Here is a 44,011-nt window from a genome sequence, read left to right on the forward strand (position 1 = left end):
TTAACTGCACCAACCCCTTGTCACTTATGGTTACTATCCCTATACCCCATTCAAAGCTTATCCAAGTTATCTGAAATCCTGCGAATAAGCGAGCATACGTGAGATAAACTCATCATACTGAGGGAGAACCCCTACTCCTTGCTGCTTTTTGACGGTATCCTCTTCGCTAAAGAACCTCAAATGAGATCCCCTGAGTCAATGGGATATGGTCATAAAGGCTAGGATTATGTACGGGTATGTGAAGAAATTAAGAGATTAGCTCCTCCCGTTCCTTCTTCGTCAACTTGCGATAGACAAGCTGATAGGATAGCACCAGCATGCCCATCACCTCGTGATCCGGAACGATTCCATCAAGGACGACCGTGTTCCAATGCTTCTTGTTCATGTGATACCCCGGGAGCACCGTTCCGGGATACTGCCCCCGGAGCAGCCAAGCCTCCTCTGGTACAACCTTTACGTTAACGCTCTGCTTTCCGTCAGTCATTCCGAATAATGCGAACATTTTGCTCCCGACGAAGAGAACCGGCAGGTCCGGATCGAAGGGGTACTGCAGGGATGTTCCGGATAATTGTAGACCGTGGGCGATTAAGGTTTCGTGATTCATTGTTTTATGATCTCCTCCTTTATTTTCAATAAAAAAGCTGCCCCTAAATTACTTATGGGACAGCCTCTGCGAGTTTTTAATTAAATACTATTCCAATGCGCCTTGCTTCAACACTTCGACCTTGTCGAGACGTTCCCACGGAAGATCGACATCCGTACGGCCGAAGTGGCCATAAGCGGCTGTCTGCCTATAGATCGGACGACGGAGGTCGAGCATCTTGATGATGCCGGCCGGGCGGAGATCGAAGTTGCTGTTGATCAGATCAACGAGCTTATCATCTTCCACTTTGCCTGTTCCATAAGTATCAACGTTGATCGACACCGGACGCGCTACGCCGATCGCGTAAGCAAGCTGAATCTCGCACTTGTCAGCAAGTCCGGCAGCGACGATATTCTTCGCTACGTAACGAGCCGCATAAGCAGCAGAGCGGTCAACCTTCGTTGGATCCTTACCGGAGAATGCGCCGCCGCCATGACGAGCATAACCGCCGTAAGTATCAACGATGATTTTACGGCCTGTCAGACCCGCATCGCCTTGCGGTCCGCCAATTACGAAACGGCCCGTTGGGTTGATGTAGTAGTTAGTATTACTATCAAGCAATTCATCAGGAACAACCTTTGAAATGACGTGCTCGCGAATGTCGCGGTCGATCTGCTCGGAAGTGATTTCCTCCGAGTGCTGCGTGGAAATGACAATCGCATCGACACGAACCGGCTTGCCTCCGACATATTCGATTGTTACTTGTGTTTTGCCGTCTGGACGCAGGTACGGAAGCGTTTCGTCCTTACGAACTTCAGACAAGCGGCGAGACAACCGATGCGCAAGAGCGATCGGAAGCGGCATGAATTCCGGAGTTTCATTCGATGCGAAACCGAACATAAGACCTTGGTCGCCAGCGCCGATATCCTCGTTCTCCAGGCGAATGTCTTTGCCAACGCGGCTCTCAAGCGCAGCGTTTACGCCTTGAGCGATATCGGCAGATTGCTCGTTAAGAGAGGTCAGTACTGCGCAAGTGCTGGAATCGAAGCCGTATTTCGCGCGAGTATAACCGATTTCCTTGACCGTACGGCGAACGATCGCCGAGATATCGACATAATCCGCTTTACTGCTAATTTCACCAATGACGAGCACTAGGCCCGTAGCGACCGACACTTCGCACGCAACGCGAGCGTAAGGGTCCACTTCGAGAAACGCATCTAGCACCGCATCCGATATTTGATCGCATATTTTGTCCGGGTGGCCTTCCGTGACCGACTCGGACGTGAAGAGATGCCGTTTAAGCGTCGACAATTTTCTTCAACCTCCAATAAATAAAATAAACCTTTTCCGAATGGAAAAGGTTGTTAGGACAGACCTTCGAGTAATAATGATACCTGAATGGTCAAGGGGTGTCAATGCGCATGAGCCTACAGCGAAGCGGTCAAATCGCATGTACGAAATGCTGCTTTCCTGCCCCCTTGGCCATGACGAACCGTGTCGTATGAGGTCGGCAAAAGTTATAGCACTGTTTGCTGAGCTTGACGAACCAACCTTTTCGTTATTTCGCCGCCGACCGAACCCGTTTCCCGCGATGTTAGATTACCCATATAAGCTTGCCCGTTAGAAGCTGCCGATATTCCACCAAGCTCACCTGCGAACTCCGTGTCTAATCCGGCGAAGCCAGCCCCTCCCATTGGAACCCCTAATTCTGAGGCAATCTCATACTTCATCTGCTCCAATGCTTTGTGGCACTCCGGCACCAGCTTGCGATTTCTTCCTGCCAAGTTCATGCACCTCCTTATTTGATGTGGTCTTATTATGTGCGGGACCTTCATCGCTAAGGCGTATGAATTGTTGGGTGTATGGGGAAAATATAGTCGAATCTCATAAGTGCTTCAAAAACTCGTTCAAAGCTTCCCGCCAGTGGCGTAATGGCTTTAACCCCGCTTGTATAAGCGCCTCATGTCCGAGTACCGAATACGAGGGACGCGGAGCCGGACGAGAAAATTCCTCCGTTTTGCAGGGGATTACCATCAGCTTATCAGAAAAACCAGCTTCTTCGAAGATCGCTTGGGCAAAATCGTACCACGTGCAGGATCCGGTATTGGATGCATGGTAGATGCCATAATGTTTGGTTTGAATTATGTCAGCTATAAACCTGGCCAGATCTAACGTATAGGTGGGAGAGCCGATCTGATCGTTCACGACCTTCAGCTCATCGTGCTGCTGCGCTAACCTTAACATCGTATATACAAAATTCGTACCATAACGACCATATACCCATGAGGTACGTACAATAAATGTTTTAGAGCAAGCCTCACGCGCAAATATCTCACCAGCCAGCTTCGTTCGGCCATACACCGTCTGCGGGTTTGTCTTGTCATCTTCACGGTAAGGCTGTGTCCCACCTCCGTCGAAGACGTAGTCCGTGCTCACATAACACAGCTTTGCCCCAACAACCTCAGCAGCTTCTGCGACATTCCTCGTCCCTTCGGCATTGACCTGCCAAGCTTTTACTTCTTCCGTCTCAATCAGATCCACAGCCGTGTAGGCCGCACAATGGATTATCACATCCGGAGCGATACGAGAAATGACTTCAGCGCACTGCTCGGAATCCGTAATGTCCATTGCTTGACGATCCACACCGACAAACTCTAATCCAAGCACATCAAGCTTAACCAACTCTTGCCCGAGCTGACCTCCCGCTCCCGTCACCAATACCTTCAACATTTTCGCCGCTTCACTCATGTTGCCGATACGCTCCCGTCGCTATTCGCTCCATCCAAGTACTATTGTCCAGATACCACTGAATCGTCTTCCGAATTCCCGACTCGTAGTCAAATTTCGGATTCCAGCCTAGCTCATCGCGAATTTTACCAGCATCGATCGCATAGCGACGGTCATGGCCCAGACGGTCCTCCACATAGGTGATCAATGCTTCAGGCCGTCCGAGCTCCGATAGAATCGTCCTAACCACATGCAAATTCGTCCGCTCATTGTTGCCCCCGACATTGTACACTTCCCCATCGCGACCGTGATGCAGCACAAGATCGATCGCACTGCAGTGATCCTCTACATACAACCAGTCGCGCACATTCAGACCGTCTCCGTATACAGGGAGCGGCTTATTCGCTAATGCATGGTTAATCATTAGTGGGATTAACTTCTCTGGAAACTGATAAGGACCGTAGTTATTGGAGCAACGTGTGATGTTGATGGGGAGCCTGAAAGTTTCGTGATAAGCTCGAACGAGCAAATCCGCTCCAGCTTTACTTGCGGAATAGGGACTATTCGGCGCAAGAGGTGAATTCTCGCTAAACAATCCTTCTACTCCAAGCGTTCCATATACCTCATCGGTTGAGATTTGCAAGAACTTCTGCACCTTATATTTGCGAGCCAAATCCAGCAGCGTCTGAGTTCCAGAAATATTAGTCCGAACGAATATGCCCGGATCTTTAATACTCCGATCGACATGCGACTCTGCAGCAAAATTAATGACTGCATCGACGCCTTCTCGGAATAACGGTTCCATCGCCGATTGTTCCGCGATATCTGCTGCAACAAACCGATAACGTGTCGAGTCTTGAACGCCTATTAAATTATCGAGATTGCCTGCGTAAGTCAGCAAATCTACATTGATTAATTCATAAGAAGGATGTTCCCTTCTCATGAAGTGGATAAAGTTACTGCCGATGAAACCGGCCCCGCCTGTCACAAGCAATTTCAAGTTTTTCACCCTTTAATATGTGAAGTTATATTCAGCATCCGCTAGCAAGGGGTGCCGCGAATCTTTATCTGATAATACCGGATCGTTCGTAGGCCAATCAATTCCTAACGCAGCGTCATTCCACGCAATGCCTCTATCATGTTCAGCCGAATATAGCATATCCACTTTGTACAGAACTTCTGAATTCGGAGTAAGTGTGCAAAAACCATGCGCGAATCCTTTAGGCACGAGCAGTTGATGCTTGTTCGCAGCCGATAACTCGAAACCTTCCCACTGCCCGAATGTCGGAGATCCACGGCGGATATCGACTACCACATCATAAATAGCACCTGCAAGCACTCTTATAAGCTTAGTTTGCGCCTTTGGTTCCAACTGATAATGTAAGCCTCGTATCACACCAGATTGAACGGATAACGAATGATTGTCTTGGACGAAAATGGTTGATATCCCCTGAGCAGTCATGCGCTCTGCATTATAACTCTCCATAAAGAAGCCTCGATTATCCTCATAAACGGTTGGCTCAATTACCTTGACTCCAGGTAGTTTGCTTTCTTTCACATTCATCTTATCACCTTAAAATTTAAGTTTACCGAACTCTTCTCCGTAGCGCACATCCTGTGCCATTTCATTAGCTTTCATTAATGAGCTGTAGGTTCCAGCATCTGTCCACCAACGCTCAACTCGTCGTAAGAAAGTGTTCCCGCTTCGATATATGCATTGTTCACATCGGTAATCTCAAGCTCCAAGGCTTCAATGTACGAACAATATTAAAAACTTCGGCATCGTACATGTATATTCCCGTTACCGCGTAGTTGCTCTTAGGTTGTTGCGGCTTCTCTTCGATAGAGACGATTATATCTCCCTTTAACTCCGGCACTCCATATCGACTTGGATCAGGTACCTCTTGAATCAGAATTTTGGCGCCCTTAGCTTGCTTACGGAAGTTATCTACATAAGGCGCAATGCTATCTGCAAACACATTATCCCCTAAGATGACGACCATCGAATCTCCGCCGACAAAATGTTCAGCTAACCCTAAAGCTTCGGCAATTCCGCCTGCTTCGTCCTGAACTTTATATGTAAAGGAGAGCCCGAGATCACGTCCACTGCCAAGCAAGTTCACCACGTCACCCATGTGGTCCCTTGCCTGTTGAGATGAGGATATCGGTGATTGCTGACTCTTTCAGCTTGGCTATTGCGTGAAAGATCATCGGGTATTTGCCTACAGGGAGCAGGTGTTTGTTGGTGACTTTAGTCAATGGATACAATCGAGAGCCGGTTCCTCCGGCCAAGATGATACCTTTCATTCCGTTCACTCCCAGCTAAAATAAATCTTTCTATTCTTTATCGGTCTTTAGTATGGACAATCGAATATGAGAAAAATGGAAAAGTACCGCACTTCCGAATGAGCTTGAGCACGACCGTCTGCCAATGCTTTCGCAACATCTCAAACGGAATGAAATCATCCGTTTAACATGCCTTCGTCGATGATCGCTTTGAGTAATTTAATCTCGATGAAGCAAGCATACGTTACGTAACCCTTCATGTCATCGTGAAGATGACATGCGAATGATTAACTTGGAACACATCTTCCTCTAATAGTCGTGCCCATTCTTCTGTCTATCCACAGGAACATGTCGTACAGAATCGACCTTTACAGCGATACGGACAAGCTTCAAATCATGGCAGCCTTCGTACACCAACAATTTGAAGCCATTCTTCAGATTTCCGCATACTCGGAACAACTCAACTTTTTTATAACATTTTGACGAAGCTTGTCCTTATGATTGGCGACGAACCGATCCCAATGTCCATGCTCGTCAAAGAAGATTTTCTTCAGCACGTTGGTTTCCATAGATAAACCTTACCAAAAACAAAAACGAGACGGAAGACTGCTCCACCCCGAAAAACTTATAAATTCTATAATATTAATGTAAAAAAAGACCCCGGGTGATAAGTTCATATACACCCGGAGTCTTCAAATCATAAATGATAAACGTTACTTCTTGAAAGATAAGAGCGTATAGATTACTTGCGCGCTTTCCGCTCTGGTCGCATTGGCTTGCGGGTCGAACATCCCGTCTTTTTTGCCTTTCATCAAACCGGTCGCTTGTGCTGCATTCACGGATGAACGAGCCCATTTACTGATTTTGTCGGTATCCAAAAAGTCGGATTCGCCTCCTGACAATTCGGTACCAGTCAAGTATGCGTAAGCGCGGACGATCATGGAGGCCATTTGCTCACGGGTAATCGTCTCATCCGGCGCAAACCTTGTTTCGTCCTTGCCGTTGACGATACCCGCTTCACTTGCCGCAGCGATGGACGAAGCGTACCATTTTGTTCCTTCAACATCCGTAAATACGGCGGCCTTGCTCGCCTTCAATCCGAGTGCGCGGACAATCATAGCCGTGAATTCTGCTCGAGTTACGCTCTTGGAAGGCGCGAATTCAGTATCACTGACGCCGGCAATGAGTTGTTTTGCCGCCATCGAACGGATCACTTTATTCGCCCAATGGCCAGCCTGAACATCAACGAACGATTTGTCAAAAGAGAGAACGGCGTATTTGCTGAAATGATGCACATCAGCCATAATGACCCCGCCGACGATTTCACCGCCCGCATATTCGAGCTTACCATTGGATCCTATGAAGAAAATGCCGGTCACATCCGGGTCGGTATTAGCGTCGACCTTAAGTTCAAGATGGATCGGCTCGCTGAACGTCGACAGCGTTCTGACTGTGCCGTCCATTGCCACGATCGACAGATTGAATTCGTAAATTTGTCCGGCTGATTTCACCGAAACTTTGTTTTGTTTGCCGGCGGTTGAGAGAAGCACCGAAGCTTGATCTCCTGTCACTAGAGTTATGCCGAACGAAATGTTAGCTTCCTTCAACAAATCCGAGCCAAGAAGTTCCTTCAAATCCTCAAGTACATTTCTTGGGATGTCAATGGCGACGGATTCATTTTTCAGCGTCAGTTTGTTTCCCGTTTTTTCGAGTACGGCAGCAGCTGGCAGCACAACCTCTTTAGCTTTTGAAGGCAGTTCGACCTGGACATTTCCGGCATCGTTCGGCTTCAAATCTTCGGACTTAAGCACGACCTTTTCAGGATCGGTGGATTGCAAAGGAGGAATAAATCCGCCACTACCGCCACCAACGAAAGGTGCGCTAGGTGTGGCGCTTGCAGTTGCTGATCGGGCAGACTCATGGCCGGTTTGATCTATAGCAATTATATTAAACGAATATGGTGTCCCATTCGTTAAAGAAGAGATCGTATAAGTAACGCCGGTTACCGTGAATTGCGTTTCCGTTTCTCCTTGCATATAAACATTGTAGCCAGCAATGTCGTTCTCCGTATTGGCGTTCCAACTCAGCGTGACAGACTGATTGCCGGCTGACGCACTCAATCCTGATGGAGTTGCCGGTGCAACGTCGACCACGGTTACATTCAAGACGCTGCTTGTATTCCCCGCTCGGTCAGTTGCTGTAACAACAAGAGTCGAACCATGCGGCTGTTTCGCAATGGTCACGGTAAAGGCACCATCCGATCCCGCAGTTACCGTTCCGACCGTTGCCCCGTTGCGCGTAACGGTGATGGCGGCGTTCGGTTCAGCATTCCCGGTTAGTGTCGTGTCATTGTCGTCAGCCGGATTAACAATTGGAGGGGCTGGAACAGTCAGGTCGACGTTGATTGTCGGTACGGTAGCCTGACTTGTATTGTAGACGGCATCGGTAACCGACACAATCAAGCTGTGAGCTCCTTCGGCCAAAGTGTCCAGCGTAATGGAAACCGGAGTGCTGCCGGCACCAACCCCGCTGCCGACTTCCGTGACACCTTCCAACACTTTAATCGCAGAACCCGCTTCTACCTGAACAATGAGGTCAGGAGTATTGTCGTTTGTCCAAAGTTCCTGCGTCGGGCTGAGAATAACGGGCGCTCCGGGAACGGTCACATTATAACTGCCGGACGCTTGTCCCAAAGGATCCGTTGACGTCGATACCGACAAGGTGTACGGTCCGTCGCCAGGATTAACGATGTTGGCCGATGCATTGATAATCACCGTTGCCGGTGAAGAAGGATTGACCGTATTCGGCACATTAAACGTTACGGATTGACCGATGCTAGCGATCAGGTCTGTTGAAGTACCCGTTTGCACGCCGTTTAGTGAAACCTTGTCGGCAGATATGGTAGCCGGCAATACGGTTCCATTCGGGAAAGTTACCTTAATGGTGTCGCCAGCCTGCAGCTTGCCGACGCTGCTGGTGTTGAAAGAAATACTGTATTGGGAAGCTCTATTCTCTACCGGATCACCCAATGACACAACCGGCTGGGTTACCTGCGAAGCAATCGCGTTGTAAAGATTAGCCATTTTCCCTGTGCTAGTCTTACCTGCTAGAGACGGAAGGCTGACGCCGGTAGCGTTGATTCTTGCAATCGCTTCAGCTGCCGTCAAGTTTTTCTGACCCATTAACACGGCAGCAATTCCTGCTACATGCGGCGCGGCCATAGATGTTCCGTCCAAATATTCATAGGCTGCGGAATAATCAGGATCGCCGACGTATTGCAATACCGCTGAAGCGCCGTTAATCGGATTAATGATGTCACTAAAAGGGCTAGAGCCAAATGCGGACTCAAATGTGTAGCTGGCTCCATCGTAAGGGCTGGATGCAATGCCGTTTAGAGTTACATATCCTTCCTCACGGTCGCCGTACACTTTCGCTCCCAATGTACTCGTAACAAATGGGTCCGATTCATTTCCAAGGAGAGCATCATCACCTGTGATCATTAATTTTTTACCTGTACCAAGGTAGGTAGAAAGCGAAGCAATATCATTACTTGTGAGCGGCTTTATTCCAGGGGCCCCGTCCCCATCACCTGCAAACCATATGACTAAGTCGTAATTATTTAAAAAGGTAGCACCCGGACCATCGGTATCTGTGTTTACTATTTGTGTCGTAACGGTTACAGCGCTAAAGCTCGAAGCGGTAATTGCGGAAGTGTAGTAGGAGGTATAATCAGTATAAGGAAACGATCCTGTCGTCTCTCCATCGTTAACTAGCAACACATCGGTTGAACTATTATTAGTTAACCCTAAATGTGTAAAAGCTTTGTTTATGAAATCGATCCGATTTGCAGAAGTTAAGCTTTCCATTCCGAAACCGAAAGTGATCGTTTGTCCTTTCGATATACCTGCGGTTTGATCGTATCTATTCTTGGGAATCGTGCTTAAAATATTTACGCCGGGAGCGCCGACATCCACCTTCGTGGCCCCGTAGTTTGAAAAGCTCGCAAGCTCGCCGTCATTGCCGACCGCAGCGACGCTGATAATGTTCGGAGAATTTAACCCGGAAGGTACATCTGGTGTAACATCATTATTACTTCCCAAATTCCCCGCAGCGGCTACGAACACCATGTTGGACGCCGTTATTGCATTTTCTAGGGCTAGATCATCCACGGGACCTTCAGATCCTCCGCCCCAACTGTTATTCGATACCTTAGCTCCATGAGCAGCCGCATACTCAATTGCTGCAATAGCATCGGCTGTCGTTCCTCCATCTGGACCTATAAACTTTAGCGGCATGATTTTTACGTTCGGTGCAACACCTGTAACACCTAAGCTGTTATTCGCCACCGCCGCAATCGTTCCGGATACGTGCGTTCCGTGCTCGTCCCCGTCAACAGAATCAAAAACGGTCCCGTCGTTATTGTAAAAATCCCATCCAAAGCTGTCGTCCGTTTTTCCATTGCCATCATTATCGATACCATCAGGCAAGTCCGATAGATTTTGCCAGATCTTTCCCGCTAAATCCGGGTGGTTAATATCCGTACCGGTATCGATAACAGCAACGATAATTTCATCCAAATTCGCAGCTAGATCCCATGCTTCCGGAGCGTCGATGTCGTAATCAGCCGTTCCGCTGTCCGCAGGAGAAGTAGCTAGAGTCTGGCCGATATTATGTAAGCCCCACAATTCGTTCCATTTCGTATCAGTAGTCGATGGGTAGTAAATATAATTGGGCTGAGCGTATTCTACTGAACTATCAGCGTTTAACGAAGCTACCACATCTTCAACCTTACTCGTAGAACCGATTTTTAACAGCTCGGCACCAATTTGGGGAACATTGCGCTGTTTTACAAGCTGATAGGCAAATTTGATATTGGATACCTTTGACGAGCTGACGTTGTTTTTATATTTGACGATGACTTCCCCTTCAACAAATGCAGGCCGCTGAATGGAATTCGCCGCACTTTTGTTGTACGCAGGCTGCGGGTCGGCAGCAAAGACACTCATAGGAACAATTTGAAAAGTAAGCAAAGATAACAGTACAAATATACTAATCATTCTCTTAATTCTTTTTCCGCGGTTCGACAATAGTCTTCCTCCTCGATTTGAAAAACCTCTCATTTTGCATGTCTCTATGCAGATGCGCCTTCAACTGCCTCGCATAGAATCCCTCCGTCAATTCTATAAATCTAGCAAAGTATAACTCCCTATATTTTACCTTTTTTTTAATAAAAATCTATGGTTTTATTTGGCAAGTTAATAATAAACGTCCTCAAGTATCCACCCATAAATGTGCGCATCGCTATAAAACCAAACACGCCGTTCCTCCGGATTATATCCTGAAGGAACGGCGTGTCTGAGTTGTTATAGAGATTTAAGCCTGCAAAAGCTCCGAATACTGAAGCATGCGAACGATCATTACCGCTGCTTGCGCACGAGTAGCATTCGCTTTCGGCTGGAACGTAGTCGTCGTGACCCCTGCAATGATACCTGCATCGACGCAAGCCGCAACCGCGTTAGTTGCCCAGCTGCCGATCTTCGTGCGGTCTGTGAACTTCGTCAGGCTAGCGCTGGAAGGCTGCACCCCAGCATAGTTCATGGCTCGAAGCATCATCGAAGCCATCTCTTCACGCGTGATCGCGGCGTTCGGATCGAAATTACCGTCCGTCTTACCTGAGATAATCCCCGCGTCACTGACGGCACCAATATAAGCAGCGTCCTTCCCATTCGTTCCGACATCGCGGAAGCGTGCAGCACTGCTCGCATTCCCCGTCAAACCAAGTCCGTTCGCGATATATTTCGCGAAATCCGATCTTGTTATCGCCTTGCTAGGACTATAGGCAGTGAAGGATGTGCCGCTGACAATCCACTTCGCGGCTAACAGCGAGACATAATCGTTAGCCCAATGATTTGCCATATCGCTGTACGTCGCAGGAGCTTTGCGAACGAGCGCATAAGTACTATTCCCTTTACGTTTGAAGGAGACATGAATGCCACCTGTACCACTCTCAGCAACCGTTGGTACATAAGAGAGTACTCCTGTGCTGTCATCCATTCTCACAACGGTAAGCTGCGACAACTGCGATGCCGAGCTGGCAGGTACCACGAAGGTCCGCGTTACGTATTGATCGTACTGCTTCACCTCTGATTGCCTGCCAGCTGAAACGATTTTAACGCTGAAGTCGACCGGCAGGCCAAGGATAACCGCAGAGGAGCTGCCGATTGCGCTCGTTAGTACTGAATCGGTCGTCCTCTCCATCGAAACCTCTAAAGTGGAACTCGTTAGACTTCCGCCAAGGGCTGTCACCTCTTGCGTATACTTGACGGCCGACAACGGAAGCTCGAACCGTAAATCGCCGTAATCGACACGAATCGACCCGTTGGAAACCCTGCTAGAAGCATCTACAAGCGCATAGATCGGAATTTGAACTACCGCCCCCGCTTCCGTGCTTGGAACCCGAATGGAAATCGTAGGAGACTTAAGCTGACTTCCCGAAGATTTAACCCACGTGAATGCGCTGGACAGATAATCACTATTCACCACATAGCGGTTAATCGATCGACCATTAGAAGTTGTACCTGGTTGCGTTGATATCGCCGTTGAATTAAATTGGATCCCACTTTCGCCGTCTGATACGAGATAATTCGGCAGGTTAACTATTCCTGATGAAGAAGTCGTAACGGTATAGTCGCTGAAGGCTGCGACAGTCTGATTGGCCAAGTCCTTCAACAGAGATCCAGTAGCATAGTAGCTTACCTTGACCGTTTGGCCGGCTTGAATCTGTGAAGTTAAGGTCAAGATAACTTGAGTACCCGATACCGATACCGTATTCGCCCCCATATAGGAGCCATTTACCCGGATAACGTATTGAGCATTCGAAGGTACAACGGCGCTGCTGAGTGCAGCGGAATAGTTCAGCGTTAAGAGGTTGCCACTAACAGTTGCTGAACTTAATGTTGCTGTAGAAGTTGTACCCGATATAATCTGGTGGCCTGCTAACACCTGAGCAGGATTACCTGCCAAATCAGCAAGCGCCGGAGTTCCAGGCAGGTAGGTGACGAGAACTGACTGTCCTGTTGCGATCGCTTGGCTCATCGTTAGCTCAACTGTATTATTGTTGATCGCAACACTTAAGACAGTTGCCGTTATACCATTCACCAGGACAGAGAAGCTGGTAGTTGGAGGTACCGTTGTTGTACGAAGTCCCTCATTGTATACCAGCATAATCTTATTACCTGTCGCCAAACCAGTTGATAGGATAGGCGCCACTGTATCATTCCCATTAGCGATGAAGAACTCCGAGAAAGCAGACACTGTGTAGCCTGTCGTATCCCTTAAATGATCCCCGCCCACACCCGGCGTATAGGATGCTGTTACCGAACCCGTCCCTTGATAAGCATTAGGCAGGATAAGGATAAGATTGGAGCCGCTCGTATAGGCAACGGTTGGGGTATACAAGGTTCCGTTCAACCGAGCTTTGAATTGTGAAGTCGCATTCGTACCCGTGATGGCAGCCAAGGGTTTACTGAAGGTAAGCGTCAATATCGTACTCGCAATTGTACCGCTGGATGGACGTGGCAACGTCGTATCCGTAGCGTTCGTCACCTCTCTCGACGCAAAGCTTGCCGCCAAAATAGCAGGACTGCCTAAGTTCTTCAATGTCCCGCTGGAAAATGATACTTTAACCGCTTGTCCGACCAGAACGCCGGAGGATAGCGTTAGCTTAACTTGCTTACCTGTGACCGCGACAGAGGTTACGGATCTAGGCAGCGTATTTACGCTGACATAATATTGCGCTGCGCTTGGAATAGCCGTTCCATCTAATTCCTGATCATAGGTTAATACAATAGCGCTGCCATCGATTGATACGGTAGACAACACGGGAGCAGTCGTATCTGATACGACGGTCTTGAACGACCAGCGATAAGGATTAAGTATGCCTTGGAAGGCGTTACCTGCCACATCTGTAATCGAGCCAGTCGGAATATTCACATAATATAACGTGTTTACATTAAGAGTAACTCCGCCGGGGAGCGTGAACGAAACCTTTTTCGCATCGGAAGAATGTCTGGTTAGGGTCAAAGCAATCGGCGTCACAACGGAGCCCGCAGCCGTATTCAAAGTTGCTGTCGCACCAGAGGTTACCTGTACAGCTTCACTGAAGGTCCCAGTTAATACAAGGTTATTCCTACGCACACCCGTCGCATCGTTAACTGGATCCGTTACGATCAGCTCGGGAGCTGAAGTATCTGTACTGATTGTGAAATTCCATGAGGTATAGTCACTCGTAGCAATCCCTGCATAGTAGTTGTCCGAAGCATCACGGAATGCCGTCGGGGAGATTTGAACCGAGTAGGAGCTGCCCTGCAAGAAAGAAGCACACGGGGTAATCGTAATCGTATCCGTCCCCCCTCCGACAACTCCGCTAGCTGTAACCGGAATCGAACAGAACAGAGAACCATTGCTATTGCGGATCGTGATGGAGCCGCTAACGGGATAAACCCGCTCATTAAACTTGATGGTCAAAGTACCCGTAGTCGATCCTAACTTTCCATTATCCACAGGTGTAAGCACACTCACAACAGGCTTGGCCGAATCTACAGCAGCAATAGTTGTGAAAGTCCAAGAAATCGCATCTGTTATCCCTAGATAAGGCTCGTTCGAAGCATTCAGCAACGCTCCAGAGTCAACCTGGATATAATAAGCCGTATTCACGGCCAAATCATTAAGCGGCATCGATACAACGAGCCCGCTCGTGGAAATGAGTGAAGCTGTAACAGGAACCGTCTGTATCGTTTCATTCGTAGCAACCTTCTTAATTCGTAAGGAGCCTGTGCCCGCATGCATAGCCGAAGCAAAAGTCATCGTCAGCACCGGATCGTCGTAAGCCACTCCTGATCTCCCGTTCACGGGCGAAAGTTCCGGGGCTGAGATCGTAGATGGACTGGTATGAAAAACCCACTGCGTGGCAGTCGTATACCCATCGAACACATTCCCTGCTCGGTCAACGAAAGCTCCCTGATCAATCAACACATAGTAATCCTCGTCCGCATCTAGACGCAAAGACGGTTGGATCTGAATCTGCGTCGTACCATTACCGGTAACACTAGAGGATAGGACCGATATCACTTTCTCTTCCCCATTGTCTCTTCGGATGATACGGATATTTCCGCTGGCGGCAGTAACAATTTCACTAAAAGTAAGAATAAGCGCATTCGTTGCGCCAATTGTGCCGCTATTCACAGGGCTGCTGCTCGTAACTGCAGGTTTCACCGAGTCGCTGCCAATTGCAGTAAAGTTCCATGCCGTTGCATTCGTTACTCCAGCGAACACACCGTTAGAAGATACGAATGCTCCTTGATCAACTAGCACGTAATAGGCTTTACCGCTTACAAGACTCGAGCTTGCAGGATAAATCTTTGCTTCTTTTCCACTAATACTAATTTTTGATGTACTAGATGTCGCAACGACAATCGATTCAACCAGAGTATTCGTCAACTGTTCATAGATCGAGACAGAAGCTGAGCTCCCACTGACTGAAGCCTTCTGTACGGACTCGTCAAAGCGTATTTGGAAGATCGCATTGGCGGGAACGACCGCATCATTATCGGCTGGGTACGTAGACTCGAGCACAGGTCCGCCTACAGCAGCTATGTGAACCTCTTGTCCCGTAGGGGCAGCTAAAGCGACTCCAGAGGCAGTCCAGATCTGTATAATCATTGAAATGGAAATAAGGAGAGTGAGAGGACGTTTACTAAGCAAAATGAATACCTCCGATAAAAGTACAGTCTAGTACTTTATATGTCGGCTTCCAAGCGCTGGAACTTTAGAGATATTAGGCCATTTCTACATCGAATCCACCTGCTCCGAGTCGGTTCGACAGTTTCTCCGTCCGGTTAAATTCGTTATAATGAACAGACGTACCTGATTCTGCCAACCATTGATGATTCTGAGGTGCCTTACATGTTCTTTTACTCACCGAATTTTCTGATCTTCTTGCTTGCACTTCTGATTCCATACTTATTTCTGAAGAAACAACGCCTGCTTCTTCTAGCCGTGGCCAACGCCGTCTTCTACGCCGCCCATCCGGAAGGTTTTCTCATCTTATTCCTTATCATGTGCATCCTCACCTTCGTAATCGTTCACTTAATGACTAGGGAGCGATTCCGCTGGGTATTCTGGATCGGGATCGCCCTTAACGTGCTGAATCTGATTTTTTTCAAATACACCTTGTTCATGCTCGACAATCTCAACCTGCTCGGCTTCGAGACTAGCTGGTCCGGCAGCTTCGTCGAGTCGATCCTGCTCCCGCTCGGAGTGTCCTTCTATACCTTCGAATTTATTTCTTATCTTATCGATGTTCGAAGAGGAGATACGAAGCCGACTCGTTCCTTCGTTAAATTCTGGGTATTCGTGTCCATGTTCCCGCATCTCATAGCGGGTCCAATAATGCGCGGCGACGAGCTGATTCCCCAACTGGACAAGCTCTCCGAGAAGAAAATCTCGTGGGACGCCATCAAGTTCGGTATTTATTTGTTCATTATTGGAATCATTAAGAAAATCGTTATCGCCGATCAGCTGTCTCCAATCGTTAAAGAATATTTCGACAAGGGTTCAGCCCTGACAGGCACCGAATCCTGGATCGCCGCTTACACGTTCAGCTTCTTCATCTATAATGATTTTTCCGCTTACACGGATATGGCGATTGGACTTGGGATCCTGCTCGGAGTACGGTTCGCCGACAACTTCAAATCACCGTACCTAAGCGCGAGCCCGACCGAGTTCTGGCGCAGATGGCACATCACGTTATCCCGTTGGATCAGAGATTATATCTACATAGGTCTCGGAGGAAGCCGCAAAGGGTTGATTCTAACCCAGATCAACCTGCTCGCAGCTATGCTTATTTCCGGTCTATGGCACGGAGCGAAATGGACATACGTGGTTTGGGGCGGTATCCACGGTCTTCTGCAGGTCATTCATCGCCTCTCGCTTTACCTTAATCGGTGGAGCTGGATTCATAAAGTACGCCAAAGCCGCATATACCAATGGATTGCTATTTTCATCTTCTTCCATGTCATCACCTGGACGTGGGTGTTCTTCCAAGCACCGAGCATTGAGATGGCACTAGATATGACTTGGAAAATGCTACACGCACATGCCTTTAACATTGTCGTACATCCACTCTTCCTGATGATTGTCGGTTTGTTTTTACTTCATGTCGTTGAATATTTACTGCGTACACACGAATCCGCAATCGGGCGGATCTGGCATTACGTGCCTTTCCCGCTGCGCAGTGCCGTATATCTGCTGATCACCATATCCATCTTTTACTTCGCAAAGGGGGACAAATATGAGTTCGTTTATTTCCAATTTTAGGAAAATGCGTCTATACAGCTTCGGGTTAATCGGATTCTTCCTGCTCATCAACACCTCGGAGGTTACCGTCTTCCGTAACCTAGACTTCTATGGCTTATCCAGCGGCTTCATAGGTCAGTTCTCTGAGATGGATAAATCCTTACACAGCGGCGACCCTTCTAAGATTACGACTGCAGTATTCGGTGATTCCATGAGCATCGATGCCCTGCGTTCAGACTATCTCGCCGAGGCTGCTGGCCGAAGTAAAGACAGCTTCTACAACTTCAGCATCAGCGGTGGCAAGGGATACGATATCTATAAAACTTACCAGAAGTACCAGGGTGAGCTCATACATCTGAAAGAAGCCATTGTAGTCGTCAACGAGCACCAACTTAACTCCTACAACATGGAGGATGACGTGAAGTTCAAATATTACTCCGGTCTCAAAGACAGAATTCGTATCATGAATTGGGATAACTACGGAGAGCTGCTTGCAGGTTGGGCGCTGAAATCCTATGACATGCGTACCATATGGGCGAAGATGTTCGACTCTTACCGCGAAGGGAAGCTTAAGAACTTCAAACCAAGAGCAGGCGGACTGACTCCTCAGGCTCCCGATCCGACAGACCCTGAATATATGATGGGTAAGACAAAAACAGTCGAAATCGCGGAAAATACCGCAGAACGTTGGTTTGAGGGTTATAACATAAAAGGACTGCAGTCAGAGTCTCTCGAAAATCTACTTCGGAATCTACACGACGATGGTGTTCGCATTCACATCCTGCAGATCCCTCGCACCCAACGTTTCGAAGATGCTGTTAGGAGCAAGTATACTGCTGAACAACAGCAATACCTTGACTTGATTAACGGATGGGCAGATAAGTACGATGCAGAATTCACTATTATGTCCAATGAAGGATTAACTTTGGAGAAGCATTTCCGCGACACGAACCATGTCACGCCACAAGGCGCTCGGATTGTTACCGCTAGGGTGGCGGAGGCATTGTTGAAATAGTTCACTTAACTTAAATAGGCAGCCGCGACGATAATGTCGTGACTGCCTATTTTTATAAAAGATATATAATAGCTGTTTTATTGAATAGCGTAAGAACCGCGTACTAACACGATCAGTCCATTCTTCTGGTTCGGATTAGCCTGAACGCCTCTGTCAGCCCTCGGGAACAGAATCAGGTGATTCGTTGTGATAGGCTTACCTGGAGCAATGTCCACCCCGTCCGTCATATCAGACAACCCATTCGCGTCAGGACTATAGGCAATTGCCTTCCCATTTCGGACGATCAGTTCCCCACCAGCACCAACGATAATCTTCTTACCGAATGGCACTGTGACCACGGCTAGCTCAGCCGATCCACCGCCGCCGCCTATCGGCCCTAGCTTGTCCAATTCCGCCTTAACCAGCGCTGCTACCTTCGCATCTACATAGCTTTTGGTGACAATAGGATCATCAGCTAGGCCTGGGGCTCCGCTAGAATCTGCTTGAGCAATTGAAGAATTACTAATAATAAATACACAAATGACAGTGGTGACGAGAAGACACAACGATATCCAGATTTTCCGCCTCATATTACCCGCTCTCCGATCTTGTAGCCTCGCATTTTCTGATGCTGTGAAGTATTTAATCTCAGTTTTCATAAGTGTACCAACTCAACTCTTTCGAAGCTAGTAGAAATTTATTGTCATTTAATAGATGATAGACATTTAATTTGTATTTTTTAAACTCTTTTATTTTACCCATAACATCTGCATCTTTGAATACAACCGATTTAGCTGTATTTAGACCGTCAGCTAGCACATCGCTGCCCTCTTCAGTAGTACTAATGCTGAATTTCTGAGTAAACGTTGCTTTTTTCTCGTCTTGATCTACGATTTCCAATAGAATATTGTGTTTCTCGGCAATGTCGTCATAAGTCGCTATTTTCTCCAGATCGTATTTAAAATCCAATCGAATTCCATCTATTTCATAGGTTCCTCCACCGGTTAACGATACATTAACGGAAGCGATGATGTTGTTAAGCGATAGTTGGGAATCGACAAACTCTATTTTTTTGAAGTCATTTTTGGTCGTTTGATTTGAATCTTTATTGATTCTGAACTTCACTGAATTGGCCAATGCGATCGATTCAGTTGTATTTTCCGGTGGATTGGTCAGTACGTTCTGGCCCATTACAAAATCAGCAAAGTTAGTTGTGAACTTCTTAGGAACATCTGCCCAAGCAAAGAGCAGCACTTTTCCGTTCGGGAATATCTTTTCTTTGTATTGGGAGAAGGACACCGGCATCGTAATCATGTTTTCGTTTTGCAAGTATCCGCCAAGCAAGGAAGGCAGTATGGATCTGGATTCTTTATTTGAATATTCAAATTCAACATATAAAAGATCGCTCTTCACTCCGCTGTAGAGCGCCGATTTTTTCAAAACTACTTCTGATTTCTTGCCTGCGCTATTAATCATATATGATGTCATAATATTGCTAGTCGGAACTGATGATGTTCTACTATCGCTAAAGTAATATAGTGTTTTGCTACCTTCCGTACCGGCCTTCTCTGTAATCGCGAAAGTGATTTTTCCAATATTGGTCGTATATGGTATTTTTGAATAGACGAAATAGGAATACGATGAGTTAGGACCTAGAAGTGCAACCTGATCAAGAACGGACGTTTTTGTTTCCTCAGCGTTAAGCTGAATCCCGTTTATCGTATATAGACCGCTTAAATTTGGTAGTGGTTTGTATTCTGTTCCTTTGTTCGTCACCTTCACTTCAGCTATCACCATATCGCTATCATCGAGCGGTGATCTTGTTATAGAACGCAGATTGACTTGAAAATCGTTATATGTGAAAGACCCGCCAATTTTTTGTTGCTCATTGACCTGATTAGACGCTTTGTAGGGAATAGAAAAAGAGCCCACCGGAAGCAGGATATTATTAGTTTCATCATTATTGGCCATCGTAAGCGACATGCCTTTCTTGGCACTCTCAAGCGGAATAGAGGCAAATAAAGTGATACTCTTCTTCTCCTGAGGCTTTATAATGATTTTGCTTAAATCTTCACCCTCTACCTCAAACACTTTTTGGTCATCAGTTTGTAGAAATAACCTGGTCTTATTGAAATTACTCGATTTATATCCAACATTTTCAATTAAGTAATTAATAGTCAAATAAATGTTGCTGTCGTCTTGGCTTACAACATAATTCTTAATCGTCCCTTTTACTTTTGAATTATCAAATATCATAACCTTCGATTGCTTATAAGTTATCTTCTCTGAGGTGGCCGTAGGAAATGTAATCGTGCCTAATTTACGCTCATAGTTCTTGACCGAAAAATCCCACTTGATTACATGAAACTGTAAATCAGTAATCATCGTTTGATCATCAACGGTTGCGTAATACGTCAAATTTATAGATGACTTTGCAGCCAATTTTGTTTTGTTTTTGTCAACTCCACTGACATTGACACTGTAAGACTTTCCCGATTTGTTTTTTATGCGTAACCAGTAATCTAGCAAATTTAAATCTTTGGTATCATTGTTCGTTAGTGTCACCGTAAAGGCGAGTACTTTGCCACGATCCTGCATTAGAAATTGGGCATCCCTTAGCACTAAGCTGCTTTTTGTGTTTAGTTTAATAACTTGTTTAGATATATCCTGACCTTGGGCAGAAGCCTGTTGAATGGGTGTTGCCAATAATCCGGTTGCGTCTGTTAGCAAAAGTGCTGCCGCCAATGTAGCCACTGAAAGTTTCACTGCCTTAAATCCCACTTTCATTCCTCCTAAAACATGATACCTATTAAACGTTTACGACAGGGAATAAGTTTCGATAAAAAAGAAAAAAAGCAAGGGAATGAATTCCCTTGCTTTTTCTTTATTGATGGCTTACTCAGAAACTACATTGATCGATGCGTTAGTACCGTTTGGAGCGACAACAGTGATTTTCACTGTGCCACCTTTAGCAGTAGTCGTTACAGCACCCGTAGCAGCGTCTACTGTAGCGATCGTTGCATCGGCAGAGAACCAAGTAACTCCACCAAGAGCGATTGTTGCTCCGTATTGATCTTTGACAGTCGTCAATTTAGCAGAAGCAGCTGCAGATGCTGCAGTTGATTTAGCAATCGTAACCGATTCTCCGTCAAATTTCAACTCAGAAACAGCTGGTGTTGCAGAAGAAGTCGTGAAGCTAACTTCTTTTACTTTAACACCGTTTTTCCATACAGTTACTACAGAAGCACCATTGTTTACAGCGGCAACTGCATGTACGGAGCTGCCATCAACAGCAACTGCAGAACTGTCGGAAGTTGTTACCGTGAATGCAGCTTTGTCAGCAGCGGAAAGACCTACTTTTTTGCTGTCAGCAGTAAGACCGTTGCTAATAGCGAAGGTAACAGCGTGGTCGCCAGCTGCAGCTGCAGAAGCATAACCACCAGCATGAAGCTTCGTGTTAGCAACATCGTTGATTGCATAGCCAACTACTGCGGAAGCTTCAACAACCGAAGCAGAGAACTCTTTCGTCAAAACGATTGCGCCAGCTGTATACGTTAGAACGATAGTTTTGGAAGCAACTTGATCGTCAGCAGCAGTCAGCATTGCGCCAGCAGCGGTGAATGCGTTAGTCGTAGCGTCTTTAACAGCAACCGTTACAGCGCCCCCAAGGTTAGCGGTAGCAATAACACGGTTGTATTGATCGACTACTTCGATGTCGGCAGCAGCATAAGTGTGTGTGCCAGCATTTTTGTTGAAGAGTGTAATGGAAGAATCAGCGATTTTGCTGATTTTCGTAGCTACAGCAGCAGCTTTCACGTCAAGCGTGATTTCGCTTTGCTTAGCACCATTCAGGAATACGCTGATTGTAGCAGCACCAGCAGCGCCTGGCGTGATTGTGATCTCGCCTTTAGCATTTACAGCGATGTCCGTAGTTACGTCAACAGCAGTAGGGTTCGTGCTGAACCATACTACGTCAGTCAAGGCAGCCAGTTTCGCAGCAGCGCCAAAGGTGTCTACAGCAGTGTAAGTAACTTTAGTGCCTTCACCAGCTACAACGAGGCCAGTCGGTGTTTGAATACTTACAGAAGCAAGAGCAGCAGGTGCATGTACTTGGAAGGTAATGCTGGACGATTTGCCGCCTTTAGTAATTGCGGAAATCGTTACATTGCCCGCCGTAGCGCCTGTGCGGTAAGTCAATTTGCCGTCTCCATTTACAGCGAAGAGAGCAGGATCGACGATAGTAGTGTTAGAAGATACGAAAGTAATTTCTTTCGTGAGAGCAGTGATTAGGTTCGCAGTAGTAGCAGTCACTTTTTGACCGTATTGGTCAAGTAAAGTGATTGGCAGAACCAAAACATCGGTAGCGTCACCAGTCGTGATACGAGCCGTGTCAGCTTTTGGCGCCGGTTGTTCAAAGGATACGGAGTCAATGAATGCTGCCGTAGCTACTTTGAATGTTTTAGTTTGCGATTTGCCGGTTGTGTTGTGGATGATAGTAACAACAACATTGCTATCAACTTCGCCAACAAGGCTGGTTCCAGTTGTAAATTTGTTTCCGTTTCCGTTAACCGCTACAGCAGTTCCATCAGTAACATTGGTTGCGGAAGCAGTAAAGTTGGAAGCCGCAAGATCATAGTTCTTACCATACTGGTCAACAGGCTGGTAAACGATGTCCTGTGTAGCAACTGCAGTAAGATTAGTCGTTGTGATTGTGAAGGACTCAAGCTTTTGAGCTTCGATCTTCACAGCGAACGACTTAACAGCAACTTCTACGCCGGATACTTCAACTGTGTAATCACCAGCAATAAAGTTCGTCTCAGAAGTCAGCGTAATGCTCTTCTTGTCATCGGAAACTTTTGCAGTGACGTCTTGTGGGAGAAGACCGAACTTCACAGCGAATATTGGAGCTTCAGCATCAGCCAGATCACGGTTGAGTTTCACAGTCAATTCGTTCGCAGCTGTTGCCTTGACCGATTCGATTGACAGTGTAGCTGGTTTGCTAAGAGCAGCGTCAATAGCAAAAGCACCACTTACTAGCAATGCGCGAGTAGCGTTTTCTGTGTAGTTAGTTGGAAGAACGATTCCAGCAGTTTCAACTGCTTTGATGTAGCCAGCAGCCCATGGTGCTGCACCTTCAACAGTTGCATCAGCAACTGGAGCAAGACCTAGTACGTTAGCAAGAACGACTGCAGTCTCTTGAACGGTGATTTTTCCGTTTGGTGCGAAAGTACCGTTAGCGTTACCTTTCATCGCGCCAGATTCTTTAACGGCTGCGATTTCTTCAGTGTACCAAACACCTAGGGCAACATCAGGGAAAGGCTTAACTGTTACAACTTTAGTATCAGGGTTGCCGATACCTTCAGCACCAGTAAGAAGTGCTGCAACGCGTGCGAATTGTGCACGAGTCATGTCTTGATCTAGTGCAGCCTCACCATTAATACCTACGAAAATACCTTTTGCTGCGAGTGCGTCGAATTTCTGTTGTGCTGTTAGATCAGCAGCTGATGCAAGGGATCCGAAACTTCCGAACGCCAATGCTGCTGCAAGGATTACTGATAAACTTTTCTTCATAACCTTTTTTTCTCCTCCTTGGGAAAACTTCTGTTTAAGTTGTTTAGAAAAATGATAGCCCGTATCTCTCATATGTATGTCACCCCCTTTCCTGAGTAGAGCGTTGTTTATAATAGATGTCTGCAATCATGCTCTCTAGTAGAAACATGTCGCAGAAACTTGTAAACAGTAGAATTAGTGCATATACATGCGAAATATGGGCAGGGTAAATTATGCCACATTCCTCATTATACATGAGGCGCTTGCACACCGTAAAGAACATTTTCATAGATTCTGTTGCTTCTTAGGATCCCAGCACATCTTTGTTGGCTCCTAATGTTAAACGCTGCAGCTCGGAAAAAGTTGCGGGTAAATGAAAATTCGTATAACTTTTTTTACACCGCACTCAACTTTTCTAATCTTTTGTGAATCTATTCTCCTATGTACTATGAGTTCGCTTGTTAAGTATAGCTTGGACACACAGAAGTGTCATTGCTCAACTTTTTCCTGCATATCCAAGTTGGAGGAAGTTGAAACGCTATAGATACGGAGAAAGAGGGATCGGCTAACAGCCTGCTCCCTCCTTCTCTTTCTATTGCAGCTTAATTATAAAGCTTCGGAAGTTTCTTCAGGTCCGCCATCACCCTAGAAATAATAATGGATGCATCCCCACGCAATAGGCGGGCTCCCGGTTCGAATACGTATCCTTTGGTTAGATCGTTCGAATCAACTGGCGAGCCACTGATGAAGCCTTTCTTCTGGATAGCTGCAACTGATGGTTTAGCATAGAAGTCGATGGCCGTTTCATCCTTAAACACTTTCGCAAGAGTTGCTCGGACCTTAGTGGAACTCGTATCCGTCTTAAGGTTCAAAGCCTTGGTCAGCATAACCGCAGCGTCTTGGCGAGAGATAGATGCATCAGGGTTAAACACTCTTGGCAAAGTGCCGCGCACAAAACCAGAACGAGCTGCCGTCTCAATATAACGATAATCCCATAATGCGTCCATATTAATTGCATTTCCCGTGTTCGGCACATCAACGAAATGGTTAGGACCGTCGTAATTTAGCGGTAATCCCAGTGCTCTTACTAGCATGCGGGAGAATTCACCACGAGTTACATATTGATCGACTCCGAAAGCGCCGCTAGGATCAACTGCGTTCATGACACCTTTACCATAGATCGCTTCAATAGCTTCACGTGCGTATGGATGTGCAGTTACGTCATTGAATCCGTAGCTGACCTTAGCAACAACATAGTAGCCAAAGCGATCGAACGGTACCTTCACTGAATTTTTCTTCTCATCCACGACGCCCCCGATATTCTCCCATTGCTGGACGAATGGATCAAAGCGGAAGACGGTTATGAGAGTACCTGCAGATTGACGCATGCTTGGATCATAAGACATCTCAAGTTCGCCGCGTTTGGAAGGAATAAGCTCGCGATTGGCACTCTTATTATAGTAAGAATTGTGGCTTGTGCCCTTAATCACGTCCAGTGGAAATGGATCTACACCATAAGTAACCGGATCAAAGCTAGCCGTTGTCGTTGGGTCATCCGCTTGTCCAGCATCAAGCCAGAATACTGGGCTAGCTTTGACGAACCGGCTTGGGAAGCTTGCTGTAAATAGAATTTCACCCATATTAAGCTGCGTGTCATAGTTGAATGGAATCGTTTCGAAATCGTGACGATCCACAACGCCGTCCTGAGGATTTGCAATGGCTACAAGCAAGTTATTATCCTTGTACACTTGGCCCTTTAGATTATCGGCGACATTGTAATCCTTTCGAATTAAGTTCGTGCCGCTCGGGAACTTCAGGTTCAGTGCACCGCCGAAAGCTTTCACCGTATTTTTCATCACCATCATTGTCTGTGCACCAGGAATATTCTCTGGGGCATAGGTGACATCGAATGAATCATTAATTGTATCGTTTGCATTTTTGATTGTCAGTTTAATTTCTGTAGCTTTGTTAGCTTTAAGATTGGTTACGAGCGCTCTGAATGCAGGGACTTCAGTCGGATTACCGAGACCATCAAGCGTTCCGTAGTCTTTATATGTTATTTTCGTTGCTACCACTTTGTCCACGGTAATTGAATCTGCACCCGGAGAAGTCAAAATGACCTCAACGAAGCTCTGGTTCATTGTTCGCTTCTCTGATCGTGGCGAGATGATCGTGTATGGAATGGATGTTGGGTCAACTTCCAGACGGTACGTCGCCCTCGGACCATTCAGTCCACTGTTGTAAACGGTTATACTATACACCTTCGCACTTCCATCAAAAGGCAGCTGCTGATCGTAAAGAATAAATGAGAATGATTGCGTATCATAGTTATACATGACACTTAAATTACTAGGATGAGCATCCCCGCTATTCGCACGAATCGCTGCACCGCTAGGGTTCGCCGCGTCTAATAAAATGTCATTACCCAGCTCCCAACGCATAGGTGTTGCGAAATCCGGTGCGGCGATCTCTAGAATGTAGCCATCCGCTTCGGCAGCGGTCAATTGTGTGAATTTGCCAGTTACGTCACCTAAAGTCTTACCCAGGTCGATAAAGTCGAACGACCCGAAAACATTCATCTTAGCTTCTGTTGTTGTAAAGATTGGTCCCTGCTTGGTGAAGTTAGGATCATTCGGCAGTGGAGAGTTCAAGTTTGTAGAGAAAGGATAAACACCGTCCGTATTTGGTGCTGGGATAACTGGCAAGTTCGTCGGAACTATGGTTACTTTGGTTGTGCTCTCATAATTATCCGTAGCTGTTCGATAGACAAACTTGATGTAGTTATCGCCTGTCAAATTTAATGCCGAGAAAACTGAAGTATATATTGTAGGAAGATCAGTAGCGAGTACAGCACCTCTTCCGGCCTGCGGCAAAATAAAGTCATTGATATTTGATGTGGCGGATTCCTTTTCCAATTGAAATTCCGTGTTATTTACGTATAGCGTTACTGTCTTGATATCTGTACCCGAAGTCGCATAACGAATAGTATTTAGATTTGGCACATTAAATAATGATCCGCGGAACCCATCGAACTCATCCTCGATCAAGGTCCTTACACCTGCTGTTTGCTGTGTCGTATCGTATTCGATCTTCATTCCGTCAAACACGCTGTCATATTTAACGTACGGTCCATAGAGCAGCGTAACAGGAATCTCGGGATAGGGGTCAGTTGTTGCATCTGCATGGTTAAGATTAAAATCGAGCTTCATACTTCCCGCATTTGGAAGCTTATTAAGGGAAACAAACACTCGTAGAAATGGAGTGTCCACTCCATCCACGTTAATCACTGTAACGTAAGAGTTAGGAAGTTGATCATAAATATAATCATAATTCCCTTCAACATCAGGTAGCACGATTTGGTCCACATCGGTTCCATCAGTTGTTGTCCCAGTGGCAGTTGTTATACTGTCCAATTCAACCAGCCCTGCTGGCAGGGACGTTGCCCAGCCCGGAGTATAGTTCCCAATTAGGACCTCCACAACAGTCGGAAGCGAGAATAGCCTTGCGTTTTCCAAATCGGAGCTCTCAGATGCCTGTAAGTTCGTGGTAGATGAATAACCAGGTATATAATTGATGTCTTTGATATACGCCTCAGTGCTATCGCGTAGTTTGTAAATATATAAACCTGATGATTCAAAACCAGGCGATGGAAGCTTAGATTGATTCCAGCCGGAGAATTGTAAGTTAGCGGCTGTATCGAACGGAAGTGATCCATTGGAATCACCGAGTGCTTCAGAGAATTCAACCGTAAAGAATTTATCGGAAATAGCTGGAACCGTTGAAGATACATTCGTGATTGTATCCGCAGCATTCCCATTTACTCTAATCTGTGGTCCCGACGCTGTTGTAAGTTGACCATTATCTGAAACAAAAACAGGGGCAGGAACAGCCGCAGAATCCCAAGTCCAGCCAGGATTCGGCAAGAAAGCAGGGGAAGGTGTCGCTGTATAAGTCAAAGGAACGATCGATTTACCGACGACCGATACATTAAAGCCAGCCGGTACCGAGAAGTTCGTAACTGAAGACAACGGCGTCGAGTAAGTATCAGTACCATCAGTCGCAACAAGCTTTAGATCATAATAAGTGACTTCTCCGTTATAAAATGCTATTTTTCGTGTCGTCTCTACAAACTGTGTATTATTGAAAACACGAATCGTTACAAGATTCATGCCTTTCTGTACATTAATAGGAGAGGCAACAAAGCTCCAATCGGAAGAGCTGGAGATCGAGTAAGTATTGCTCTTGCCATTCACGATTACAGATACCTTAGTAGCGTTCGGCGCTTTACCGCTAATGCTAATGTCGGCGCTGCCCTTGCCGCGGGATGCTGTTGAATGTACAACCGTCGTCTCTGACTCAGCGATGTTAAATAGGCTTCCGTCAAGTCCGGCAGTCAGGTCGAAAAGCATTGGACTATCACGGTATTCTATGTAAATGGAGTCAGAGATCGTTGATGCGCCCGATTGCCCGGTAAAGGTGATCTTATTCATCCCTGGGTACAATTGAACATTAAAAACATTAATCGTTGATCCACTGAAGGTCATGTTGCCAGTTTGGTTCTCGTTAGAAGTGATTACTTTCTCGTTAAAAGGATTAATTTGATAAACGCTATATTTTATCGAATTGGCATTTACGTTATTTATTGTTCCTGTTAAGTTTACACGTTCATTCGTGGTAATCCGCGCAGACCCTACCGTGTACTGTTCATTGTTGAAGTCAAAGTTGTGCGCAACAGCAGCCTGCACACTGTTGTTCGACCGTGTTGGGAACATGGTAACGAGCAGCGCTATAACTAGTAGCGCCGACAATAATCGTTGCATTCTCACTGGTTAATCTCCTCCTAAAAATGTGTGCTTATGTTCTGTGCATTTACAAGATAATGGTCATGAGAGCGATGGGATTAATTTTTATCAAGGTGCTTCTGTTATAACGCGTTTAAGCCCAACTCCTTCTGGCGGTTTTCGCCTATTTCGGCAACATGTACCATTAGACGCAATTATTCCGCAAATGTTTCGTATACATCTTATCGGTTTATAGGGAGAAATGTTGTATATATTCACAAGAAAAAAAGACCCTAATCTCATCAATCGATGAGAAATAGGGTCTTTAGACCGATAAGTGCTAGTATAATGGCTGCTTATTTCGAGCTTGTATCCGTCTGAGGTTTCATCCGCAGTCTTGCAAGGAAGTTAAGCACGGGACGGCGGGTCTGATCGACGATTCCGATGAGCTCCGCACCGATTTGAAGCAAGAACACGAGTGCGCAGATAACAATGAAGGTTATCCAGTTACCAAGGCCTGAGTTCGAGATCACGGACTGAATGACCGCACATGCGCCGAAGAAAGCTGCGATTCCGTAAATAATCAGCACCGTCACCCGATGGCTGAAGCCCAGCTGTTGAAGGCAATGATGCAGATGACCCTTATCCGGAGCGAAGATTGGTTTCTTCTGAACCCAGCGGCGCACAATGGCGAAAAAGGTATCCGATAACGGTACACCAATAATAAGTAACGGCGTTACGAAAGATACGACTGTAATTTGTTTGAACCCGAGCATAGACAATGTCGCCAGCGCAAAGCCGAGGAACAATGAGCCCGAGTCTCCCATGAATATTTTCGCGGGATGGAAGTTGAAGTAAAGGAAACCGCCAATGCTGCCCAGCAGAACCGCCGAGAGAAGAATAACGGTTTCGTTACCCATCAGAATACCCATGACGAGGATCGTGGTAATAGCGATACCGGATACGCCGGCAGCCAACCCGTCCAATCCATCGATTAAGTTAATGGCGTTCGTCACACCAACAATCCAGATGATCGTAAGCGGAATACTGATCCATTCGCCTACAGGCTGCATCGCAGAGCCGAAAGGTATGTTCAGCAAGTTGATCTTAACGTCAAAACCGAAGACAACGATACAGGCCGCAGCGATCTGCACGAGCAGCTTCAGCTTGGCGGACAAGTCATACTTGTCGTCCAATGCGCCCAGCAAGACAATTAGCGTACCGCCAATAAGGAGGGCACTAATCAGATTGCGGTCGTAAGCGCTGAGCATACCCTCGGGCAGCCAAGGCAATATAAGTAATAGTCCCGCCGTGAAGGATGCGTAGATCGCCACTCCGCCCAGTCGGGGCATCATTCTCGTATGAACTTTACGTTGATTGGGCACGTCAATCGCGCCAATGCGGATGGCCAGCTTTTTCACCAACGGTGTTAACACAAGTGCAAGAACCAAAGCCAATATAAATGAGACCAACCCAATTCCAAGCATCCAACCAGACACCATTTACAACTCTCCTTTTTGTGTACCGGAATGAATTATACTCCGGGCGCAAGGGATTCAACAAGGCGTTAATTCTGTCGTTTTGGTTCATTTTCATCGATTTTCACGATTTTCATGAAAGTTTTCACGATGGATTGATTGGTTTCAGGACTTTATCTCCGTCTTTAATCACTTTTAGCGCAAAACGGGGCAATACCAGCATTCTCTTATAGCGGGAAGGCTCCTGCATTAAACGGTAAAACCACTCTAAACTAAGTTTGCGGAAAATAGCCGGTGCACGCTTAAGCTTGCCGGACACGACATCGAAGCTGCCTCCGACTCCCATAATAACGGGTACGCCGAGCACTTGCTGGTACTTCTCAATCCAAGGCTCCTGGTTCATAGTGGCACGCGCCACGAATAGCAGATCCGGATTCGCTGCTCTAACGGCCGCGACAACCGCTCCATCTTCCCTATCGGTAAAATAACCATCTCGGCAGCCAACGAAACGCATGCCCGGATATTGCTTCTGCAAATTGGCATAAGCCGACTCCACGATTTCCGCGGAGGCCCCTAGCAAATACACGCTCCAGCTCCGTTTTTCTCCTTCTCTCAGCAGCTCATGCATGAGATCGAAGCCAGCCACACGTTCCTTCACCGGTTGCTTCACATGGCGGGCCGCCCAGACGACTCCCGCACCGTCCGGAACAACGAGCTCTGCAGTTGCCAGCGCACGGTGGAAGGAAGGATTCTCCAGACCAACGGTGAGCATGATCGGATTGCCTGTGATAACGCGCTGCGGACGGCGCGAGGCGATGGCTTCAGCCAGGTAGGCGACGGTTTCCCGCATGTCCATTTTGGAAAAGGGAACGCCGTACAAAGTTACCGTAGGATACGGTCTTGGATTGGGATCGAGATTAAGACCGGGATTCGGCTTGGGATCGAGATTCGATCCGGGATTCGGCTTGGGATTCACTTATTGTCACTCTCCAAACTATCATTTATTACGTATATAGTCGATGATTTGTTGCGCTGGCTGAGAAGCTTCTAATTTAAGGCGGTCAATTCGTTGGTTGGTGTTCTCGCGCCAATGCTCGGGATTTCGCAGGATTTTGGCGGCTTGACCGGCCAGTTCATCGGGATCAAGCTCATCTGTTGTTCCGACGGCGCGTTGTCCTAGCCGCCCGAGGAACTGGTCGATCTTGGGGTCGTAAGACAGCCCCAAGAGAGGCACGTGTTGATTCGCTGCATAGATGAGCGAATGCAGGCGCATTCCGATGAGCAGCGCGCATCGGCCGACCTCCCGCAGCATCTGCTGCGGGTCGTCGTGCGCCGGGGCCAGCGTAGCCGGGGCCCCGGAGAGCCGTTCCATCACGTAGCGGGACGCATCCTCGTCCGCCCCGTGATGGAACGGCAGGAAGCGCAGCCGGACGGCATGGCGTCCGGCCAGCGCTTCAAGCGCTGCAGCCGCGCGGACCAGGTCCGCGCGGTCGCTGCGCCAGAACCTGACGGACACGCCGACTATCGGGCGCGTGTCCGTCTCCTCCGCGATCGCGGCGGCGCTGCCTCGGAGCTTCGCTTCAGCTCCGAGGCTCGCGCCACCGCTGCGGGAGCTCGGCTGAGCGTCGAGCTCCTCCGCGGAGCCCTCATGCCCTCCCCCTGATGGCAAGCCCATCACCGGGTCGGGCACAACCTCTATGCTCCCCTGCGGAACGCCGTATCGCCGCAGAAGAATCGCAGACTCCTCATCACGTACAGATACGTAAGCTGACTTCCTGAAAGCTCGCTTGATGAACGGCTGGAACATTTTCCGATTAACGGGACCAATCCCTTGCGCATACACAAAAGTCGGCTTCCCGCACCAGCGCGCCATCTCCATAATGCCTAAGTAATAAGGAATTGAACCCAGTCCTGTCGCATCCTGCAGCAGACTGCCTCCGCCACTGATCAGTCCGTCACTGCTCTTCAGAGTTTTCCATACCTCGCTGAGCTTTGTCCGATGGACAGCTTCTACCCCATACTGGCGGGACGTCCACTCCGGGTCACCGGATAATACGATGGGCTCAACCTTCATCCCCGCTTCTCTGCCCGCAGTTTCCAGCGCTGTCAGAATGCTCTTAAGCACCGCCTCATCCCCACTATTACGAAAGCCATAATAACCTGAAAGCACTAAACGGCTCACCCGACGAAAATCACCCATTATACCCTCCACAAATTACACTTACTTATATTGTTACTCTATATGCTGCAGCATTCACTTAGCGCTCTAGTTCAACTTTAGTCCTATAAAGTACCGTTGTAGCACCCAAATGATACTTTAGATCAACTTTAGTCCTAAAAAGTACCGCTTCAGCACCCACCTGATACACTTAACCCACTTTAACCCTAGAAAGTGCCGTTACAGCAGCATTTGGTGTACGTTCACTGAGCGAAGGGGATATCGTCATTAAGACCCCACATCCCTTGTTCAACCTCAAACTGAGCGAAGGGGATATCGTCATTAAGGACTTTAATCCCACCGATTCCTACCAACACCTGAGCCAACGGGATACCGTCATTAAGGGCTTTTTTTCCGTACCAACTCTAGCCTGTCTCGCCTTCAGCTACCTGCTCAGCCACCGAGTCTTCTTTAGACCTTCGCCTACCTGCCATACGGCAATGGCGCCAAGTCCAATGAGTGTGCCGATGCCAAGACCGAGAAGAACTCTGATTAGCGATAAGAGGAACGGCGTATGGATATGGGCGAAAGTATCGACCATAGATAACTGGGCAATCGTTCCAGGAATAAGCAAGACCATTGCCCAGCGGTAACGCAACGCTAAGAAAATACCGACTAAGAACAGCGGATGCCCCAGCATAAATTCCTTAATCCGCGGGCGTACTCCGAAAGCATTTTCCATCATGGAACGGAATTGTAATTCAAGCCCTGAGACCTGACCGGCGTTACCCGTTCTGGACAAATAGTACATCCCAACGACACCTGCTAGTCCTATACCGACAATCCACAATACCGTAAGCGGCATCGCGAGTATTTTTTTAGCATTACCAATTACTGTATTACCCGAACCGTATAAGAAAACATACAAAGCAACTAAGCCGATCGGAGCCATATGCAGCAAGCCGACACCGCGGAATTGCTGAATCACTAAGCTGTAGGTGATATCATTAAGCAGCGCCGTCATGAAAGGAACAGCTGCCAAAGAAAGCACTGTCGTCCGAACGAAAAGCAGCAAAGCCCCGCCAAGCCTCCTTATACCCGATATAGGCTTCGTTTCCGCAGCGACTCTGAGCTGTCGAAGTCGTCTAACCAGCAGAATGACTGAAGCCGTTGGCGCGGCTATAGCGGCAAACAACACTAAAGCTTGGATCATGACCGTTGAACTTAGTACATAGAGTCCCGCTGCACCCACCCCTCCGACCACAAGCACTTGCGCAAGCAATGAAGGAAAAAATAGACCAATCGTCAGCGCAATTAACGCAAAAGCCCCGAGAGCAGCCAGTCCGCGCAAAATCATTTCCTGCGGAGCCTTATGTACCTCTGCCGAATGCGGTTCGCCAAGCTCGAAGCCGAAATCCTGAAGCTGTGAAACGGCACCCTTCAACTCTTCATCACCTTGAAGAGCGGTAACTATATTCTTAAACGGATGTGAGACTTGTCCCTTTACCGCATCCTTGACCGTTGTCGCATTTAAGTATAGAAGTCTAATATTACGATCCTTAACCGCCAAAACGAGTCGATCCTCGATCTGGGGCGTCTTGAGAATCATCATCTCCGCTTCGCCTATAGGATGCGAGCGAATGGTATCGAAGCCGAGAAGACTGGCTAGTTTATTAATCCCTTTTTGAGGCACCTTGAGATTCTCAAAAATCGCAATGCCAATCTTATGAGAACGCAATTGATTAGCAAATCTCTTCAAATTGCCAAGATCGCTTTCATCACCAAAGCCAGTTACCGCATCACCATCGAATACGACTCGGGTAACCCCGAGCTCCTCGAACGATTTCATCCACCTGCCCATTTCTTGGTCATCATACGGAACGAAGCGATCCGACAATCGCGGAATGATCTGAAAGCCTTCTTCTCTGAGCGCCTTCATCGCAATTGGGTTAGGCTGCATCGGACGAAGCAGCGCATCGTCATAGCCGAGCCCAATTCGCAAGCCTTCACGGCCTTTGGTTGACCAGCTTGCAACCTCAGCGCCATGGTGTTGGAACGCCCATTCTATGATAGGACGAAGCGTTTGTGCATGCTCCGGACTGTTAAACAAAACATACGTGCCGTTATCGCCGGACTCTGCAACACGTTGCTCGAGCAAGGCGGCTTGAGCCGCATTATAGACGATGACCTCGCCCGCCCAAGACAGCTCTTCCAGCGTACTTTCGAACACAGCCATGCCGTTAACTCCCGCTTGCTTCAGCTCCATTAATTGCTTCTCCACGAATGCCTGCGGATTTGCCTGCGTGTTGCTTACCATTAACAAGTCACGGTAGTCCATAACGATTGCCACTTGCTTAGCAGAGGTTTCCGTCTCCACTCTCGCATAGATGACCGGCAATGCCGCAACAATACCTATAAGCACAACCACCCAAAGCAGGCGAGCTAATCTCGTATTCCATTTGTTCAGCCATTGCGGCACAACAGTCACTCCTTATCCATTCGTCAAAATATGCACCTATTCGCAAAAGCAGCGGCAGGTCAGTCGTTCCCCTGCCGCTTCTATTTCTACATCCACTTAGGCCAGCGCGTCTACTCGAGCCATTACAGCACTTACGAGCTGGTTAATTGCATTCGTAGCTTCACCCAGTCCAATACCGCGTACCGCGAAATACACCTTAATCTTCGGCTCCGTTCCCGAAGGACGCAAGCAGAACCAAGAGCCGTCGGCGAGCAAGAATTTCAGAACGTTCTCTGCAGGCAGGCCTTCAAGACCTTTGGCATAGTCAAGGAACTGAGTAACAGCAACACCCGCGATTTCGGCGGGCGGATTAGAACGCCAATCATTCATGATCGCTCCGATTTGAGCAAGACCATCTTTCCCTTTAAGCGTGCGGGATTCTAATTTCTCTAGATATGTACCGTATTTTGCATAAAGCTCGAGAAGTACTTCGTATAATGTCTTTCCCTGTGACTTATAATAAGCTGCCGCTTCACAGATCAAGAGTGCAGCCACGACGGCATCTTTATCTCGCGCATACATACCCGTTAAATAACCATAGCTTTCTTCGTATCCGAAAAGGAATGTATGTGAGCCTGTTGCTTCGAATTGTGACATTTTTTCTCCGATATACTTGAAGCCAGTCAGGGTGTTGATTACTTCACAACCGTAAGAAGAGGCAATGTCCCCTCCCATTTCACTCGTTACGATTGTCTTAATTACAGCGCCGTTAGTCGGTAGTTTGCCCTGTTCTTGTAAATTCGATAGCAAGTAATTTACCATCAGAGCACCGGATTGGTTACCCGTTAGCACAACGAATTCACCTTTATCATTTTTCACTACGGCGCCCATACGATCGCAATCGGGATCTGTACCTACAATGATATCTGCTCCCACTTCATTCGCCAGCTTGATGGCGAGCGTGAACGCTTCTTGCTCCTCCGGGTTCGGGGATTTAACGGTAGGAAACAGACCATTTGGCTGTTCTTGCTCCCATACGACGTTAACATTCGTAAGACCTGCCTGTGCAAGCACGCGTTGAATGGAAATATTACCTGCTCCATGAAGAGGTGTGAAGACAATGCCGAGCTCTGCTCCCGCTCCATTCTTAAGCATATCCGGGAGTACAGACTGTTCCACGACAACATCGATGTAGCGTTGATCGTCCGCATCACCGAGCCAGATTAGAAGCTCCTGCTCCTCCGCTTGCGCTTGTGTCAGACGTTTCACTTTATCGAAGGAAGCGATATCGCGGATATGGCTGATGACCTGCTCCGCTTGGTGAGGTACAAGTTGTCCGCCATCCGCTCCATATACCTTATAGCCGTTATATTCCGGCGGGTTGTGACTAGCCGTTACAACGATGCCGCCCGTTGCCTTCAAGTCACGGACAGCAAACGATAGCTGCGGCGTTGGACGCAAGGAACGGAACAGATATGTACGAATACCATTCGCCGCGAGTACACATGCCGCTTCCAATGCGTATACGTCCGAGTTGCTGCGGGAATCGTGCGCGATAACAACAGCCGGAGAGTCAGATTCGCCGAGCAGGAAATTGGCAAACCCTTGTGTCGCTTTGCCGATGACATAACGATTCATCCGGTTCGTACCCGCGCCCATCACTCCGCGTAAACCGCCTGTCCCGAATTCTAAATCCCGGTAGAACCGATCCTCGATTTCTCCGCTCTGATCCTTAATATCTCGAAGCTCTTCCTTTGTTAGCTCATCCACATTCGGATCATTTAACCAAGCCTCGTAAAGCTGTTTTGGGTTTGCTTGCATGTTTCACTCTTCCTTTCGGTTTATTAACCCTTTGATGGGTCAGACAAAGCAAACATAAGCTCACCTTCGGCTACGATGGAATCTCCGACTCGAGCGGTTCCACGCCCTTTGCCAATTGGGCCCTTCAGACGGGTTACTTCTAGCTCCAATATTAGGGTGTCCCCCGGTTTCACTTGACCACGGAAACGGAATTCATCAATTCCAGCGAAGAAACCGAGCTTACCTTTGTTTGCTTCTACCGCCAGCATGGCCACTGTTCCAACCTGCGCAAGCGCTTCAACGATCAGCACACCCGGCATGACAGGATAACCTGGAAAATGGCCAACAAAAAAGGGTTCATTCATAGTTACGTTTTTGAGTCCCACCGCCCGTTTGCCCGGCTCAAGCTCAAGGATCCGATCAATCAGCAGAAAAGGGGGGCGGTGAGGAATTAGTTCTTGAATTTGTACGATGTCCAGCATTTTATTGTCCTCCTAGGATATAGATGTATAAGCTGATTGTACTAAGTGAATAATATCATCATCCCTGCGGCGAACTGCAGTCGCCAAGGTTGATATAAGAGAGCTTCCCGCCGTCCGCCGTTCTTTCAGCTGGCGGCGGGCTCTTTTGGTTGTTTAATGTTGTTCCCTGTTTATGCTCTTAAATTTCATGAAGTAGATAACGGATGTAAAATAGGATAAAGCGATTCCACACCAGAGCAATGCTACTCCGCCTGGCTGTTCCAGAAACATCAGCGTGATTGCCGCATAATAGATGACTGTCGTTGTTTTGCCGAACAGGTTGGCGGGCAAGGTTTTTAAACCGCGGAAATGATAGATTGCCGAGCCTACAATCATAACGACTTCTCTGAACGCCATTACGGAAAATGCCGCCAAAGGCAGTATATCCTTAATCAAGAGAGCTAAGATAACCGTTAAGATGAGCAACTTATCTGCCAGCGGGTCCAACATGCTGCCGGTTAACGTAACTTGTCCCGTTCGACGCGCTATGTATCCGTCAAGGAAATCAGTCATTCCCGCTACTAACAAGACGCAAAGAGCCGTAATCGGTTGATCGTTAACATATAAAACAAAAAACAGGGGAATTAAAACAAATCGGGACGTAGTCAATATGTTTGGTACATTCATCCCCCAGATTTCCCCCATTTCTCTAAAGTTCCCCATCATTATAACGCGATTACATACCTCGCTACAAATAAAAACTCCCCAGGCAGATGCTGAGGAGTCGCTTTCTCGGTTGCAAAGGTGCCAAGCCAGCCATCAGCCGCCCTTTGCGAACACGAGGTCATACATATGCTTCCAGGTTCTCGCATCGAATACGTCCGACAGAGGCTGATCCCCTAGAATGACATAGCCGATTGCCAAACCAATGATTAATGCAGCAATACAAAGTATAGGAATGATTAATATCTTGATGCTGGTCCATATCACTCGAGCAATAATCCGTCCGGAGGAATCATTGCTTTTGTCCGTTGGATTAGAATGTGCTGTCATGAAGTCGTCTCCTAACCGCGCAGATTGTTGGCCATTCCCATCATCTGCTCACCCGAGGAAAGAGCTCTTGCGCTTAGCTGATACGCACGTTGTACAATCATTAAATCAGTCATTTCATCCGCCATGCTTACATTGGATTGCTCAACGAAGCCTTGACGAACCGATAAGCCAGACTCCCCTTCAGGGAGATCAGTTACATCACGCACGACATCATTTGGATTAACATCTGTAGGAACGCCGAACAAGTTGTCGGAAACAGCCTGTAGAAACTCTGGATTCGTTACCTGCACTAGCTTCAGCTTCCCGAGGTCAATCGGAGTTGTGCCTTCGTTGCCTACTGCTCTTAACGTTCCATCGGCTCCAATACTGAGATTGTATCCAGCAGGGACTTGGATGAAATTTTCCACTCCGCCATTGTTTGCCACAACCGGATGACCCGAGTTCGTGACAAGCATCCGGTCTCCACCGCCAGTCGAAATCAACTGGAATGACCCATGCCGCGTGAAAGCTCTAGGACTATCAATCCTATCAGATGTACGAACTTCAAACAAGCCATTACCTTCAATGGCAATGTCGTTCATATTCCCGGTCTGTTGTAGAACACCCTGGGACATATCCGTTTGTATAGCGGAGAGCCGCGCTCCCCAGCCTTCGGTGAAGCCCATCGGAGTACGGCGTCCTGGCTGATTGAAATCTTGCATTTGAGTATTAAGACTCGTCATAATATCTTCGAACACCGCGGTTTTGCGTTTGTAGCCAACGGTATTTGCATTAGAAATATTTTCCGCGAGCAAATCCAGCTTTTGCTGAAGAGCGCCCATGGAGACAGATGCAGTGATCATAGAGCTATTCACTTAGGAGTTCCTCCTCATCGTGTATGTTATACCCGGCCGACATCGTTGACTGCTTTGTCCAAGCTTCGATCATAGGTTTGAATAACCTTCTGATTCGCTTCATAAGCGCGAAGGGCCGCCATAATATCCACTGCCGATTGGGCCGAATCCACGTTGGATCGCTCTAAGAAACCTTGTCTGACGGATACTCTTTCATCAGCTGCAACTTGGCGAATACCCGCATTATCACCCGCATAACGGAAACGACCGTCACCTTCGCGGACGAGGAGGTTCGGGTTGTCCACGCGCATTATGCGAAGCTGAGGTTCGCCGGCAAGCGGCAGACCCGTCGTCGCATTTACCAATCTTCCGTCCCCGGTTACTCCTACCTGCTCCCAGGGGAGAGTCACCACGATCGGTTGACCATTTGCGCCTACAACCTCAAGCCCGTCTAATGTTAATAGGGTACCGTCCTGTGCTGTCTTGAAGCTGCCGTCCCTCGTATAGCGCTCCTCACCTTGCGGTGACATGATCGCAAAATAGGCTTGGGGCTGAAAGCTCACCTCGCCGTTCTCGCCGACGTTCTTACCGGAGGCATCAAAGGTTGTGCCTTCTACCAAAATGTCCGAAAAAAGCGCCAAATCCTGCGATCGGAAGGTTTCCTGCAGATCTCCTTGCGTCATGCTCATCAAGCTCTCTTCGGAGAATACCCCAGTGCTGAGCTTACCTAAGCTCCTGTCTGACGGATTAGGTCCGCCAAGTGCCGATATTAGCATATCGGGAAAAGAACGGTTGACCGCATTACTCGCCTTGAAGCCAGGAGTATTGAGGTTAGCTATGTTATTCGTAATCATATCGTGACGTCGCTGTTGAGCGATCATTCCCGATGCCGCAGTATATAATCCTCGTAACACGAAGCTGCCTCCCCTATCTTAGCTTGCGGGTCATCTTGTCTAGGTGCTCAAGCATAATTCCTGTGCCTTTAACAACGCAATGCATGGGATCCTCCGCAATAAGCACCGGAACCTTTATTTCGTCTGCCAACAGAGCATCCAAGCCGTCCAGAAGCGCGCCGCCACCGGTTAGAATAACCCCGCGGTCTATGATATCCGCGGACAATTCCGGCGGTGTACGCTCTAGTACCGCCTTAGCAGAAGCAACGATAGACATGACCGGCTCCCACAATGCCTCACGCACTTCGTCCGAATGAATGGTTACTGTCAGCGGCAGTCCAGTAACCATGTCCCGTCCGCGAATGTCCATCTCTTCCCTGCGGCCGCCCATATGGACGGTTCCGATCTTAATCTTGATATCCTCGCTCGTACGTTCGCCGATGAGCAACTTGTATTTATTCTTTATGTATTTAGATATCGCAGCGTCGAACTTGTCCCCTGCGACCTTAAGAGAAGAGGCGGTTACGACGTCGCCCATGGAAAGAACGGCAACATCCGTCGTACCTCCGCCTATATCAACGACCATATTTCCACTTGGCTGGAAGATATCCATGCCCGCTCCGATCGCAGCAGCCTTCGCTTCCTCCTCGAGGAAAACTTCCTTGGCTCCGCTTCTTTCGGCTGCCTCGCGGATCGCTTTCTGTTCCACGGACGTTATGTTTGTTGGAGCGCAAATCAGAATGCGCGGACGGCTATACCAGTTTCTGCCCCCAACACGTTGGATAAATGCCTTAAGCATCATATCCGTAACTTCGAAGTCAGCAATAACGCCGTCACGAAGCGGACGAATCGCAATGATATTTCCCGGGGTGCGCCCTACCATCCGGCGAGCTTCCTCCCCGACTGCAAGCACTCTGCGGGTGTCGCTTTCAATGGCAACTACAGAGGGCTCATCAAGTACCACTCCCTTGCCTTTAACGTGTATAGATACGTTAGCTGTACCCAAATCGATTCCGATGTCTTTGCTGAACATTCGTTTATTATCCCTCGCCAAATAGGAAGTGTCTGTTATCGTAAGTGTATAATATTCTCTTCGTCCGCGGAAAATCCTTCTTTTCTCGACAATATTCGCTTATATTCTCTTTTTTATGCTTTTCCTGCTGTCATAACTTCTCGTTTTTTGATCGTTGTCTTCTTATACTTGATCTTGGTCGCTTCTCCTCCCCTTAGATGACGGATCGACTTATGATACTCGAGGATATGCTTAACCTGGTCCGCCAAGTCCGGATTAATCTCCGGCAGCCGCTCAGTCAGGTCTTTATGCACCGTGCTTTTAGAGACGCCGAATTCCTTGGCTATCGTTCGAACCGTATGGCGCGTCTCCACAATGCATCGGCCAATCTTGATCGTGCGTTCCTTGATGTAATCGTGCACGCTCCCGCCTCCCTGCTGAAATAGATTGGTACAGTATATGAGGGGCGCGGTCACTTATTCTAGGTTGCCAAGCCTTACATGCTAGGAAAGTCCCGTTTAAGGGGCAATTTTAGGTTCAAACAATTCAATAGCACATCTTTAGCCCTACAAAAAAAAGACGAGCGAGAGGTTCCCATCCGTCTTCAAAACCTGTTTATTCTTTTATTTGTCGGCTTTTCCAACGATTACGATACTGGGATGTAACTGCAAACTCCAGTTAGTACGGAGACTCCGCGTCGAACCGCTCGTTTTTTAAAAAACTTCAACAACCGGACGCTGATTAGGACGACCTACCGTCTCCACTGCCCTATAATTGTCGACAAAAAGAAACGGGACGAGCCTATTTGCATCGTCTGCAAAAGGTTCATCCCGATTCTCTAATTCAGTTGCTTACTCAGCTGATTTGATGAGCGTCAAAGGATTGACAGATTGTCCGTTGTTGCGTACTTCGAAATGGACATGCAAGCCTTCTTCGGTTTCTAATGAGCTTTGTCCGGCAGCTGCGATCATATCGCCTTGCTCGACTTCATCTCCGACTTGAACCTTCAAGTCGGTCAAGCTTTGGTAGACTGTGACCAAGCCGTTCGGGTGCTCAATTTGCACCTCGTAACCATTGGTCGGCGTCTGACTGGCAACCGTAACCTTTCCACTTAGCGCAGCTAGCACATCGAACGAAGCGGCATCCTTACGAGCTAAGTCTGTTGCCATGTGCGGCGTGAAAGTGTTGTTATACTCGACCATTGCTGCTTCGCGATCTTCCAAAGATGCCGATGCCTCATAGAACGGTACGATCGTCTTCATTTCCTCGAACTTGTCTACCGGCCAGCGAAGAGATTCTCCGCTTGTTGCCGCTTCGACGGCTTCACTGCTGCTTTGCACTCCTGCGGTCTCTTCGCTCTCGACACCTGTGATTCCAGGGATAGCTTGCTGGTCTTTCTGACCCGTCCCTGAATTCAGCCAGAGAATCGTTACGATAATTGCTGCCGCGGCCATGTAAGCTGCAGGGAATACCCAGCGTTTGGAAAGCAGCTTTTTCCATCCGGAAGGCCTGACAGCGGGAGACGATCCCGCAACCGACTTGTGAGACTCTTCGATCTTACGTGGTGTTTTGTTTCCATCATTCATTATTATCATCACCTCAGTAAGCCATTCTTACCAGGTGAGAGCCTTTTATACCTGTTTTCTTTGAAAGATTACAATTTTTATAGCAAGAACCTACTTAAAGTCGTTTTCCGGTGCTATTCACAAGCTTTGAAACTTTCTCGATGCGGGTTCCAGAATAATAGTGTTGTACAATTTGTTCCGCTGTTTTTCCCGCTCTCGCCATGCCTTCTGCTCCCCACTGACTCATCCCCACCCCATGACCGCTTCCATAGGTTGTTAGAGTTATCCGGTTTTTACTGATCACCCAATCGAAAGACGAAGAACGTAGTCCTAGTAAATGCCGCACTTCTTCTCCGCTTAATCTCTTGTTGCCCACCACTAGCTCCTTAACACGCCGACCTTTCGTCCACTCTATAATACGAGGCGCAAGCTCTATTGAGATGTTTCGCGCAGCAGGAACCGCTTTAACACCCAGCCTGTCATAAAAATCATCCAAACGCATCTCAACCTTTTCCTGAGCTCTTGGTGAAGCTTCTTTGTCCCACGGGCTGGCTACCGATCGTAAATAAGGAAGCACGGAAGAGAACACCTCTTCCGAGTTTTCCGTATATCCATTACTAGTAGAGAAGTACAACGCCTCTATCGGTTGATCTCCGAAAATAATGATATCCCCGGACGTCTCCCTAACCGCATCATCTACTTTACGCCAACTTACTTCGTCGTTCTCCTGAAGTTGCTTTACCTGCTTTAACGATCTGTATACCTGATGAGCTTGAGTATCCGTTACATCAGCGACCTTCACGTATACGCCCGTTCGGTCATCAAGCCATAAACGACGTATGATATAAGTCCGGGCAGCCATCGCCTGCGCCTCAAGAGCGGCTTTCCCGAAATCCAGTGGCATTTCAGCAGTGACAACCCCGCGAACATAATCTTCCAAAGCTACTTTCTCAATACTCTTAGTTTCTGTTATATAGACTCTAACTATCGGCTGATTATATTCCTCTTGATGATTAGTCTTGTCCGAATCCAGATTAGACTGCAGCTTCTTATCCACCTTCTCTCCTGATTGGACACCAACCATATAAGTCATATTTTTTGATGGCTGAGTCTCATCAGAATCACTATGTTCCTGCTTGATTGTGCTGCGGTTTGCTTGTTCTGCGATGCCTTCTTTCCACCCTGCACCCTGTCCCTCTTTATGCAACGCCAACCAGATAATTGCAGCAAGAATAACACCCCCGCTAAACGCTAGCCATAAATTCGGCTCATCATGAGACCTTCCTTTACGAGTCATCTCCCGAGTACCAAAAGCCTGCATTGGGTTCACATTCGCACTAAGCGGGGTCTGCCGCACATTTTTTCTTTGCGACTTTATAGCGGCTCACCTCTAATACTTTTTCTCTCGGATGCTTTCAAAATATGCGAGATTCCGAAAAGGTAGAACCATCTTCAATAGGAAAAGTATCCTCGCCCTCTTGCTCAGCAAGTCCTCGCTCCCGCGCCTTTACTACGATATCCCGTTCGCTCAGAGCAACCTCGCTCCCGCCTCCTTACGACGATATCCCTTTCGCTCAGAGCAATCTCACAATGCAACCAGTAAAAATAAGCGCTTCAGATAAAAGTTTTTCACCATTTTCCCTTGAAATAAGAACGTATGTTTGCTAAAATAAGAACAAATGTTCCGTTACTGAAGGAAGGGGTGATTTGGAATGTACAGAGATCACGCTGCTTTTAAGAGTTTCTGCTGCAATTCCGATAATGAGGATGAGTGTATTCAAGCACTTTTTGAAGCAAAATGGCCGAATGGCTTTCGCTGCCCCCGTTGCGAACACACCCTTGCTTATCTCATTTCCACCCGCAGATTGCCATTGTACGAGTGTAAATCATGCCATCAGCAAACTTCCCTCACCGTAGGCACAATATTTGAAGGCAGCCGTACCCCATTGCACCTTTGGTTTCAAGCCCTCTTCTTACATACACAAACAAATAGCGTGAATGCGCTGCAGTTGTCCCAGATTATA

General features: G+C 47.6%; 30 protein-coding genes and 2 pseudogenes. 3 read left to right on the top strand and 29 right to left on the bottom strand.

Features of this window, described 5'->3' with window-relative positions; all coding sequences use genetic code 11:
- Positions 1-247 precede the first annotated feature (247 nt).
- The 10 genes and pseudogenes from ACESLK_RS23955 to ACESLK_RS24000 all read right to left on the bottom strand — a co-directional run bounded on the left by ACESLK_RS23955 (position 248) and on the right by ACESLK_RS24000 (position 15,358).
- Entirely contained in the window at positions 248-604 is a 357-nt protein-coding gene (locus ACESLK_RS23955; RefSeq protein WP_373232240.1) for an MmcQ/YjbR family DNA-binding protein, read from the bottom strand.
- A gap of 87 nt (positions 605-691) precedes the next feature.
- Positions 692-1,894 (bottom strand): methionine adenosyltransferase, encoded by a 1,203-nt coding sequence (gene metK, locus ACESLK_RS23960; protein WP_373232241.1) that lies wholly within the window; start codon positions 1,892-1,894, stop codon positions 692-694.
- Positions 1,895-2,100: 206 nt separating this feature from the next.
- Positions 2,101-2,373 carry an alpha/beta-type small acid-soluble spore protein gene (locus ACESLK_RS23965; protein ID WP_373232242.1) on the bottom strand — a complete coding sequence of 91 codons (273 nt, stop codon included), beginning with the start codon at positions 2,371-2,373 and terminating at the stop codon, positions 2,101-2,103.
- A gap of 94 nt (positions 2,374-2,467) precedes the next feature.
- On the bottom strand, positions 2,468-3,331 hold the full coding sequence (gene rfbD / locus ACESLK_RS23970; RefSeq protein WP_373232243.1) for a dTDP-4-dehydrorhamnose reductase: 864 nt from the start codon (positions 3,329-3,331) through the stop codon (positions 2,468-2,470).
- Positions 3,324-4,310, bottom strand: coding sequence for a dTDP-glucose 4,6-dehydratase (rfbB, locus tag ACESLK_RS23975; protein WP_373232267.1), 987 nt, complete (start codon positions 4,308-4,310; stop codon positions 3,324-3,326). The genes rfbD and rfbB overlap by 8 nt, the downstream gene beginning before the upstream one ends.
- A 12-nt stretch (positions 4,311-4,322) precedes the next feature.
- Positions 4,323-4,874, bottom strand: coding sequence for a dTDP-4-dehydrorhamnose 3,5-epimerase (gene rfbC, locus ACESLK_RS23980; protein WP_373232244.1), 552 nt, complete (start codon positions 4,872-4,874; stop codon positions 4,323-4,325).
- Positions 4,875-4,883: 9 nt separating this feature from the next.
- A pseudogene (locus tag ACESLK_RS23985) lies at positions 4,884-5,617 on the bottom strand (sugar phosphate nucleotidyltransferase).
- Between the two features lie 91 nt (positions 5,618-5,708).
- Positions 5,709-6,165, bottom strand: a pseudogene (locus ACESLK_RS30115) (transposase zinc-binding domain-containing protein); the annotation flags it as partial.
- A gap of 144 nt (positions 6,166-6,309) precedes the next feature.
- Positions 6,310-10,683: a S8 family serine peptidase gene (locus ACESLK_RS23995; RefSeq protein ID WP_373232246.1), complete on the bottom strand. Its 4,374-nt coding sequence runs from the start codon at positions 10,681-10,683 to the stop codon at positions 6,310-6,312.
- Positions 10,684-10,969: 286 nt separating this feature from the next.
- Positions 10,970-15,358, bottom strand: coding sequence for an Ig-like domain-containing protein (locus ACESLK_RS24000; protein WP_373232247.1), 4,389 nt, complete (start codon positions 15,356-15,358; stop codon positions 10,970-10,972).
- 201 nt (positions 15,359-15,559) lie between these two features.
- Between ACESLK_RS24000 and ACESLK_RS24005 the strand changes: the two genes are divergently transcribed.
- Positions 15,560-16,972 (top strand): MBOAT family O-acyltransferase, encoded by a 1,413-nt coding sequence (locus tag ACESLK_RS24005; RefSeq protein WP_373232249.1) that lies wholly within the window; start codon positions 15,560-15,562, stop codon positions 16,970-16,972.
- Entirely contained in the window at positions 16,947-17,966 is a 1,020-nt protein-coding gene (locus tag ACESLK_RS24010) for a hypothetical protein (protein ID WP_373232250.1), read from the top strand. The genes ACESLK_RS24005 and ACESLK_RS24010 overlap by 26 nt, the downstream gene beginning before the upstream one ends.
- Positions 17,967-18,043: 77 nt before the next feature.
- On the opposite strand, the gene ACESLK_RS24015 is transcribed toward ACESLK_RS24010, so the two are convergent.
- The 19 genes from ACESLK_RS24015 to spoIID all read right to left on the bottom strand — a co-directional run bounded on the left by ACESLK_RS24015 (position 18,044) and on the right by spoIID (position 43,308).
- A complete protein-coding gene (locus ACESLK_RS24015) occupies positions 18,044-18,535 on the bottom strand; it encodes a hypothetical protein (RefSeq protein ID WP_373232251.1) in 492 nt (163 codons plus the stop codon).
- A gap of 58 nt (positions 18,536-18,593) precedes the next feature.
- Complete coding sequence (locus ACESLK_RS24020; protein ID WP_373232252.1) at positions 18,594-20,726, bottom strand: hypothetical protein; 2,133 nt, start codon at positions 20,724-20,726, stop codon at positions 18,594-18,596.
- 114 nt (positions 20,727-20,840) lie between these two features.
- On the bottom strand, positions 20,841-23,588 hold the full coding sequence (locus tag ACESLK_RS24025) for an S-layer homology domain-containing protein (RefSeq protein WP_373232253.1): 2,748 nt from the start codon (positions 23,586-23,588) through the stop codon (positions 20,841-20,843).
- A 509-nt stretch (positions 23,589-24,097) separates the two neighbouring features.
- A complete protein-coding gene (locus tag ACESLK_RS24030; protein ID WP_373232268.1) occupies positions 24,098-28,315 on the bottom strand; it encodes an S-layer homology domain-containing protein in 4,218 nt (1,405 codons plus the stop codon).
- 317 nt (positions 28,316-28,632) lie between these two features.
- Complete coding sequence (locus ACESLK_RS24035; protein ID WP_373232269.1) at positions 28,633-29,763, bottom strand: MraY family glycosyltransferase; 1,131 nt, start codon at positions 29,761-29,763, stop codon at positions 28,633-28,635.
- A 136-nt stretch (positions 29,764-29,899) separates the two neighbouring features.
- A complete protein-coding gene (locus ACESLK_RS24040; RefSeq protein WP_373232270.1) occupies positions 29,900-30,610 on the bottom strand; it encodes a WecB/TagA/CpsF family glycosyltransferase in 711 nt (236 codons plus the stop codon).
- 141 nt (positions 30,611-30,751) lie between these two features.
- Complete coding sequence (gene csaB, locus ACESLK_RS24045; protein WP_373232254.1) at positions 30,752-31,954, bottom strand: polysaccharide pyruvyl transferase CsaB; 1,203 nt, start codon at positions 31,952-31,954, stop codon at positions 30,752-30,754.
- Positions 31,955-32,175: 221 nt separating this feature from the next.
- Positions 32,176-32,298 carry a hypothetical protein gene (locus ACESLK_RS24050; RefSeq protein WP_373232256.1) on the bottom strand — a complete coding sequence of 41 codons (123 nt, stop codon included), beginning with the start codon at positions 32,296-32,298 and terminating at the stop codon, positions 32,176-32,178.
- A gap of 59 nt (positions 32,299-32,357) precedes the next feature.
- Entirely contained in the window at positions 32,358-34,391 is a 2,034-nt protein-coding gene (locus ACESLK_RS24055) for a DUF5693 family protein (protein ID WP_373232257.1), read from the bottom strand.
- 96 nt (positions 34,392-34,487) lie between these two features.
- The gene (locus ACESLK_RS24060; protein WP_373232258.1) at positions 34,488-36,191 is read right to left on the bottom strand and encodes a phospho-sugar mutase; all 1,704 of its coding nucleotides are present in this window, start codon (positions 36,189-36,191) and stop codon (positions 34,488-34,490) included.
- 23 nt (positions 36,192-36,214) lie between these two features.
- Positions 36,215-36,652: a 3-hydroxyacyl-ACP dehydratase FabZ gene (gene fabZ, locus ACESLK_RS24065; protein ID WP_373232259.1), complete on the bottom strand. Its 438-nt coding sequence runs from the start codon at positions 36,650-36,652 to the stop codon at positions 36,215-36,217.
- Between the two features lie 153 nt (positions 36,653-36,805).
- Positions 36,806-37,318, bottom strand: coding sequence for a CDP-alcohol phosphatidyltransferase family protein (locus ACESLK_RS24070; RefSeq protein ID WP_373232260.1), 513 nt, complete (start codon positions 37,316-37,318; stop codon positions 36,806-36,808).
- Between the two features lie 132 nt (positions 37,319-37,450).
- On the bottom strand, positions 37,451-37,684 hold the full coding sequence (locus ACESLK_RS24075) for a DNA-directed RNA polymerase subunit beta (RefSeq protein ID WP_373232261.1): 234 nt from the start codon (positions 37,682-37,684) through the stop codon (positions 37,451-37,453).
- 11 nt (positions 37,685-37,695) lie between these two features.
- Entirely contained in the window at positions 37,696-38,538 is an 843-nt protein-coding gene (locus tag ACESLK_RS24080; RefSeq protein ID WP_373232262.1) for a flagellar hook-basal body protein, read from the bottom strand.
- Between the two features lie 26 nt (positions 38,539-38,564).
- A complete protein-coding gene (locus ACESLK_RS24085) occupies positions 38,565-39,431 on the bottom strand; it encodes a flagellar hook-basal body protein (RefSeq protein ID WP_373232263.1) in 867 nt (288 codons plus the stop codon).
- A gap of 13 nt (positions 39,432-39,444) precedes the next feature.
- Positions 39,445-40,443, bottom strand: coding sequence for a rod shape-determining protein MreB (gene mreB / locus ACESLK_RS24090; protein WP_373232264.1), 999 nt, complete (start codon positions 40,441-40,443; stop codon positions 39,445-39,447).
- Between the two features lie 113 nt (positions 40,444-40,556).
- Positions 40,557-40,844, bottom strand: a complete 288-nt coding sequence (gene spoIIID / locus ACESLK_RS24095; protein WP_027087171.1) for a sporulation transcriptional regulator SpoIIID — start codon at positions 40,842-40,844, stop codon at positions 40,557-40,559.
- Between the two features lie 429 nt (positions 40,845-41,273).
- Positions 41,274-42,008 (bottom strand): peptidoglycan DD-metalloendopeptidase family protein, encoded by a 735-nt coding sequence (locus ACESLK_RS24100; RefSeq protein WP_373232265.1) that lies wholly within the window; start codon positions 42,006-42,008, stop codon positions 41,274-41,276.
- A gap of 94 nt (positions 42,009-42,102) precedes the next feature.
- Positions 42,103-43,308 carry a stage II sporulation protein D gene (spoIID, locus tag ACESLK_RS24105; RefSeq protein WP_373232271.1) on the bottom strand — a complete coding sequence of 402 codons (1,206 nt, stop codon included), beginning with the start codon at positions 43,306-43,308 and terminating at the stop codon, positions 42,103-42,105.
- Positions 43,309-43,699: 391 nt separating this feature from the next.
- Here spoIID and ACESLK_RS24110 point away from each other — a divergent pair.
- On the top strand, positions 43,700-44,011 hold a 312-nt coding region (locus ACESLK_RS24110; RefSeq protein ID WP_373232266.1), incomplete at its 3' end, for a transposase.

The organism is Cohnella sp., assembly GCF_041640265.1.
GTDB lineage: Bacteria > Bacillota > Bacilli > Paenibacillales > Paenibacillaceae > Cohnella.

What these genes read in the sequence shown, in the direction of transcription:
- ACESLK_RS23955 (WP_373232240.1), bottom strand. Translation starts at nt 604, where the DNA reads ATGAATCACGAAACCTTAATCGCCCACGGTCTACAATTATCCGGAACA.
- ACESLK_RS23965 (WP_373232242.1), bottom strand. Translation starts at nt 2,373, where the DNA reads ATGAACTTGGCAGGAAGAAATCGCAAGCTGGTGCCGGAGTGCCACAAA.
- rfbD (WP_373232243.1), bottom strand. Translation starts at nt 3,331, where the DNA reads ATGAGTGAAGCGGCGAAAATGTTGAAGGTATTGGTGACGGGAGCGGGA.
- rfbC (WP_373232244.1), bottom strand. Translation starts at nt 4,874, where the DNA reads ATGAATGTGAAAGAAAGCAAACTACCTGGAGTCAAGGTAATTGAGCCA.
- ACESLK_RS24005 (WP_373232249.1), top strand. Translation starts at nt 15,560, where the DNA reads ATGTTCTTTTACTCACCGAATTTTCTGATCTTCTTGCTTGCACTTCTG.
- ACESLK_RS24010 (WP_373232250.1), top strand. Translation starts at nt 16,947, where the DNA reads ATGAGTTCGTTTATTTCCAATTTTAGGAAAATGCGTCTATACAGCTTC.
- ACESLK_RS24015 (WP_373232251.1), bottom strand. Translation starts at nt 18,535, where the DNA reads ATGAGGCGGAAAATCTGGATATCGTTGTGTCTTCTCGTCACCACTGTC.
- ACESLK_RS24025 (WP_373232253.1), bottom strand. Translation starts at nt 23,588, where the DNA reads ATGAGAGATACGGGCTATCATTTTTCTAAACAACTTAAACAGAAGTTT.
- ACESLK_RS24030 (WP_373232268.1), bottom strand. Translation starts at nt 28,315, where the DNA reads ATGCAACGATTATTGTCGGCGCTACTAGTTATAGCGCTGCTCGTTACC.
- ACESLK_RS24035 (WP_373232269.1), bottom strand. Translation starts at nt 29,763, where the DNA reads ATGCTTGGAATTGGGTTGGTCTCATTTATATTGGCTTTGGTTCTTGCA.
- ACESLK_RS24040 (WP_373232270.1), bottom strand. Translation starts at nt 30,610, where the DNA reads ATGGACATGCGGGAAACCGTCGCCTACCTGGCTGAAGCCATCGCCTCG.
- csaB (WP_373232254.1), bottom strand. Translation starts at nt 31,954, where the DNA reads ATGGGTGATTTTCGTCGGGTGAGCCGTTTAGTGCTTTCAGGTTATTAT.
- ACESLK_RS24060 (WP_373232258.1), bottom strand. Translation starts at nt 36,191, where the DNA reads ATGCAAGCAAACCCAAAACAGCTTTACGAGGCTTGGTTAAATGATCCG.
- fabZ (WP_373232259.1), bottom strand. Translation starts at nt 36,652, where the DNA reads ATGCTGGACATCGTACAAATTCAAGAACTAATTCCTCACCGCCCCCCT.
- ACESLK_RS24070 (WP_373232260.1), bottom strand. Translation starts at nt 37,318, where the DNA reads ATGAATGTACCAAACATATTGACTACGTCCCGATTTGTTTTAATTCCC.
- ACESLK_RS24075 (WP_373232261.1), bottom strand. Translation starts at nt 37,684, where the DNA reads ATGACAGCACATTCTAATCCAACGGACAAAAGCAATGATTCCTCCGGA.
- mreB (WP_373232264.1), bottom strand. Translation starts at nt 40,443, where the DNA reads ATGTTCAGCAAAGACATCGGAATCGATTTGGGTACAGCTAACGTATCT.
- ACESLK_RS24100 (WP_373232265.1), bottom strand. Translation starts at nt 42,008, where the DNA reads ATGAATGATGGAAACAAAACACCACGTAAGATCGAAGAGTCTCACAAG.
- spoIID (WP_373232271.1), bottom strand. Translation starts at nt 43,308, where the DNA reads ATGCAGGCTTTTGGTACTCGGGAGATGACTCGTAAAGGAAGGTCTCAT.